This is a genomic window from Aerococcus sp. Group 2 (assembly GCF_905125285.1).
GTDB lineage: Bacteria > Bacillota > Bacilli > Lactobacillales > Aerococcaceae > Aerococcus > Aerococcus urinae_E.
In genome coordinates this window covers 57,672-115,342 of sequence record NZ_CAJHPA010000004.1, presented here as the reverse complement: position 1 = coordinate 115,342, position 57,671 = coordinate 57,672, and the positions used below count along the sequence as shown (strand labels likewise).

General features: G+C 43.4%; 49 protein-coding genes and 2 riboswitches (2 of these 51 cut by a window edge). Of the genes, 9 read left to right on the top strand and 40 right to left on the bottom strand.

Translation table 11 applies throughout. The annotated features are described in order from the left end of the window. Positions 1-511 carry the beginning of a CAP domain-containing protein gene (locus JFU01_RS06665; RefSeq protein WP_195856335.1) on the bottom strand. It extends 803 nt beyond the left edge of the window, so 511 of the gene's 1,314 nt are visible here — the first part of the coding sequence; its start codon is at positions 509-511; the stop codon falls past the left edge of the window. A 357-nt stretch (positions 512-868) separates the two neighbouring features. Here JFU01_RS06665 and JFU01_RS06660 point away from each other — a divergent pair, with 357 nt between their 5' ends. After that, positions 869-1,498 (top strand): sigma factor, encoded by a 630-nt coding sequence (locus JFU01_RS06660; RefSeq protein WP_195856334.1) that lies wholly within the window; start codon positions 869-871, stop codon positions 1,496-1,498. Between the two features lie 4 nt (positions 1,499-1,502). Beyond that, complete coding sequence (locus JFU01_RS06655; protein WP_195856333.1) at positions 1,503-2,624, top strand: anti-sigma factor domain-containing protein; 1,122 nt, start codon at positions 1,503-1,505, stop codon at positions 2,622-2,624. A 90-nt stretch (positions 2,625-2,714) separates the two neighbouring features. On the opposite strand, the gene deoC is transcribed toward JFU01_RS06655, so the two are convergent. The 6 genes from deoC to JFU01_RS06625 all read right to left on the bottom strand — a co-directional run bounded on the left by deoC (position 2,715) and on the right by JFU01_RS06625 (position 9,785). Next, the gene (deoC, locus tag JFU01_RS06650; RefSeq protein WP_195856332.1) at positions 2,715-3,392 is read right to left on the bottom strand and encodes a deoxyribose-phosphate aldolase; all 678 of its coding nucleotides are present in this window, start codon (positions 3,390-3,392) and stop codon (positions 2,715-2,717) included. A gap of 34 nt (positions 3,393-3,426) precedes the next feature. Beyond that, the gene (locus tag JFU01_RS06645; RefSeq protein ID WP_195856331.1) at positions 3,427-4,125 is read right to left on the bottom strand and encodes a DUF3800 domain-containing protein; all 699 of its coding nucleotides are present in this window, start codon (positions 4,123-4,125) and stop codon (positions 3,427-3,429) included. Between the two features lie 81 nt (positions 4,126-4,206). Beyond that, positions 4,207-5,943, bottom strand: coding sequence for an ABC transporter ATP-binding protein (locus JFU01_RS06640; protein ID WP_195856330.1), 1,737 nt, complete (start codon positions 5,941-5,943; stop codon positions 4,207-4,209). Beyond that, the gene (locus tag JFU01_RS06635) at positions 5,944-7,683 is read right to left on the bottom strand and encodes an ABC transporter ATP-binding protein (protein ID WP_195856329.1); all 1,740 of its coding nucleotides are present in this window, start codon (positions 7,681-7,683) and stop codon (positions 5,944-5,946) included. 121 nt (positions 7,684-7,804) lie between these two features. Further along, a complete protein-coding gene (locus tag JFU01_RS06630; RefSeq protein ID WP_070560512.1) occupies positions 7,805-8,347 on the bottom strand; it encodes a folate family ECF transporter S component in 543 nt (180 codons plus the stop codon). Between the two features lie 64 nt (positions 8,348-8,411). After that, positions 8,412-8,503: riboswitch (THF riboswitch) on the bottom strand. Positions 8,504-8,600: 97 nt separating this feature from the next. After that, positions 8,601-9,785, bottom strand: coding sequence for a cation:proton antiporter (locus JFU01_RS06625; RefSeq protein WP_195856328.1), 1,185 nt, complete (start codon positions 9,783-9,785; stop codon positions 8,601-8,603). A gap of 49 nt (positions 9,786-9,834) precedes the next feature. Then, positions 9,835-9,920: riboswitch (Fluoride riboswitch) on the bottom strand. Positions 9,921-10,184: 264 nt separating this feature from the next. Between JFU01_RS06625 and JFU01_RS06620 the strand changes: the two genes are divergently transcribed. Further along, on the top strand, positions 10,185-11,285 hold the full coding sequence (locus JFU01_RS06620) for a YkvI family membrane protein (protein ID WP_013668847.1): 1,101 nt from the start codon (positions 10,185-10,187) through the stop codon (positions 11,283-11,285). Positions 11,286-11,335: 50 nt separating this feature from the next. Here JFU01_RS06620 and JFU01_RS06615 read toward each other — a convergent pair whose 3' ends face one another. The 4 genes from JFU01_RS06615 to JFU01_RS06600 all read right to left on the bottom strand — a co-directional run bounded on the left by JFU01_RS06615 (position 11,336) and on the right by JFU01_RS06600 (position 15,746). Further along, the gene (locus JFU01_RS06615; protein WP_195856327.1) at positions 11,336-12,004 is read right to left on the bottom strand and encodes an ABC transporter ATP-binding protein; all 669 of its coding nucleotides are present in this window, start codon (positions 12,002-12,004) and stop codon (positions 11,336-11,338) included. 28 nt (positions 12,005-12,032) lie between these two features. Beyond that, the gene (locus tag JFU01_RS06610; protein ID WP_195856326.1) at positions 12,033-13,100 is read right to left on the bottom strand and encodes an ABC transporter permease; all 1,068 of its coding nucleotides are present in this window, start codon (positions 13,098-13,100) and stop codon (positions 12,033-12,035) included. A gap of 266 nt (positions 13,101-13,366) precedes the next feature. Next, positions 13,367-14,701, bottom strand: a complete 1,335-nt coding sequence (locus JFU01_RS06605) for an aminopeptidase C (RefSeq protein ID WP_195856325.1) — start codon at positions 14,699-14,701, stop codon at positions 13,367-13,369. Positions 14,702-15,014: 313 nt separating this feature from the next. After that, a complete protein-coding gene (locus tag JFU01_RS06600) occupies positions 15,015-15,746 on the bottom strand; it encodes a YebC/PmpR family DNA-binding transcriptional regulator (protein WP_060778542.1) in 732 nt (243 codons plus the stop codon). Between the two features lie 265 nt (positions 15,747-16,011). Between JFU01_RS06600 and JFU01_RS06595 the strand changes: the two genes are divergently transcribed. Further along, positions 16,012-18,420 carry a transglycosylase domain-containing protein gene (locus tag JFU01_RS06595; protein WP_198434212.1) on the top strand — a complete coding sequence of 803 codons (2,409 nt, stop codon included), beginning with the start codon at positions 16,012-16,014 and terminating at the stop codon, positions 18,418-18,420. 218 nt (positions 18,421-18,638) lie between these two features. Here JFU01_RS06595 and JFU01_RS06590 read toward each other — a convergent pair whose 3' ends face one another. The 4 genes from JFU01_RS06590 to JFU01_RS06575 form a co-directional block, all read right to left on the bottom strand. After that, positions 18,639-19,406 carry an ABC transporter ATP-binding protein gene (locus JFU01_RS06590; protein WP_195856323.1) on the bottom strand — a complete coding sequence of 256 codons (768 nt, stop codon included), beginning with the start codon at positions 19,404-19,406 and terminating at the stop codon, positions 18,639-18,641. Positions 19,407-19,408: 2 nt separating this feature from the next. After that, positions 19,409-20,305: an ABC transporter permease gene (locus JFU01_RS06585; RefSeq protein ID WP_181566133.1), complete on the bottom strand. Its 897-nt coding sequence runs from the start codon at positions 20,303-20,305 to the stop codon at positions 19,409-19,411. Between the two features lie 5 nt (positions 20,306-20,310). Continuing rightward, positions 20,311-21,363 (bottom strand): tryptophan ABC transporter substrate-binding protein, encoded by a 1,053-nt coding sequence (gene trpX, locus JFU01_RS06580; protein ID WP_070560497.1) that lies wholly within the window; start codon positions 21,361-21,363, stop codon positions 20,311-20,313. 320 nt (positions 21,364-21,683) lie between these two features. Beyond that, positions 21,684-22,700: an alpha/beta hydrolase gene (locus tag JFU01_RS06575; RefSeq protein ID WP_195856322.1), complete on the bottom strand. Its 1,017-nt coding sequence runs from the start codon at positions 22,698-22,700 to the stop codon at positions 21,684-21,686. 472 nt (positions 22,701-23,172) lie between these two features. On the opposite strand from JFU01_RS06575, the gene JFU01_RS06570 reads away from it, so the two are divergent. Beyond that, the gene (locus JFU01_RS06570) at positions 23,173-23,754 is read left to right on the top strand and encodes a histidine phosphatase family protein (protein WP_195856321.1); all 582 of its coding nucleotides are present in this window, start codon (positions 23,173-23,175) and stop codon (positions 23,752-23,754) included. Between the two features lie 95 nt (positions 23,755-23,849). On the opposite strand, the gene JFU01_RS06565 is transcribed toward JFU01_RS06570, so the two are convergent. Together JFU01_RS06565 and murB are read right to left on the bottom strand one after the other, a co-directional pair. Next, positions 23,850-25,520, bottom strand: a complete 1,671-nt coding sequence (locus JFU01_RS06565; RefSeq protein WP_195856320.1) for a DUF3744 domain-containing protein — start codon at positions 25,518-25,520, stop codon at positions 23,850-23,852. A 271-nt stretch (positions 25,521-25,791) separates the two neighbouring features. Further along, positions 25,792-26,697, bottom strand: coding sequence for a UDP-N-acetylmuramate dehydrogenase (gene murB, locus JFU01_RS06560; protein ID WP_195856319.1), 906 nt, complete (start codon positions 26,695-26,697; stop codon positions 25,792-25,794). Between the two features lie 171 nt (positions 26,698-26,868). Here murB and JFU01_RS06555 point away from each other — a divergent pair, with 171 nt between their 5' ends. Continuing rightward, complete coding sequence (locus tag JFU01_RS06555) at positions 26,869-27,108, top strand: TraX protein (protein ID WP_195856318.1); 240 nt, start codon at positions 26,869-26,871, stop codon at positions 27,106-27,108. Between the two features lie 248 nt (positions 27,109-27,356). Here the strand turns inward: JFU01_RS06555 and JFU01_RS06550 are convergent, their stop codons facing one another. Together JFU01_RS06550 and tsaE are read right to left on the bottom strand one after the other, a co-directional pair. Continuing rightward, complete coding sequence (locus JFU01_RS06550) at positions 27,357-27,929, bottom strand: GNAT family N-acetyltransferase (protein ID WP_195856317.1); 573 nt, start codon at positions 27,927-27,929, stop codon at positions 27,357-27,359. Positions 27,930-27,931: 2 nt separating this feature from the next. Beyond that, positions 27,932-28,399, bottom strand: coding sequence for a tRNA (adenosine(37)-N6)-threonylcarbamoyltransferase complex ATPase subunit type 1 TsaE (gene tsaE / locus JFU01_RS06545; protein WP_195856316.1), 468 nt, complete (start codon positions 28,397-28,399; stop codon positions 27,932-27,934). 196 nt (positions 28,400-28,595) lie between these two features. Between tsaE and JFU01_RS06540 the strand changes: the two genes are divergently transcribed. Beyond that, on the top strand, positions 28,596-29,141 hold the full coding sequence (locus tag JFU01_RS06540; protein WP_195856315.1) for a TIGR01440 family protein: 546 nt from the start codon (positions 28,596-28,598) through the stop codon (positions 29,139-29,141). A 97-nt stretch (positions 29,142-29,238) separates the two neighbouring features. Here JFU01_RS06540 and JFU01_RS06535 read toward each other — a convergent pair whose 3' ends face one another. The 12 genes from JFU01_RS06535 to pepV form a co-directional block, all read right to left on the bottom strand. Then, complete coding sequence (locus JFU01_RS06535) at positions 29,239-31,434, bottom strand: RNA degradosome polyphosphate kinase (RefSeq protein WP_195856314.1); 2,196 nt, start codon at positions 31,432-31,434, stop codon at positions 29,239-29,241. Between the two features lie 148 nt (positions 31,435-31,582). Continuing rightward, complete coding sequence (locus JFU01_RS06530; protein WP_195856313.1) at positions 31,583-33,145, bottom strand: Ppx/GppA family phosphatase; 1,563 nt, start codon at positions 33,143-33,145, stop codon at positions 31,583-31,585. 126 nt (positions 33,146-33,271) lie between these two features. Next, positions 33,272-33,844 (bottom strand): GNAT family N-acetyltransferase, encoded by a 573-nt coding sequence (locus tag JFU01_RS06525; protein WP_111821957.1) that lies wholly within the window; start codon positions 33,842-33,844, stop codon positions 33,272-33,274. Positions 33,845-34,011: 167 nt separating this feature from the next. Beyond that, positions 34,012-34,605: a DUF4230 domain-containing protein gene (locus JFU01_RS06520; protein ID WP_195856312.1), complete on the bottom strand. Its 594-nt coding sequence runs from the start codon at positions 34,603-34,605 to the stop codon at positions 34,012-34,014. A 136-nt stretch (positions 34,606-34,741) separates the two neighbouring features. Continuing rightward, positions 34,742-35,740: a phosphate acetyltransferase gene (pta, locus tag JFU01_RS06515; RefSeq protein WP_060778559.1), complete on the bottom strand. Its 999-nt coding sequence runs from the start codon at positions 35,738-35,740 to the stop codon at positions 34,742-34,744. Positions 35,741-35,919: 179 nt separating this feature from the next. Further along, positions 35,920-37,335, bottom strand: a complete 1,416-nt coding sequence (locus JFU01_RS06510) for an alanine/glycine:cation symporter family protein (RefSeq protein ID WP_195856311.1) — start codon at positions 37,333-37,335, stop codon at positions 35,920-35,922. A 230-nt stretch (positions 37,336-37,565) separates the two neighbouring features. Further along, positions 37,566-40,007 (bottom strand): phenylalanine--tRNA ligase subunit beta, encoded by a 2,442-nt coding sequence (gene pheT / locus JFU01_RS06505; RefSeq protein WP_195856310.1) that lies wholly within the window; start codon positions 40,005-40,007, stop codon positions 37,566-37,568. 8 nt (positions 40,008-40,015) lie between these two features. After that, the gene (pheS, locus tag JFU01_RS06500; protein WP_111846169.1) at positions 40,016-41,065 is read right to left on the bottom strand and encodes a phenylalanine--tRNA ligase subunit alpha; all 1,050 of its coding nucleotides are present in this window, start codon (positions 41,063-41,065) and stop codon (positions 40,016-40,018) included. Positions 41,066-41,507: 442 nt separating this feature from the next. Next, positions 41,508-41,840: a winged helix-turn-helix transcriptional regulator gene (locus JFU01_RS06495; protein WP_101560384.1), complete on the bottom strand. Its 333-nt coding sequence runs from the start codon at positions 41,838-41,840 to the stop codon at positions 41,508-41,510. Positions 41,841-41,866: 26 nt separating this feature from the next. Beyond that, the gene (locus tag JFU01_RS06490) at positions 41,867-42,484 is read right to left on the bottom strand and encodes an HD domain-containing protein (RefSeq protein WP_111821960.1); all 618 of its coding nucleotides are present in this window, start codon (positions 42,482-42,484) and stop codon (positions 41,867-41,869) included. Positions 42,485-42,510: 26 nt separating this feature from the next. Beyond that, entirely contained in the window at positions 42,511-43,260 is a 750-nt protein-coding gene (locus tag JFU01_RS06485; protein WP_195856309.1) for a TrmH family RNA methyltransferase, read from the bottom strand. A 1-nt stretch (position 43,261) separates the two neighbouring features. Continuing rightward, a complete protein-coding gene (gene pepV / locus JFU01_RS06480; protein WP_195856308.1) occupies positions 43,262-44,653 on the bottom strand; it encodes a dipeptidase PepV in 1,392 nt (463 codons plus the stop codon). A gap of 240 nt (positions 44,654-44,893) precedes the next feature. Here pepV and malQ point away from each other — a divergent pair, with 240 nt between their 5' ends. Continuing rightward, positions 44,894-46,396, top strand: coding sequence for a 4-alpha-glucanotransferase (malQ, locus tag JFU01_RS06475; protein ID WP_198434211.1), 1,503 nt, complete (start codon positions 44,894-44,896; stop codon positions 46,394-46,396). 45 nt (positions 46,397-46,441) lie between these two features. On the opposite strand, the gene JFU01_RS06470 is transcribed toward malQ, so the two are convergent. The 8 genes from JFU01_RS06470 to leuS form a co-directional block, all read right to left on the bottom strand. Further along, positions 46,442-48,154 (bottom strand): putative polysaccharide biosynthesis protein, encoded by a 1,713-nt coding sequence (locus JFU01_RS06470; RefSeq protein ID WP_195856306.1) that lies wholly within the window; start codon positions 48,152-48,154, stop codon positions 46,442-46,444. Between the two features lie 135 nt (positions 48,155-48,289). Continuing rightward, positions 48,290-49,276, bottom strand: a complete 987-nt coding sequence (locus JFU01_RS06465) for a uroporphyrinogen decarboxylase family protein (RefSeq protein ID WP_195856305.1) — start codon at positions 49,274-49,276, stop codon at positions 48,290-48,292. Between the two features lies 1 nt (position 49,277). Then, positions 49,278-49,979 carry an amino acid ABC transporter permease gene (locus tag JFU01_RS06460; RefSeq protein WP_195856304.1) on the bottom strand — a complete coding sequence of 234 codons (702 nt, stop codon included), beginning with the start codon at positions 49,977-49,979 and terminating at the stop codon, positions 49,278-49,280. A gap of 3 nt (positions 49,980-49,982) precedes the next feature. Continuing rightward, on the bottom strand, positions 49,983-50,672 hold the full coding sequence (locus tag JFU01_RS06455; RefSeq protein WP_195856303.1) for an amino acid ABC transporter permease: 690 nt from the start codon (positions 50,670-50,672) through the stop codon (positions 49,983-49,985). Positions 50,673-50,739: 67 nt separating this feature from the next. Beyond that, complete coding sequence (locus tag JFU01_RS06450) at positions 50,740-51,561, bottom strand: transporter substrate-binding domain-containing protein (protein WP_195856302.1); 822 nt, start codon at positions 51,559-51,561, stop codon at positions 50,740-50,742. After that, positions 51,561-52,325: an amino acid ABC transporter ATP-binding protein gene (locus JFU01_RS06445; protein WP_198434210.1), complete on the bottom strand. Its 765-nt coding sequence runs from the start codon at positions 52,323-52,325 to the stop codon at positions 51,561-51,563. The genes JFU01_RS06450 and JFU01_RS06445 overlap by 1 nt, the downstream gene beginning before the upstream one ends. Positions 52,326-52,749: 424 nt before the next feature. Next, positions 52,750-53,616, bottom strand: a complete 867-nt coding sequence (locus JFU01_RS06440) for a bifunctional hydroxymethylpyrimidine kinase/phosphomethylpyrimidine kinase (protein ID WP_195856300.1) — start codon at positions 53,614-53,616, stop codon at positions 52,750-52,752. 12 nt (positions 53,617-53,628) lie between these two features. After that, the gene (gene leuS, locus JFU01_RS06435) at positions 53,629-56,043 is read right to left on the bottom strand and encodes a leucine--tRNA ligase (RefSeq protein ID WP_195856299.1); all 2,415 of its coding nucleotides are present in this window, start codon (positions 56,041-56,043) and stop codon (positions 53,629-53,631) included. A 392-nt stretch (positions 56,044-56,435) separates the two neighbouring features. Here leuS and JFU01_RS06430 point away from each other — a divergent pair, with 392 nt between their 5' ends. Further along, positions 56,436-57,122 carry a histidine phosphatase family protein gene (locus tag JFU01_RS06430; protein ID WP_111821972.1) on the top strand — a complete coding sequence of 229 codons (687 nt, stop codon included), beginning with the start codon at positions 56,436-56,438 and terminating at the stop codon, positions 57,120-57,122. A 333-nt stretch (positions 57,123-57,455) separates the two neighbouring features. Here JFU01_RS06430 and JFU01_RS06425 read toward each other — a convergent pair whose 3' ends face one another. After that, positions 57,456-57,671, bottom strand: the final stretch of a protein-coding gene (locus tag JFU01_RS06425) for a bifunctional folylpolyglutamate synthase/dihydrofolate synthase (RefSeq protein ID WP_195856298.1). 1,086 nt of this gene lie beyond the right edge of the window; only the last 216 of its 1,302 coding nucleotides appear in the window; its start codon lies off the right edge, out of view; its stop codon occupies positions 57,456-57,458.

Genomic DNA, 57,671 nt, shown 5'->3' with positions numbered 1-57,671 from the left:
CATGTTCAAATTCAACTTCATAGACTAAGCGACCATCTTCTTCATCCGCTTCAATTTCTACGTCCTGAATTTGCCCTTGCGCTAAACCGCTATGGGCTAAGGAAGCTTGCAGAGCTGCAGAGCCATCAATTGCCTGAACCTGGAAATCTTGATGGTTAACTTCTTCATAGTCATCATAGTCGTCGGCATCGTCATCATCAATTTCTACTTGGTATTGGGTATTTACCACATTACTCTCTTGATAGGCAGCGGGAGCTGGGGCAGTGTTCTGACTTGGTGAAAGATAGTAAATATCATCATCATCGTCCCAGTCATCATCATAATCATCATAGTCGAAGTCGTCATCGTCATAGTCGCCATAATCATCGTAATCGTCATAATCGTCGTAATCATAGTCTTCATAAATATCATCGTAGTCATCATATTCATCGGCCTGAACTTGGTCACTTAGGCCAAAAATCCCAAGACCTACCGCACTCAATCCTAAAAATAATTTCTTATTAAATTCCATTCTAATACTTCCTTTCTCACTTCCGTATTTTTGAAATAGTGATTAGCTGATTTTCATTCCTTGGCAGCTATCACTACTTAATACAAGGTTGGAGAAATCTTTAGGGCCCTTTTTTGATTTATTTTTTAAAAAAGAGCTTTTATTCTAGAATTCAGGGCTAAATCTGCTCCCTTAGAGCTTAAAACATACTTTTTCACGCATTTTTGCTATAGTTAAAATGAATTTATTTTTTTCATAAAGGAATTTTTAGGTTAAATAGTCAATTTTTAATAAAATAGGCCCTAAAATCCATAATCGCTTTGTATTATCTAGTAGAGCAGCCCTCCTTAGATGAGTGGCTAATAAGGAGAGAAAATTATGGTAGATAAAGACCAGCGGGATGCCCTGATCAAGGAACATTTCGGTTTTATTATTAACACTGTTTCGGAAGTGACCGGGCGCTATGTGGAAGTGGGGAATGACGATGCCTTCTCCGTAGCCCTCTTAGCCTTTGATGAGGCCATTGACCGCTATGATGAAGACCGGGGACACTTCCTCGCCTTTTGTAAATTAGTGATAAAAAGTCGGGTGTTAACTCATTTGAAGCAAGAAAACCTGCAAGAAGCGGATGAGTCACTGAATGACCTTCATGAACAAGGCTTTGATCCTAAAGATGATCGAGCGCAAAGTAATTTTGATATGAAGGCAGAGATCGAATCTTGGAAGGAAGACTTGGCGGACTTTTCCATCACTCTGGAGAAATTAGCCGATGAAGCCCCTAAACACCAGGATACCAGAGAACGGGCCATTGATATTTCTGAGGCTTCCAGTAAGAAAAGGTCCATCACCGACCACCTCTTTACTAAAAAGCGACTCCCCATTCGCAAAATGAGCCGGATGTTCTCGGTCACTGAAAAAATAATTAAAGGAAGTAAAACCTTTATTATTTCAGTCATTATTATTTTCTTTAAAGAATACCAACACTTAATTGCTTGGATTAGGGGGTGAGGACATGTACCAAGAAGTCGTTATTATTGAAGTGAAGGATGATTATAGTCTAGCTATGACCCGGACTGGTCAGGTCATCCGGATCAAAAACAAAGCTAGCATACATGTTGGTGCAAGAATTTATGTTACCGAAGAAGATCTCTTCCAGTCAGCAGCTACAGATAAGGTCGTCCCCATGCGGTCAAAAAGGAAACGATCTGCTAAGCCCTGGTGGAAGGCGCTCGCCCTAGCGGCAATGGCCCTTCTCCTCATTGGAACAGGAACTTGGGCTAGCCAATGGCTGCAACGGGAAAACGCCCTAGCTGTTGGACAAAATCCAAGTGTCCAAGTCACTACTAATCGCGACCAGCAAGTCACCGGGGTCTATGACGCCAATGCCCAGCCTCGTTCAGATAGTGAGCTCAAGGGTAAAGGGCTAAATGAAGTCCTCGATGACCTATTAGGAAGTATCAAGTATCCTGAAAATGAAAATATCCTAATCGCCATGACTAAAACGGACGAAGAAAGTATGCGCAAGATTGAAGCAGCCATCAGCAAATACTTCCAAGATAGTGGCTATTCCGGCGACCTGATTTTCCTAAGAGGGGAAACCAGTGAATTCCGCGCTGCTAAGGAAGCAGGAACTTCCTATACCTCCTACTTGGTTGACCAATACCAGCTTGACATTTGGGATAAAGACCAAAACGATGACTTATCTGACCAGGAAAAAGCCAGCCGCCTAAGTGGCCACGGCAGTTTCCGTTCGATAAATAATCAAGAGCAGAAAGATGAGAAGGACAAAGAGAAAGAGGATAAGGAAGACGATAAAAAAGAAGAAAAAGAAGAGGAAAACGAAAGTCAGCAATCTTCCAATGACTCAAAAGCACAAAATCAGCAAAACAACCAGCAAGATCAAGGTGCGCCAGCCGAAAACCAACCGCAAACCGCACCAGAAAATGCCACACCTCGTCAAGCGCCAAGTCGCCCTGCACCCCAGCCAAACCAGCCTGCGCCCGCTCCGCAGCCAAGTCAACCTCAAGGTCCGCCCCTTTATTATCCAAGTGGTGATGACGATGATTGGGACGATGACGACTGGGATGACGATTGGGATGATGACTGGGACGACGATGATTGGGATGATGATTAGTCTCTAATCCGACTGATATCATCCTATAAATAAAAACAAAGCCCTTACCGTTAGGAAGATTTTCCTAATAGTAAGGGCTTTATTAGTTTGCTAATTCATCTTTGCTTTTAAGGCTTGAATAATTTCGACTCCAGCACTAGTTCCAATGCGCTCAGCTCCTGCATCAACCATGTCTAAGAAGTCTTCAGCCGTGCGGATCCCACCGGCTGCTTTGACCTTGACTTGGTCACCAACAACTTTTTTCATCAGGCGGACGTCAGCCAGCTCGGCTCCTGAGGGGCCAAAGCCAGTTGAAGTCTTAATAAAATCAATCTTTACTTCTCTAGCGATTTGAGCCAGATGCCTAATCTCGTCATCACTTAAATAACAATTTTCAAAAATGACCTTGGAAATCACTTCATGGTCACGGCAGAGCTTTGCCATGGTCTGCATTTCTGACTTAACCAGTTCCCAATCTTGGTCCTTGACTGCCGTCAAATTCACCACATAGTCAATCTCATCAGCCCCGGCTTCAATGGCTATTTGAGCTTCCAAGCGCTTAGCTTCAACCGTTAGTTGACCTAAAGGAAAAGCAATAGCTGCGCCGATATGAACGTCCCTATCTTTTAAATACTTACGGCAGGTTTCCACCTGGAGGGGGTTAATAGCTACCATACGAAAGTGATAGTCGATCGCCTCCTGGCAGAGTTCCTGGATTGCCTGACTACTGGCGTCAGCATGCAAATTGGTGTGGTCAATCATTTGTGCATAATCATCTAAAATCTTCATACTTTCCTTCCTTTCGCATTCAATCCTTGACAGCTTAATCTTCACTCATAAATTCGAGATTATTTTTACCCAGGGGAAAGAAGCGCTGTCCCCCAATTCGACAATGGTCCAAGAGTTCTAAACTCACTTGGTCAACTTCTCCATTGGCTTCATTACGGGCAATCCGAAAAACCGTGTTGGCAAAAATATCCGCCACTTGGATCATATCCCGCTCCTTGGAATCCTGATATTCCACCTGGACATCCGCTAGCCGTCTCTTTTCGATAGTGAATTTAATCTGCAGGTATTCTTCTAAGGAATTCAAGGATTGGATGGCTTGGTTGCGGTTATCAATCATCAAGTAAAGCTTTTCTTGGCGGTCTTGGTGGGAATGAACTATGGCCCCTACCGCTAAACCAATAAAATAGTTAAAAGTTAAAGCTGGGATCCGCAGCAAATTATCATAGAGTTGAAAATTATCAATGACTAAATAATGGAAGGTCAGATCAGTTTCTTTAGTCAAGGCATCAAATACCGCCGCCTTCATGGCATTAGGCATCATCGAGCCCTTAATTTCCTGATGGATATCTAAATTACTGTCTGGGTGCTGGTCTAAGTATTCCTTCTTAGCCTGGCGAAAAACGCTCCGGACCTGTTTCTGATCTGCAGTTTCCGCAAAGGCCATGACAAAGTAACGCGAATTTTTCTTATGGTCGGTAGTAATCATCCCGGATTCGTCCACAAAAAGTTGCACAGTCTCTCCTCCTCGTTCACTAAAGCCCTATGGTTAAGTCCAGTGTAACACGGCGAGTAAAGAAGCCAAAGTCAGACCAGCTTAAGCCTGACGGTCAAATTGACTATTGTATAAGTTGTAATAAAAGCCGTGTTTTGCCAGTAATTCTTGATGGCGACCTTGTTCCACCACCTGGCCTTGGTCAAGGACTAAGATGGTATCGGCTTCTTGAATGGTCGACAGTCGGTGGGCCACCACAAAGCTGGTCCGCCCTTGCATCAGTTTATCGAAGGCCGCTTGGACAGCTTGTTCCGTTACGGTATCGATCGAACTGGTCGCTTCATCGAGAATTAACATTTCAGGATCAGTCAGGAGGATGCGGGCAATACAAATCAGCTGCTTTTGCCCCGTGGAAATATTGGCGCCGCCTTCTTCTAGCATGGTGTCATAACCCTCAGGCATCTGTTCAATTAAGCGGTGTAAACTCGCCGCCTGGGCTGCTTGGATGATCTCTTCTTGGCTGGCCTCTGCCTTGCCATAAGCAATATTTTCAGCTACCGTTCCTTGGAATATCCAGGCATCTTGGAGAACCATACCAAACAATTGGCGAACCTGGTCCCTAGACATGTCCTGGGTATCAACACCATCAATTAGAATCTGGCCAGCATCGGGTTCATAGAAGCGCATCAACAAGTTGATTAAGGTGGTTTTCCCGGCTCCGGTTGGTCCCACAATGGCTACGGTATCCCCCGCTTTGACATGACAAGTAAAGTCTTCAATCAAAGGTCGCTTAGGATCATAGGAAAAGTAAAGGTCTTGAATAGTCACTTGACCCTGGCAATGGTCGAGAGCCACTTGGTTCCCTTCAGCTTCAGCATCAGCTTGGTTTAGGAAATCAAAAATTCGTTGCGCCGCCGCCAGAGCCGTTTGCATTTCGTTAATGACGGCTGAAATTTCATTAAAGGGTTGGGTATATTGGTTGGCATAGGTGAGAAATGAGGAATAAAGCCCCACAGTCAGCTGACCATTAACCACCGCAAAGGCCCCATAAAGCCCCACTGCCGCATAAACCATGGCATTTAACAGCCGAGCGGTAGGATTAATCAAGGCCCCGTAAAATTGAGAAATTACCCCACTCTTATGCAAACGCAGGTTGATGGCATCAAAACGCTCCTGGCTCCGCTCTTCATAGGTGAAACTCTTTACCAAGTATTGATTATTGGCCATTTCATCCATGTAGGCCCCTAGCTCACCGCGCAAGGCCACTTGCTCTTGAAAATAACGGTAGGTCCGGTTGGCAATCAAGGATGAAACTAGCACAGAAATTGGCGTCAAAACGATCACAATCAGGCCAATCTTGGCATTAAGCGACAGCATCATAATGATAATCCCTACAATCGTCGCCAGGCCGGAAAACAGGGAAGTGAAGCTTTGTAAGAGACCATTACTAAGGTAATCAACATCGTTAATAGCCCGGCTAACAATATCCCCATAGGCATGCTGATCCAAATAAGACAAGGGCAGTGATTGAATTTTAAAGAAGACCTCTTGCCGTAATTGGTGAGAGATTCGATAGGATAGGCGGCTGGCTAGGTCATTTTGTAGGTAAGAAGCCAAGGCCGCTGAAAGGGCTAAGAGAATGAGAAGTCCAATAGCTCGTCCTAAGGCGGAAAAATCAACCGCTCCGGCTGCAACTAATAAATTCACTGCCCGGCCAATTTGGATTGGAATCAGAATTTGAAAAAGTACGGCCAGGGTCGAAGCCACTAAGATCCCCACAAAATAGCCAGGGAAGGCTTTAATATATTGAACTAGGCGTTTACTGGTTTCAACTGGCATCTAGGCTTCCCCCTTTTCTTGGCTATCTGGGTATTGGCTGGCATATATTTTTTGATAAGTTGGGCAAGTCGCCAAGAGCTCTTCATGGCTAGCAAAGCCGACTAATTTCCCATGGTCTAAGACTAATATTTTATCGGCATGTAAGATCGAGGAAATCCGTTGGGAAACCATGATGAGGGTCTGTTCTTTTTCCAGAAGCACTTGCCGCAAGCGCCCTTCAGTCGCAAAGTCTAAGGCCGATACCGCATCATCTAGGATAATCGCTCGGCTGGGTTGGGCCAGAGCCCGGGCAATAGTTAGCCTTTGCCGTTGACCTCCAGAAAAATTCATTCCGCCTTGGTCAACCGCGGTATCTAGCCCCTGGGCCTGCTTGATAAAGTCAGCCGCTTGGGCCTCTTCTAAAGCCTGCCACAAGTCATTATCAGAGATATTCGGCTGGTCCATCTTCAAGTTATCTCGCAAGCTCCCCTTGAAGAGGACTGCCTTTTGAGGAACTAGGGCAATGGCCTGACGTAAGCCTTTTAAAGAGAGACTTTCAATGGCTTGCCCGTTAATCATGATGTCCCCACTTTGCTTTTGGTTGAAGGCTAAGATCAAATTAACCAAGCTAGTTTTGCCCGCTGCAGTACCTCCGATAATACCGATAAATTCGCCTGCATGAATTTGAAAGCTGAGTTCGCTTAAGAGAGGCCGGTCACTGTAAGAAAAATTCACCTGGTCAAAAGTGATTGCTAAAGGCCCTGTGGATTGTGCCAGGTCGTTTTGTCTGTTTTTCTCCAAGGCAGACTGCTCTTCGCCTGCTACCGGCAAGGCTAAAAAGTCATCAATCCGGCGGGCAGAAGCGAAGCCCCGGCTTAAGACCACTAATAAGCGCACTAAAACACTCAAGGCTAAGAAGATACTGGTCATATAGGAAGTTAAAGCAATAATCTCCCCCTGCATGAGATAGGCATTGTTCACTAAGCGCCCCCCAAAATAAAGGATCAAGCCAATAGCAATGTTAACCACTGATAAAGAAATCGGGGTTGCCAGGGCTTGGACCTGGCCCACTCGAATTTGTTGGTCAACTAAGTGGTCATTTTCTGCTTGGAAACGTTGAATCTCCTTTTTTTGGTTAACAAAGGCCCGGATGACCCGTATCCCATTAAGGTTTTCGCGAACCACCTGGCTCAAACGGTCTAAACCACGCTGGATGCCTTGATAGCGACGGTTTGAATTGAGGGTTATCCCTGTGAAGGCCAGGCCCAAAATAAGGCCAGCAATAATAAAAATAGGAGACAGTTGAGGGCTAATCAGATATGCCATAATTATGGACCCGATGACAATGACTGGTGAACGCGAGGCTAGGCGTAGGGCCCTGGCCACTGCTTCTTGAATATTATTGGTGTCATTAGTTACCCGGGTAACTAAGGAATCGGCCCCCACCTTGTTGAGCTGATTTAAGGTCAAATGGTTAACTTGGTCAAAGAGGGCCGACCTTAACCGAGTGCCTACTGTCTGCATAGTGACAGAAGCATACCACTGACAAACTAAGGCAAAACAATAACCTAAGAATGGCAAAAGCACTAAAAGCAAGCCTCGCTGCCAAATATAGGTCGTATTGCCAGGATTAATCCCCTTATTGATCAAATCAGCCATAACATAGGGAACCATTAATTCCAGAACCGCTTCAATCAGCTTGGCTGAAAAAGCCAGTATCTCTTTTCCCTTATTTTCTAATATCACATCTTTAACTCGCATAAATAGACTCCTGTTTTCTTTTTCTTCTCACTATGGTACTCCAATGCAAGAAGCTGGGCAAATTTTTGTCAATAAAAAACGAGTCCGAAGACCCGTCTCTTAAATCATTTAAATCAAATTATTAATGAGCACTTTGGCTGCGCATGTTCTTGACGGCCCGACTTCTTTCGATCATCTTGAAAATAATAATCAGAAGAAATAGGTCTACTGGAAATAGTACCGCTGTACGAATGATTCTAGCCCAGGCAAATAAACCGGACTGGTACATCATATTGAGCCATAAAGGCGTTAAGAATAATGAAATCAACACCGTAGTTAATACTTTAGCGATGAGAATTCGTTTCAAGTTATAGCCTTGACGGAAAAGAACAAAGCCATAAATCAAACCGGCTAAGACCGCATTGAAGGTAAAGCCAGGAAAGAAGAAGCCACTTGGACTCAGAACAAAACCAATCACATCACATAAACCAGCGCCAATTCCTGCATAGATAGGTCCGTAAAAAGCACCCATAATAGCTAATGGTATAAAGGCAAAACTGATTTCTAGAGTTGGTCCTAGAACTAAACGGAATTGGTTGAGTAAGAGGTTTAAAGCCATCAATAAACCCATACCCGTAATCACCCGTGATGAGGCGACATCTAAAGGTAACCATTTTCTAAACATAATAAAAAAACCCTCCTAATATACATTAGAGAGGCCCAAAAAGGGACATTACACTCGATGGCATTTGAGCGAATGCGGATTAACATCGCGAGTAATCTCTTCGTTCAGCAGCAACATTCCGTCCACTGACACTTAACGCATTAATCCTACTCTCAGTGAATATTATAGACTTCTTCACTTGAAAGTAAAGCCCTTTCTTTACAATTTGAAAAAACAAGGTTCAGGCTATAGTAGCGCTGAACCTTATTTTTACTTATTTAACTTCTTTTTGCAAAATTTTTTGGTGAGTGAGGTCAATTCCAAAGGCCCCTAAGGGTGCAGTAATTAGGATAGCCAGTACCGAAACCGTTAAAATAATTTCACCGGATCCTAGTCCCATCGCCAAAGGAACTCCTCCAATGGCTGCCTGAACCGTTGCTTTAGGCAGGTAGGCGATCACTGAAAATAAGCGTTCTTTAAGACTTAGGTGGGTCTTGGCTAGGGATAGTAAGACACCCAATGACCGGAATATTAATACCATACCAATTAAAAGAACCGGTTGCCAGCCTGCTTGAAAGGCATAGGTAATATTGACAGAGGCGCCCACTAAGACAAAGAGCAGAATTTCACCAGGGATCCATAATTTATTATAGTATTGGCCGAGATCGACCGCCTTTTCTGAGTCCAGGCGATTGATCACAAGCCCCATAGCCATCACTGCTAATATTCCCGAGAATGGGAGTGCTGGCAATATTCTCTCCACCGACACCAAGACAAAGGATAGGGATAAGAGTAAAATCAACTGCTTGGCAGTGCTAAAGGCAAAACGATCAAAGAGGCTATTTAAGCCAGCACCCAAGAGGCCCCCGACTAAGAGCCCTAAAAAAATGGAAATCGGGATAGTCAGGAGTTGAGTCACTTGGAAACTTCCTCCTTGAGCAACAGCTAGGAAGGAAGAAAAAAGAACCAAGACATAAATATCATCAGCTGACGACCCGGCTAAAATAATTTGTGGGATTTGCTTTTCGGTCCCATAGCCTTCATCAATCAGTTTTAACATTTTGGGAACCACAACCGCCGGGGAAACCGCACCGAGAACCGCCCCCAGGACTAGGGCGTCAGCCTGGCTGATCCCTAAAATTTTCGGCGCCAAGAGACTGGTAGCAATCATTTCAAAAGTTGCCGGTAAAAAACACATCAAGAGTGCTGGCCTGCCCACCTTAATCAGGCCACGGATATCTAAGGACAAGCCTGCCCGAGTCAGGATAATAATCAAAGCCACTTGCCTTAAATCCGCAGACAAGTCTAAGATAGTGGGATCCAATAAATTTAAGGCATAGGGCCCTAGTAAAATCCCTAAAAAGAGATAACCCACTAGGCTAGGAATACGTAAAGACTGACACAGTCGTTCGACTAACAAACCTAAAATAAAAATATAGGCAAAACTTAACAATAACATCTTTCTACTCCTTTTCTTTTCAAGCAAAAAAGCTGATGCCCTTCTGCTTTTATTTGCAGAAGTCATCAGCTCATAAGCATTCTTATGCGCGGTTTAGGAGTAAATCCTGGGAAGACATTCATTTCCTTGGTCTAAGCATAAATAATTATCATTTTTCTGTCAAGGAACTTTTCACTTTCCACTTTAATCCAAGCAAAAAACAAAAATGTATTAGGCCCTCTAGTGAAATATTTAACTTAAGCTTAAACTTTACCTCTTTCTGATGATAATTTACAAAGAAGTAAAGAATATAGGTAAGAAAAATTTATTTTCCATTAATGAAAGCGCTTTATTTTAAAATAAAAACCACTCTGCTATACTGGCCATAGGATACTAATTTATTTGTAAGGAGGATTTTATATGAAGTCAGGACGTTTCATGCGTTTAATTACCATTGCCTTGGCTTATGTCGGGGTGATTGTCGGAGCCGGATTTGCTAGTGGTCAAGAAGCTTTTCAATATTATGTCGCCTTTGGTCGTGAAGGTATTTTTGCTTTAATCTTATCTTGCTTTTTCTTTGCCATGGGCGGCTATTTACTTTTAGTCTATGGTTTTCGTTATTCCGCTGAGGACCACCGCATTGTTTTTGACAAAATTTCTAGTCCTATCATCGCTAAATTGATTGACCTTGCTATCAATTTATCCTTATTTTTAATTGGTTTTGTGATGATTGCTGGAGCGGGGACTAACTTAAAGCTGATTTTCTCCTTGCCCACCTGGGTAGGTAGTATCTTATTGACGGTATTACTGATTCTAACCGCCTTTTTAGATACCACCAAGGTCACCCAATTAATTGGTGCCATTACGCCCTTTGTTTTAATCTTAATTATAGGGGCATCAATCTATACCCTGATGGCCTCCCCTATCCCCTTCTCTGAAGCCTTAGACCTGGCCCAAAAAGCAGAAACCTCTCTCCCCAATTGGTGGGTATCTGCCATTAATTATACTTCCCTAGGAATCATGACCTGCGTTTCCATGGCCATTGTGATTGGGGGCAACCAAGAATCTTCCTTTGAAGCGGGACTTGGTGGCATACTCGGCGGACTCGTAACGACAGTCTTACAGGCAGCCGCTTATATTACTATTGTGGGTAATATTCAACGCCTGGATACTAATGAGATGCCTATGCTTATGGTCCTCGATGATATCCATCCCCTGCTGGGCGCTGTTATGGGTGTGGTGGTCTTTGGAATGATCTTCAACACCGCTATCGGCATGTTTTATCCTTTAGCCAAACGTTTCTCCTATAACCAACCTCAGCGGGTTCCTAAGCTAATGATTCCGATGGTTCTAGTGGGACTAGGACTTTCTGCTTTCGGATTTACCCGCTTAGTCTCCTATGTTTATCCTTTTATTGGTTATTTGGGTGTCTTCGTTTTCTTGCTCCTCCTAGTTCAATTCATCCGTCACCGGGACGATATTCTCCACGGAAAGGTTGATTTAGATCAATCTAAAAACTAAAGCCTAAACGAAAAACAGTTGGCTAATTTAAAGCAGCCAACTGTTTTTTATTAATGACTTTCCTCCAGGACACCATCACGCATTTCAAAAACTCGGTCACACTGATTGATTAAGCGGGTATCATGGGTAACCATAATGATGGCCTTATTCTTCTCCTTACTCTCTCTAGCCAATATATTAACCACTTCAAAAGCCCTTTGACTATCTAAAGAAGCAGTCGGTTCATCAGCCAGGATGATAGTAGGGTCAGGATAGAGAGCCCGGGCAATAGCTACCCTTTGTCGCTCCCCGCCTGACAAGTCAGCTGGATACTTATTTAATAAGTGGTCCACTCCCAATTCCTGGAATAGATCTTGGGCATAGGCTGCTTGACAATGGCCTTGGATTTTATCAACTAAACGTAATTGATCTTTAACCGTTAAATAGGGAATTAAGTTAGAAGCTTGTAAGATAAAGCCAATTTCTTGGAAACGGCGCTTCGCCCTGTCTTTTTCCTTTAAACTGGAAAAGGCTTGGCCCTTGACCCTAATCTCACCCTGACTTGGACTTTGTAAACCGCCGCTCAGGGTTAGGAAGGTAGATTTTCCTGAACCTGAGGGCCCTACAATGGCGACAAATTCTCCGTCACTTACGGAAAAATTAGTCGGCTTTAAGGCCTCTATCATTTGATCGCCGTCTTGAAAGGATTTAGAGACATTTATTAATTCGATTGCTTTCATATGAACACTCCTTTACTCAATTTCTCTTCTAGGCCATGGCTTCGAGAGGATCAACCTTGGCAATAGCTCTGACCGAGAATAAAGCCGCCATAACCGCTGCAATGATGATTAAAATGCCCACTAGGAGGAAATACTCCCAAGTTAAAGCAAATGGCACCGCTGCTGGTAATAAATAAGCAGAAGCCAAAGTTGCCAGCAAGGCGAAAGCCACCCCAAGACTGGCTAAGAGGAAACTTTGGCCAAGAACCGACTTAGCAATATAGCTGGTGGCAATGCCTTGAGCCTTCATAACGCCAAAGATTGGCGCCTTTTGCATGGTTAGGACATAGATAAATATGCCAACCACCACAGCTGCAATCACAATCAGAAAACCAATCATAAAGTTAAAGGTCACTACCTGAGCCCGGTAACCGGGAATATCTTGGATAAAGTCTTCAATACTTATGGCCTCCAAGTCCTCAGGAAGCTGGTTGGCTTGGCCACGAATCACGACAGCATTAATAAAATCTTTCTCCGGTATTTGTCCTAGACCACTGTAGCGAATTTCTTTAAGGTCTTCTAAGCTGGTAAAGACCACCGGAGCAACGGAAAAGCGTTGGTTTTTAGTAAAGCCGACCACTTTAATGGGGTGGTCCATATTAGCCACTTGCAGACTATCGCCAATTTCCAAACCATATTGGTCCTTCATAGTAAGATCAACAACCCCTTGTCCGGGGGCATCAAACATCTTTCCAGCAACAAGGTCCGGTTTGAGGAATTCATCCCCTTGGATCCCAAAGAAGGCAACATTGATCTTCTCACCCTCCTCATCCAATTTGACCACTCCCGGCATTTCCGAAAAGAGTGCCTTTTGGTCGGCAGTTATTTCATTGGCTAAATCGGCTTCAAAATTTGATTTTCCCAAGACATGGTTACTGTCACTGGTTAGTACAATTTGATCAGCTGACCAAGCATCCACGGCTAGACGGTTATCTTGGGCCAGTCCATATGACAAACCGGTTAAAAAGAAAACTAAATAAGCAATTAAAAACAAGAGTCCCATAATTAATAAGTAGCGGGCCTTGCTATGCATAATTTCTTTATAAGCTAAAAACATTTTTTCTTCCTCCTTCATTGAACAGGGACGATTATACGCCCCTCATTTTTCAAGAGCAAGAAAAATGAACTTCGTTCACTTTATTTTTTATAAAAGCTAAAAATTAATGTCTAGCAGGCAGACACGCTATCTTGATTTCTTAGATAAGCAAAAAAACCGCTATACAGTTAACTACTTGCTGGGACTAGAAGTCTGTCCCAGCACAAGCAGTAATACCGCATGCGGTTGTTAGTTATTATATGAAGTTTTTATTTACGATTTTAACATTAATGAACTTTAGCCAAAGAGCCCATTGGATCCCAAGGTTTTAGGTGAACTGGTTCTTGTTGATATTCTTCTAATAATTTTTCATCAACATAGCGGCTAGGTACGGTGATTTGGAAAGTGTATTCATCGAACCATTCATCGGACATGGAGAAAATTCCTTCATCTCCGACCTTTTTACCCCAGGAGTTTTCAACTTTCCAATGGGTAGGTTTGCCTTCCTTGTCCAAGTTAACCCCTACTAAAACCATGGCATGGGTTAAAAGACTGACGCTATAGTCAAGGCGTTCGGCCTTGTTTAAGGTATAGTTTTCACCCAAGGTATCTTGGTAGCGGTACATCTTGGTATCCATTAACCCAAGTTCACGTTCACTCATCTTACCCACATCTGAACCAAACCAAACTGGATAGCCGTCTTTAATGGCTTTGATGGCTGCGTCTTTAAGGGCTTCAATAGGCACGTTGAGATACTTAATAGGTTCACCTTCAACGATTGATCCTAAATAATCCACTGTATAAGTCTTGTGGTAAGGTTTATCAGCAGTTGGTGCATTTAAGAGGCTGACCATATCGTTCACTTCGAGATTGGTATACTTTTGGAAGAATTCTTGTGGAGTAATGTCTTCAATCCGGTGGAATTGGTCATCCTTGTCACGGTATTGGTAGGTAAATTGACTTGGCACTTCCCCTAAGGCCTTTACTAAAACATTATAAATAAAGTAAAGTTGTTCATCACGTTTTTCTTCTAAGTCTGCCTTTGATTTGCCAGCTTCATGCATTTGACGTAAACGAGCCGCAAATTCACGGAGCTTGGTTTCTAAGACTTCATCCAAGAGATGGGTGTTAGAGGAATGGAAGGTTTCAGGCATAACTTCTTTTGGCACAGAACCATATTTCTTCAAGATATCCGCAAACATTTCCCATTGGCCCCCATCTTCACATGGCGTTTGGAGTAAATGCCAAACTAGACGAGAGTCTTGGGCTTCATCAACCGTATCAATAATGCTGGTTAAGAAGAAATTAGCCTTTTCTAACTTATCCCAGAACAGAGTATAAGATTGGGAGAATTCAAAAGTTTCTAGGTTTAATTTTTCCATGGTAGAAACCCGGGCAGTATTTAGGGCTGCGAACATCCAGCAACGACCACTTTGTTTTTGGTTAGTGATCTTGCCACGTTTGGTTTCTTCGGAAAATTTAAAGTCATGTTCTTGGCGAACTTGATAATTGACACTGGCCTTGTTAATACCGACTTCACGGATGGCGTGTTCGCTGGCAGAATTTTTAGGGTCAGAATGATATTTTTCATGGAATTGTTGAATTAATTCTTGATTAATCATGCAATCATCGCTTCTTTCTATATAAGTTAGATTGAAAAATTTACCCCTACACTATAACATAATTTACTGTTTCTGCTTAGTCCCTTTTTTGGGATAAATATCTGTATAAAATAAAGAGGCTGTGACAATAGTCTCAGCCTATTTTTTTAGTACGTACACTCTTATCAAAATGTATTCCAGTCGCACTCTCTCAAACGTGCTCCGGATGCAGATCGACCTCCACTTCACTAAAGTGCAAGAAATTCTTTTCAAGAATTTTTGCTCTTTAGCTCCAGTGTTATCGATCTTTGGTGCATCCGTCGCACTCTATTATTTACGCGTCTAGTTCGGTGTTGTAATAGACGTTTTGGACGTCATCGTCGTCTTCTAATTTTTCAATGAGGGTTTCAAAGGTGGCTTTCTTGTCTTCTGGGAGGTCAATCATGGTTTTTGGTACCATGGTTAATTCAGAAGTGGCGAGTTTATAGCCTTTTTCTTCTAAGGCGTCACGAACGGCTCCAAAGTCATTGGCTTCGGTATAAATTTCAAAGACTTCGTCGGAAGTTTGTAAGTCTTCGGCACCTGCGTCAATAGCATCCATGAACATGGTTTCTTCATCAACGTCTAAGTCTTCACGTTCAATAGCGAGATAGCCTTTGCGGTCAAACATATAAGCCACTGAGCCACTTTCACCTAGGCTACCGCCGTTACGGTTAAAGATGGTCCGCACGTTGGTTAAGGTACGGTTGGTATTGTCGGTTAGGGTTTCCACAAAAACAGCAATCCCATTAGGGCCGTAGCCTTCATAGGTGACTTCATCGTAGTCTTCGCCACCAGCGGTATTGCTCCCTTTATCAATGGCCCGTTCTATGTTGGTCTTAGGCATGTTTGCTGCTTTGGCTTTGTCCATAACCATACGAAGTGATGGGTTAGCATCCGCATCTGGTCCCCCTTGTTTTACCGCCATATAAATTTCACGCGATAATTTTTGGAAGATCTTAGCGCGTTTTGCGTCTTCAGCGCCCTTAGTATTTTTAATTTTGCTCCACTTATTATGTCCCGACACGAAACATACCTTCTTTCGTTTTTAGTCTATAATCTACAATTCTTAATTCTACCAAAAACAGCTAAATGGCGCAAGTTCAAGCTTCCGCTTTTACGGACTGGTCCAGTCATCCACATAGTCAGTCCCCCAGACTTTTGCTATAATAATTAGGAGTTCATAAGGAGGGATTATTATTAATCAACATTCACCTATCCACAATAATAATCAAGAGGAAAAACCTGCTTGGAAAGATAAATTTTTCTTTTCCAGCAATGTTTTCTTTTCAGTGATCAAACGCCTACTTGGCTATGTCCTGGTTCTGGGCCTACTCAGTTTAGCCTTAGCTATGGGGGTAGCTAGCGGATTTTTCTTAGGATTAACCGAAGACCTTCCCAACCCCTCCCCCGAGGAAATGGCTAGCCAAATTCAAAACTTGGAAGAAATCTCGACCCTTACCTACAATGACGGTTCCCTAATCGATGAAGTCCGCAGTGACCTGGTGAGAAAGAATGTCCAATTAGAAGAGATTTCGCCACAGATCGTTCACGGCCTGGTGGCTACTGAAGATGAACACTTTTTTAAACACCATGGTGTAGTCCCCAGTGCTATCCTGCGTGCAATCGTCTCCCAAGTCCTAGGCGGTTCCTCCTCGGGGGGGTCAACCATTACCCAGCAATTGGTCAAGCAACGCTTCTTATCTAATGAAGTTTCTTTTGAACGGAAGGCTAAAGAAATGCTCTTGGCTAACCGTTTAGAAAATTATTTTTCTAAGGAACAAATCCTGGAATCCTATCTTAATACCTCTCCTTTTGGTCGTAACAATAAAGGCGAAAATATTGCTGGTATTGAGGCAGCTGCTGAAGGTATTTTTGGTAAAAGCGCCGACCAAGTCAATTTACCCCAGGCCGCCTTTTTAGTAGGGATGCCCCAAAACCCTTATACTTATACTCCTTATGATAGCGAGGGTCAATTAAAATCCCCAGAGGACCTTAGCTACGGGGTGGAGCGCATGCAGGAAGTTCTAGACCGGATGCGCTTAGAAAATTATATTAGCCAGGAAGACTACGAAAAAGCTAAAAACTACGATATAAAAAGTGACTTTATCCAGACCGACAGCCAAGTTGATGAGCTAGATTCCAGCACTAATCAGAAGAATACTTATCTCTACCAACAAGTGGAAAAGCAAAGCCTTAAGCTCCTCATGCAGCGTTTTATGGCCATGGATGGAGTCAGTGAAGAAGATATTCAAGCCGATGACAACCTCCGTAGCGAATACCAACAACGGGCCGATTCTTATTACCGTAATGGTGGACTAACCGTTAAGACCACAGTTGATCCTAATATCTATCAGCTTCTTAACCAAACGGTCGCCAACCAAGCCGGTTCCCTGGGACAAACTTATATGACCTATCAAAATAATCCAGAAACCGGTGAAAGCGAAGCCATCCCCCTCCCTGTCCAAACGGGCAACGTCCTTATCGAAAATGCCAGCGGACGAATTTTAGGCTTTGTTGGAGGGATTGACTTCGACCAAAACCAAGTGGACCATGCCTTTGACATGCGACGGTCACCAGGTTCCATGTTTAAACCCCTACTGACTTATGGACCAGCTATCCAAGAGGGCTTAGCCTTTCCAAGTACCCTAATCGCTGATACCCCTATTCGTATCCAGCAAGCCGATGGATCCTACTATGAACCGTCCAACTATGGAAATAATATTTCCAATCAGTTGGTGACCTTCCGCCATGCCCTGGCCAATTCCTTGAATAACCCGACCATTTATCTCTACCAACACCTTTTAAAACATGGTGTCGATATCCAAGCTTATGTGGATCGTTTAGGCCTAGACCAAGCCGTTACGGAAAATGAAGTCAAGGATAATGTCGCCCTATCCATTGGAGGAACCCAAACAGGCCCGACTGTCGTTGAATTAGCAGCGGCTTTTGCGACTTTTGCTAACGGCGGCCAAAGCGTCAGCCCTTACCTGATTGAAAGCATTTCTGATAGTAATGGGAACTTTATTTATCAACATCAAAACCACCAAGAACCTGTCTTTGATAAAGAAAGCAGTGATATCATGATTGATGTCTTGAAAGATACCCATCGGACCGGGACTTTCCAACCATATAGTGGCGGTTTGAATGCTTTTTCGGATATTTATATGAAAACAGGGACCTCAGAGGATTTCAATGACCATTGGATTGGAGGCTCAAGCCCAAGGATTACGCTCATGTCATGGATTGGTTACGATAATACTTACCAGCGTCATACCTTAAATGATGACGGCAATGCCAGTTTCGGTAATCCGGTAGAACGTCACGCCAAACACTGGTTGAGCCTGCTCAATCAGTTGAATAACTATGATCCACAAATGATGGGTTCCAGCGAAACTTTCTCCCCTTCCCAGCACCTGGTCCGCCAAAAAGTAGTCAAAGAAACCGGAACACTCCCCGGCAGCTTTACAGGACCTTACAATACCCAATACCGGATTCCAATCAGTCAAGCTAGTGAAGAGGGGCTCTTTCCTAATCAAGCTGCTATCCCCAAGGCTCAATTTGACTTTGCCATTGGTGCCAGCTTAGAAGAACAAGTCCATGCCCTAGAACCCTACCGAATCAAAAACAACAGTCAAGTTAACCAAAAAGTCAATGAAATCTTAGACCTCTATGAACAAACTCACCAAAAAGAGGACTAATTATTAAAAAAGCAGTTATGCTCACAATACGCATAACTGCTTTTTCTTTAGCTTAATTATCTGACTTTAAACGTGCGCTTGTCGCACTCTATCCAAACCTGCTCCAAGCGCAGAGCAAGCGTCCTCTTCAGAAAATGGCGACAAATTCTCTGTGAGAATTTTTACGCCCTTTTCTTCCAGAGGTCTTGCTCTCTGACGCGCTTGTCACACTCTCTTCCTTACACCAGGTCTTCCATGATTGAATAGAGATCTTGGCTGGATAAGTTTTCTTTTTCTTCTTGGGTGAAGTCGCGGATTATTTCTCCGTGATGGAGTAAAATCATCCGATTGCCATAGGTTAAGGCATCTTGTAAGTTGTGGGTGATCATTAGGGCGGTGAGTTTTTCTTCTTGCACTTGTTGGTTGGTGAGCTCTAAAATCCTACGTGAGGTCTTAGGGTCCAAAGCTGCCGTATGTTCATCCAGTAATAAGAGTTTGGGCTTAACGATGGTAGCCATTAATAAGGCAATGGATTGACGTTGTCCTCCGGATAATTTCCCCATTTCAGCATTCAAGCGGTTTTCAAGGCCCAGACCAATTTGCGATAAAGTTTGGCTGAAATAGGCCTCTTTGTCATTGGTAATAGCCATACTTAAGCCCCGCTTTTGCCCTCGTTTAGCAGCCAGGGCCAAGTTTTCAGCGACGGTCATCCGCGGAGCAGTTCCCATTTTAGGATCTTGGAAGACACGAGAAATCGATCCTGCCCGTTCTTCTTCACTCTTAGTGGTAATATCCTTCTCCTCCAAGAAGATTTCGCCATTATCTAAGGCAAAGGTTCCCGCAATGGCATTGAGTAAGGTGGATTTCCCCGCACCATTCCCCCCGACAATGGTAATGAAGTCTCCCTGATTCACTGAAAGGTCAATGCCTTTCAAAGCATGAAAGGCATCCAGGGTTCCGGGATTAAAGGTTTTATTGATGTTATTAAGCTTTAATACTTGACTCATGATTAAGCCTCCTTACTGCGAATATTCTTGGTCCGGCCGCTTCCCATTTTGCTTCTAATCGTTGGAATAGCCAAGCAAAGACCCACGATGATGGCTGAGAAGAGCTTAAAGTCATTGGCTTCAAACTTCAGCATGAGAACAAGACCAAGGAGTAAACGGTAGACAATAGAACCAGCTACGATGGTAGCTAAACGCATGGACAGGCTAACATTAGGGAAGAGAACTTCACCAATAATGATGGCGGCTAAGCCAATCACCACAGTCCCAATCCCCATGGAGATATCTGCATACCCATTGCTGTTGGCTACTAAGACACCGGCAACGGCAATCAATCCATTAGCTAACATATAACCTAGCATGGTCATTTCGTGGGTATCAATCCCTAAGGACTTGGCCATCACTAGGTTATCCCCAGTAGCAATCAGAGCTTGACCCATTTCTGTTTTAAAGAAGAGACTCATCAAACAAATCACAATAGCAGACACCACCAGACCAATGACGATAGTATCGATATTTCTACCTAGGTTAAGAGGTTCTAGTAAGGTTTTTAAGGTTTTTTGACCCGTTAGAGAAATATTGGCCGATCCCATAATCTTCAGATTGACAGAGTAAAGTCCGGTCATGGTAATAATCCCAGCGAGTAAGGGATTAATACTTAACTTGGTGGTTAATAAACCGGTAATGGCACCTCCGGCCATCCCCCCTAAAAAGGAGATCAGGATAGCGATGAGGGGATGGATACCAAAATGAATGGCTTGGACCCCTAAAGCCGCCCCTAGGGTAAAGGAACCTTCAGTCGTCATATCAGGAGCATTTAAAATCCGAAAAGAAATATAAATCCCCAGTCCCATGACAGCCCAGATACTGCCCTCGGATAGGGCACTAGTAATTAAATCAATCATTTTTATTTACCCTCCTTTGCCACGTCAGTAGCTTCATTGACAACATCACTTGGAATTTCGATGCCTAATTCATTAGCCTTCTTAGAATTAATGGTTAAGGCCTTCTTCTCTGGAATAACAACGGAATAATTTCTTGGGTCAGCACCCTCAATCAAGTCAGCAAGGACATTGGCTGAATCAACCCCTAATTGGTATTGGTTGAGTCCAACTGTGGCCATCCCACCGTCAACAACCATGGTGTCAACCACTGGGAAGACTGGAATTTTATAATGGTCAGTAACCGAAATTAAGGTGTTCATTGAAGAAGCAATCGAGTTGTCATTAGGTACCCAGATAGCTTCCACTTCTTGGGCCAATTGTTCAGCCACTTGGGCCAGGTCGTTGGTCGAAGTGATGGTTTTTTCAACCACATTCAAGCCTAATTCTTTGGCATGTTCTTTGGCCATGCGGACATTATTTTGGGCATTAGTTTCAGAAGAATTGTAAATAATTCCCACCGTTTTAATATCTGGCATCACTCGTTTAATCAGGTCAAATTGTTCCTTGACCGGTGGGACGTCACGGACCCCAGTCACTTGGAAGCCTGGTTGGTCTAAATCTTTAACCAAGCCAGCCCCAACTGGGTCGGAAACAGCTGCCATTACTACAGGAACCTGGTCATTGGCCACATTCTTTAGGGCTTGGGCCGCTGGTGTGGCAATACCGACTAAGTATTCAGCCCCATCAGAAACCATTTTATCGGATAACATTTTCAGATTATTTTGGTCACCCTGCCCATTGGCAAAGTCAATTTCAACGTTTTCACCATTAACATAACCCCGTTCAGCCAGTTGGTCATAGACCCCTTGACGAATATCATCTAAGGCTGGGTGTTCTGTTAGTTGTAAAAGTCCGATGCGAATCTTATGGTCAGTGTCTTTGATATCTTCTTGACTGACATTGGTTTTTGCCTGGTTTTCACTGGCGGTCCGATGTTGAATTAAAGTTGGCATGGCCAAGAACAAAACGGCTAAAGCGGTAATTAATATAACTCCAAAACTTGTAATCTTTTTCATAAGGCACTCCTTTACAATAAAAAAATCCTCCAACTCAAGAAGCTGCAGGATAAAAAAATCCCGCACAGACTATTCATGTGGTCCATGCGGGAATTCTTATTAAGTCGAGCTACCGCACAGATACAGCTTCAAAAAAACGCTGAAGTTGTATCTATGCTGATCACAGTATAAACACAACTACACCATGCGGATTTGCCATGAAAATGTAGTAATTTGTTTAAGTGACATTGTAGCGACTCCTCTCTGATATGTTATATGTAATATAACAGATATTTGAGCTAAGGACAAGCCCTATTTTCATTTTCCTTAAAAATCTCTTTTTATTCTTTATTTACATCCCCATAGTCTTGAATAAATTGGAAGATCTTCTGGTAATAAGTGGTAGGCTCTTTGTATTTGGCTTCGGCATGGCCAGCTTCTGGCACAATGTAGAGTTCCTTGGGACCCTTGGCTTTAGCATCATAGAGTTCTCGGGCCATGGATACCGGAACAAAGTCATCCGCTGCGCCGTGGATAAATAAAATCGGTAGGGAGGACTGGGCCACGTATTCCACGGTGTTTCCCTCGCGTAAATCATAGCCCGCCCGCAGTCTTGCCATGGTATTAGCCATATAGAGGACTGGAAATGTGGGGAGATTAAAACGTTTATCTAACTCAGATGCAAAAATATCCCAGATACTTGAATAACCACAGTCAGCAACGACCGCTTTGACGGCTGCAGGCAGCTTGTCTGAGGCCATTAGAACGGTAGCACTCCCCATCGATGTGCCATGAAGAACAATTTGGGCCTGACTATCGCGGTCAATCAGCCACTGAACCCATTCTAGTAAGTCCTGACTGTCTAGATAGCCCATACCAATATATTGTCCCTGACTAGGCGCATGAGCTCTTAAGGAAATGGTTAGGACCTGGTAACCTTTTTGATAAAAAGCGGGCGCAATATCATAAGAATCCGCCTCTTGGCCTTGGTAACCATGGACAATCAAGGCATATTTATGTTGATCAGAGTCATTATGAAACAAATTTCCGCTCAAAGTAAGCCCGTCCTGAGAGCGAATGCTTACCGCTTCCTTTTTATCCCCTACCTGGTCTAACCAAGCCCTAGCATCCGCTTTGGCCTTGGCCTTATTGGCTTTGATTTCTTGAACAGCTGACTTAGTCTGACCCGGCTTTGTCTCCTGATCAACTTGGCGGTCTTGCCCACCCTGATTAGGCACCAAGGCATAATCAACAAAATAATTCCCTACAAAATAAGTGGCAGCCAGGGAAATCACTGTCAGCAAGGCTAATGAGATGCCCAACTTTTTTAACCAAGTGAGTCCTTTTTTATTCTTCATCCGGTCTAACACCTCCCACAGATTAGTAATCATTTTAGCAGATGGCACAAGAATTGACTATCTTTATCAAAATGTTGATAGGAAATAAGGAGAGTGAGACAAAAGTTAAAAGAACCCTGAATGGGTCATTTATAGTTTCTCTAATCTTATATATAATGGAGAAGAGAGTGTGACAAGCGCAAAAAGAGGGGAGAACATTGGAAGAAGTTCGCAGTAAATCCTCAAAGAGGATTTACTGCGAACTTCTGAAATGGAGCGCACCTCGCGCTTGGAACACGTTTAGAGAGAGTGTGACGAGTGCGTCAGAGAGCAAGACCTCTGGAAGAAAAGGGCGTAAAAATTCTCACAGAGAATTTGTCGCCATTTTCTGAAGAGGACGCTTGCTCTGCACTTGAAGCAGGTTTGGATAGGGTGCGACAAGTGCATCAAAGATCAATACCCTTAGAAGAAAAATATAAACAAAGGAGTCAAGATGGTAAGAGAAATTTTTATTATTCGGCATGGCCAGTCTCTTTATAACTTAGAGGGGAAAATCCAAGGTCAAATCGATAGTCCCCTTAGTCCTAGAGGCATCCAAGAAGCTGAGCAAGCGAAAAACTTTTTTGATCAAACAGGCATCACTATTGACCTGATCCTCTCCTCCCCTTTGAAGCGGGCCTACGCCACAGCAAAAATTATCCAAGGAGATAAATCTTGCCCGCTAGAGGCTGATCAGCGGCTAGCGGAGTGGCGCTATGGTAGTCTTGAAGGCAAGGCGCTCAGCGTCCTTGAGGAAATCAAGCTCAATGACCCGCCTAGTGATCACTATTTTTGCCAATTTTGGGGCGAGTCAGTTACTGCAGTTAAAGACCGTTTTCAAGCAGCCCTTGATGACGCTCTTAAAGCCTATCCTCAAAAAAATATCCTCTTAGTTAGCCATGGGTCAATTATGTACCGCTTCATGTTGGATTATCTCAGCCAACCCCTCCCTGCCTTTTCGAATTGCCAAATTTTTCATTTTGAAGAGCTAGAAAAAAGCCTGGTCTTAAAAAATAGTATCAATCCACTCAACTAAAAAAGGACTGTACATCGTTTTCACAGTCCTTTTAGTATTTGATAAAAAATTTCGTACCCTTATTTAGAAGCTAATCGATTGATAAATAATTGCTTTTAATCTAAATTTTGCTGCATTTCACGGTCGTAATCGACAAATTTACGGATAAAGGTATAGGGATCGACCAAGTCCAATTGCCTTGCGAAGGTGGTTAAACTGGTTTCCCGTAAGCCGGCCTTATTGAGATAGGCTGGCATAGTCGCCACATCCACCGGTAAAGCATCAATAATCAAATGCCCCTCTGACATAATTAAGGTCCGGCGACTATACTCTAGCATGACTTCAATGTCATGGGTGGTCATCATAATGGCAATCTGGTATTGACTATTTAAGTTTTGCAAGGTATTCATAATGGCGCGGAAATGCACAAAATCGCGACCTTCAGTGATCTCTTCAACCACCAGTAATTTAGGCTCTTTTAATAGTGACCGAGCCATGGCCAGTCGGAGTTTGGAAATCTCCGAAAGATGGTCTAATGGAAAGTCTAAGAGATTATCCAAGTTAACCATGGCTATAACCTGATTAAACTTGTCTTTAAGCTCGTCATCCTGGTAATCGCCTTCCGCTAAAACGGGGCTTTGGGCCAGGTAGTCTGCAACGGTTTCTGCTCGCGATTGACTAATATTGGTCACATCATCATTAGTAATCAAGCCGACATTGCGGCGGAGATGGTCAAATTGGTCCAGGGGAAGTTCTCGCCCCAGCCACTTAATCGTTCCCGTCTGAGGCCTTAAAGAACCACTACACAATTGAGCTAGGAGGGTCTTGCCGCTGCCATTAGGGCCGACGACACTCAGCATTTCTTCTTGGTTAATTTTAAGGTTAATATTGTGGAGCCCCCGCTGATTGCTCTCATTGACAAGGGCTGATACATTATCGAGTTCGAGGAGAACTTCTTTGTTTTCTTGGTAACGAAAACGTGGCAGGGTCATAATCCAATTTTCAATCTTTTGTCGTAGCTGAGGCCCAAAAATATGGTGGACATCTTGGATATTATAAACGTCTTTTAGAGGATAAGCCGCGTAGCGCATGGCGGTAATATAGAAGGGTTCACGAATGCCCAAGGGATTTAAAATACCACTTTCCAAGAGGACTTTAAGCTGGCCATCAAACACAATCCGCCCTTCTGAAAAGACTAAGACGCGGTCAATGGGACGAGACATCATTGCTTCCAATTGGTGTTCAGAAATAATAATAGTGGCGTCAGTATGGACATGGTAGTCGTCAATAATATCGATAAAGACCTTTTGTTGTTTAGGAGCCAGGGTCTTTAAGGGTTCGTCAAAAATATAGATCTCATTATCTTCTTTTAAGATGTGGGACATGCGGTGGATTTCTTTTTCCCCACGAGAAAGTGCCTGGTATTCTTCCGGTTGTAATTCGCAATCAACCAGTTCATACCAACGCTTTTCAATAGCTTTTTTGTGGTGGTTGACCGATTCATTAGGGTTGTCATCGATCTTCTCATCAATCACATCGCGAATTGCCGTTCCGTCAACTGGCTTGGCAGACTCACCACTGTGAATAATTTCACCAGAGAACTCGCCATCCTCCGGTAGCTCACCCTTCAAGGCTTTAAGAAAAGTTGACTTACCTGATTCATTGGCTCCTAAGATTAAAATTTTCTCACCATGGTTTAAGGTTATGTTGATATCTCTTAATGCCATCCGATATTGACGAGGATATCGGTAGCTAAAGTGACGCATCTGAATCCACGGGCTAGACACGCTGACTCCTCCTCTTATAAACTAGTATCATTCTAATAAATATAGCACAAAAGCTGGACTTAGCCTAATATTTTATGAAAAATCCCTAAAATTTATTTTGTATAATATTATTTTAACTATGCCAAGCAAAAAGCACCAATAAAAGGATTTCAAGCGCTTACAAATATCTCCTTGATTTTCACGATTATATGAAAAAGCCCTAGGGCATATCCACTAGAGCTTATCCTTAATATATTATTCCTTTTATCCCATCTCTGGTCGCCAGATAGGCTTACTTGGGATCGCGACCAATAATCCGAACTTCGGTTTCCAAGCTCACGTCAAATTCTTTTTTGATCACTTCTTGGACGTGGTGGATGACGGCCAGATAATCAGCGGCGGTGGCATGATCAATATTTACAATAAAACCAGCATGTTTTTTTGATACTTGAGCCCCACCAACCGTATAACCTTGGAGGTCAGCGGCTTGAACGAGTTGGCCGGTAAAGTGCCCCTTGGGCCGCTTAAAGACGCTACCACAAGAAGGCAAGTCGAGGGGTTGCTTGGATTCCCGAAGTTGGGTTAAGTGGTCCATTCTCCCCTTAATTTGGTCATAGTCACCCGGTTTGAGGTCAAAGACCACACTGACGACGCAGTCGCCATTATCTTGGATAATACTGTGGCGGTAGGAAAATTGTAATTCTTCGTTGGTATAAGTCTTTAAGTCACCAAACTTATCGACCACTTGGACACTTAGGGGCAGATCCTTAATCTCGCCATCATAGGCCCCAGCATTCATATAGATCGCTCCCCCAACACTACCAGGGATCCCGCAAGCAAATTCCAGTCCCGTTAAAGCCGCATCACGAGCAGCCCGGGTCACGTCAATAATGCGCGCCCCCGCCTCAGCGAAGACCTGGTGATCTTTCACTTCAATGGCTGCCATTTGGGTCAGCATAAAGACGATCCCTTCAATACCACCATCACGGACAATGACATTACTAGAATTTCCCATCACCATAAAGGGCAGCTGGAGTTCATTGGCCTTTTTGATCATGGCTTGAAGTTCCTGGCTACTTTGGGGAAAGACCAAGAGATCAGCCGGGCCGCCGGTTTTCGTATAAGCATAGTGCTTCAGCGGCTCATTGATTTTAATATGTTCTGGGCTAAAAGCATCGATAAAGGCTTGAAAATCCATCTGTATTCCTCGCTTCTTCTTAATCAGAGTAAGTCATTATTTAGGTTAAATCCTTACTCTTATCACAAATGTTATGATAGCATAAAATAGTCTTTTAATTTAGCCCCAAAAGGACTTTTAAGCTTTTCTTATCCTAGCCATCATTAACGATTTACCAGAAAGGAAATTTCCATGAACAAATCACGTCGTCAAGCCCTACTCATGACTGCCCTGAGTTTAATCTACGCCACCTACCAACTGCAAAAACCTGCTGACCAACTGGCTGGCTACCACCTGTTCTTGGGCCACTTGCTCCCCATTGTCGCCACTGTCTTTGCCCTTAACGAGAAGAAGAACGGCCTCAAGTGGACCCTGGTTGCTATTAACCTCATCCTGCTAGCCATTATGGTCTATGTCTTTTGGAAGTCGTAAAAATTGAGAGTGCGACAAGCGCACCAAAGAGCAAGACCGCTGGAAGAAAAAGGCGTAAAAATTCTCAAAGAGAATTTGTCGCCATTTTCTGAAGCGGACGCTTGCTCTGCGCTTGGAGCACGTTTTTGATTAGATAGTTTGTATTTAAAAAGAGCTGCCCATTATATGCCCCCCAAAAAGTTGGACTATAAATTCAACTTTTGGGAGTCACCATATTACCTGCAACTCTTTTTCGTTATTTTATATAGTTATTCTTCTTCATCTGCTGTCGACTTATCGTCTGCTTCTTGTTGGTCATTTAGGACACTTAGCCCCATGATCAGGGTATCTTGGAACTCTCCTTGGGCATATTGCCCTCCAGGAATACGTCCCAGCTCTTCAAAATGAAATTTCTCATACAGCTTAATGGCCCGAACGTTATTGACATTCACTTCCAGGCGGATATAGCGCAAAATCGGACTTTCCTTGGCCCAGCCCAGCATATCTTCCATCAAGACATGGCTCAAACCTAGACTCCAAAAGCGTCTGAGAATAGAAATACCTAATTCTCCCACATGCTCTTCTTTGGAACCTTCTGGGGCCCCGATTGAAGCGACTCCGATAATTTCATCATCTAATAAGGCAATCAGGACCCGGTTATTCAGGCTTTCTTGTATACTTTTCAAATATCTTTGTTCTTGTTCCTGGTTGATTCCGAGGCCTTGGGAAGTAAAACTGAGAAAATCAGACTCGCCACCCACTTTTTTGTAAAAGTCTAATAGGGCCTTGGCGTGTTTTTGTTCTGCGTCTACTAAGGTAATTTGTATTTCTTCACGTTTCATGCTTATTCTGCCAAACTTTCTAATAATTCTGCTGCTAATTCCTTACCGCGCTCACCATTATATGCTAAGCTAATCCGACGCTCGGTAGCCGATTCTTTATGAATAGTTAGCCACAGGTAAGGCGTTTCTAAGTCTTCCTTAATAAACTGAGGCCATTCAATCACAGTGACCCCATCACCCTCTAGGTATTCTTCAATCCCCAAACCTTCAGCTCCCGTTTCCTCTAAACGGTAGGCATCCATGTGGTAGAGGGGTAAACGGCCCATTTGGTATTCCCGCATAATGGTAAAAGTCGGACTCTTAATCGCCTTATTAATCCCTAAAGCATGGGCAAAGTAGCCCGTAAAGGTAGTCTTGCCCGCTCCTAGGTCTCCTTCTAGGCAGATAACGTCCCCTGCTTGAACCAAGCCGGCTAATTTTTGGGCAGTTTTTTCGGTATCCTTTTCGTTATGCCATTTGATCTCTGACATGCTTTCACCTCAATACTCTCTTGTCTTTTTTTCATAGACTCCCTTCCATTTTAGCATGGTAAACAAAAGCTGCCTAGTTTTTCATCGCTTATGGGCCAATCTTATTCACGGCAGTAAGCTACCTAGCATATTCTAAGCTTAATTCTTCTTGTTTTTGCTATAATAGGCGTAAACTAAGTACAAAGAAGGGATTAACATGAAAGAAGAAGTGCAAGCACAAGCACGAAAGCTGATCGAAGAACTAATCGACAAGGCTCATTTAAAGTCCGGAATGACCGTAGTGGTTGGTTGCTCCACCAGTGAAATTATGGGAGAGAAAATTGGGACGGACTCCCAACCCGAGATTGGAAAAGCGGTCTTTGACGCCATCCACCAAAGCTTGGACCAAGCCGGAATATACTTAGCCACCCAATGCTGTGAGCACCTTAACCGGGCCATTGTCACTGAACGCGAAGCCCGTCCTTTTGCTTCCACAGTAAATGTGGTACCCCAACCAAAGGCGGGCGGGTCATTTTCCACCGCTGCCTACCAAGCCTTCCAAGATCCCATCGTTATTGAAGAGATTCAAGCCGATGCAGGGATTGATATTGGAAACACCTTAATTGGTATGCACCTCAAACCAGTGGCTGTTCCCCTGCGCTTAGAAAACCACCGGATTGGTTCCGCCTGGGTCAACGCTGCCCGCACCCGTCCGAAATTCATTGGCGGCGAACGCGCCCACTACAATGACCAATTAAAATAATTATTTCCATAATAAAAACACTTGCCCGATTTCCACATCTAGTCACAGCCTGGCTAGACCATCCTGTGGTATTGGCAAGTGTTTTTAATTATCTCTGTTAATCGTCTTTATGCCGGTTAGTTAAAAAGCGAGTCATCCGCTTAAAAAAATTTGGTGAAGACGGGGTAATGCGCATGACACTCTCATTGCGGCGACTTTCGGCTTCTTGCATCATTTGTTCTTGGGAATTAATGGCCTTGTCGCCGGATTTGACATGACGATAAACGCCATCACTGCCTAATTCTCTGGCTTTTTGATTATCGGCTAGTTCCACTTCTAGGAAATGGATAATTTGAGCTTCAATGTCTTGGTCAATAATTGGAAACTCAATTTCCACCCGGCGAATCATATTTCTAGTCATCATATCCGCGGAAGAAAGGAAAACATGTTTTTGACCGTTACGGTAGAAATAGTAGATCCGACTGTGTTCCAAGAAGCGGCCTACGATCGAGCGCACCCGAATATTTTCTGATAGGCCTTCAACTTGGGGACGCAAACAACAAATTCCCCGGATAATCAGATCAATTTGTACCCCGGCTTGACTCGCCTCATAGAGCTTTTTGATGAGGGGTTTATCGGTCAAGGAGTTCATCTTAGCAATAATGCGCCCATTGCCGTATTTTTTCTGATTTTCAATTTCTTCATCAATGTAATCCGTCAGGGAGTCACGAATGGCAAAAGGTGAAACATGGAGAGCCTCATAATCCGGCACTTCACTATAACCACTCAGGAAGTTAAAAAATTTTGACCCATCACTAGTCAGAGCTTCATTAGTCGACAAGATCCCCATATCCGTGTATTGTTTAGCGGTTTTGTCGTTGTAGTTCCCGGTTCCTAGGTGGATGTAACGTTGGATTTTTCCGGCTTCCCGTCTCACCACCAGGGTAATTTTACTGTGGGTTTTGAGTTCACTTAAACCATAAAGGACATGACAGCCAGCTTCTTCGAGTTCTCTAGCCCAGTGGACATTATTCTCTTCGTCAAAGCGGGCCTTTAGTTCCACTAAGACGGTGACTTCCTTACCGTTTTCCGCTGCCTTCTTCAAGGACTTAACGATCGGCGAATGCTTGGATACCCGGTAGAGGGTCATTTTGATGGCCACTGTTTTTGGGTCCGAAGCCGCATGGTCGACAAAGGACAAGATCGGTTTAAAGGAGTCGTAAGGATGGTGGAAGAATAAGTCTCCCTTTTTAATGAGTTGGTAGAGGTTTTCGCCGTGGTAGTTGGGGTATTCTACCGGTTCAAAATCGGGATACTTCCATTCAGGGTGGTCTTCACTGATATCGTCAACCAGGTCAAATAAGAAGGTCAGATCAAGGGGGCCGTTAATAGGATAAAGGCCTTCTTCTGGCACCTTCAAATAGGGTTGGACGGTTGCTAAGAAATCTTCATTATTGTGGTCATTAGGGCTCTCCCAGCGGGTATCCCATTCAATCCGAACGGTTTTCCCGTGTAGGCGGTTTTTAACATGGTCTTCCATCACATCCAAGAGGTCCATGACATCATCTTCATTTAATTCAAAGTCCGCGTTCCGGGCAATCCGAAATGGAATCCGACGTTTAATGGTGTAACCCTTGAAGAGTGCATTTAGTCCATGGATGACGACATCTTCTACTAAAACATAGGCCTTCCCCTCACCATCATCTAAAGTGAGATAACGTTTGAGTAGGGTTGGAATAGGAACAACAGCAATATAGGAATTCTGATCCTTCTCTAATTCCACTAAAATATTCAAGGCATGATTTTTTAAATGTGGGAAAGGTCGGTAGGCATCAATACCAATAGCCGTTAAGGTGGGCAAAATCAGTTCTTCAAACTGCTCTTTTACTTGTGCTTTTTGAGCTTCATTGAGATCAGCTACTGATTTAAGGTGGTAACCCTTTTCATCCAACAATTTGACCATGTCGTGGTAGCGGGCATATTGGGCTTCCACATTTCGCGTATTACGCTCATGAATCCCTTGCATTAACTGCTTAGGTGACATTTGAGTTTTGTTTTCAGCCACTTGAACGCCATCAAGGAATTGATTATAAACCCCTGCAAAGCGAACCATAATAAACTCATCTAAGTTAGAGCTGACAATCCCTAAAAAATTTAATTGTTCTAACAAGGGATTGTTGGGATCACTGGCTTCTTCAACGCAACGATAGTTAAAATCTAACCAACTCAGCTCCCGATTATAATAATAATGAGCAGCTGAGTTTTCAGCCTGCAAGGATTGGGTATTTTTTTGATTATTGCTAGTGGTTAACATACTGCACTCTCCTCCATTTTAATGCACAAGTAATACGACAATGTCGATAAAAACAGATAGAAATTATGTGTCAAATCGATGATTAGACGCCAGTAAGAAAGTTAACCAGCCAGGATTAGTCTATTCAATTAAAATTAACTTTTAACACTTACTCATCTAGACTATCCAGGGGGATAAACTCTAAACTTAAGCTTCCATCCAAGGCACGGCTGAGATGTTTCTTATGGCGGTTGGCCCGGTATTTTTCGGTAATTATAGGCTCTGTGTGGTAGATTTTCAACAAGTAATTGTCATCTTCATCACGTTCTAAGCGTAATTTTTTGACTGGATCAGTTTTAGAGTAATTTAAGGCTTGGGCAAAGCGAATCATTCCGCCCACTTTCATTAAGTGGTCTTCTTCTTCCTCACTAAACCAATCCTTAAAATTAGTCATATAAAGTTGGAAGAGCGACCGGTTCTTATAGGAACTCAAGAGCGCTAAACGCACCCGGTCCAAATGAGAAAAGCCTAGGAGATTAGTGTTAGAGAGCAGGTAGAAGGTGTGTTGGGAATCGGCCTCCCGACTGACAAAACTAGCAAAGCGATAGAGGTAGGCCGCAAATTCGATCATTTCTCTTTCTTCATCGTCAAAAGTAAATTGATCCAAATCACACATTTGTTGGTAGAGACTCAAACAAAGATTAACGTGTTGCTGGGTCCCCGCTGAGTTAAAGGGCAGGTCATGGGCAATTTTTCTGGTGGAACGCAGGCGGATAAGCTGGGTATCAATCGGGGTATTATAATTCTTATTAATATCCTCTAAGATAATCCCTTCCCGCAGACCTTGGGTAGAAACTGTGAAATTTTTCGCCTTGGACAATTTGAAGAGTTCAATAAAGGCAATCAAAGCTGGTACGATCAAATCCGTCCGCTCAGTACTCAAGCCTTCAATATCATCCAAATCCTTAGGCTTGGTATCTAAAACCATATCCAAAGTTTCTTCTAAATCATCTAAAGTCATTTGATAACCGTGGAGCCCCGCAATTGGGTAATTATGCATGCGCTGATGCATTTCGGCCACATTACGGACTGAGCCCCCAATCCCAATTAAAGGCAACTTAGCCTTCTTGAGCCAGGATTCTTGCTTAAATTGACTGCGGATATAATCCCTAGCCGCTTCAATAGCATCTTCATCATTATGGTCCTTATTCTTAAAAAAGCGTTCACGAATATAGACCACACCGAATGGAAAGCTATGAAAGGTATCCATGGCCTTGTCTTGGTACTTGGTGACTTCACAAGACCCCCCACCGATATCAATAGTGAGCGCATCTGGAATAGTAATGGCATGCATAACGGCATACTGGCCAAAGTGAGCTTCTTCTTCCTCAGAAATAATTCCAATAGTGATGCCGGTTTTTTCTTTGACACGGTTGATAATTTCTTCTTGGTTAGCCGATTGCCGGACGGCTGCCGTAGCCAGGGCTTTTACTTCATCCACTTTAAAGTTCTTGATAATGGTCGCAAAGTCATCTAAGGCAGTGATTAAGCGCTGGATACCCGTATCGCTCATGTATTTTTTATCATCTTTTTCAATGAGGTATTGGCTCAATTGTGACGGCACTTTGACGTTTTGAAGTTCTTCAAAATTATACCAGTCATCAATCCCATAGATAACCAGACGGATGGTGTTTGACCCAATATCAATAATCGCTTTTCGCTCTTGAAACATGACATAGTCCTTCCTATTATAAAAATGCCAAGGACTCTCCTTGAAATTCAATTTTATTATAACGAATCATAGCCCCCGGCTCAATTATTTACCTTCTTAAAGTACAATTTGAGTTACTTAGAAAACTTAAATGGCCTTAATCATATGATAATGCGGATGTCCCCCAATAATCAATTCCGAAATGGTTTCAAAGCCTAGGCGTTGGTAAAGCGTCAGGGCGCGTTGGTTATGGAAGTCCACATTTAAGGAAAGCTTGTGGTAATTTTTTTCACGGCCGACTTGACCGAGATGGGCGATTAGTTGACGGGCATAGCCCTTGCCTTCCTCTCCCTGCTTGGTTGCTAAGGAATCCAGGTAAAATTCATCCACTAAGGCTTCTGTTTCGGCAAAGCTTCTCGGAATTTGGTCAAGGGAATAACCCATTTCCAGCATGGTAGTCTCCAAAGGGCTCTCAATAATAGGATCCAAGACACCTGGATAAGCATAGGCCACAGCGACTAATTGGTCGGCTTCAAAGACCCCATAGCCGTGAGCGTATCCGTAACGGTAATAGGGTTTCTTCATAGCCTGAGCGATTATTTTGCCACTAGTCTCCCAACCATATTCATTAATTAAAGGCTCATCTAAGTGTTCTAAGATGACCTTAATCACCTGGTAACTCGCCTGGGTATCCGATATTTTTAACTGTCTAATTTCCATAAATTATTTTTCACCTTTTCTAAATTTGTGTCCTCTTGCTTTAGTATAGACAAGCCTGACCGAGTCTGCAAATCTCCTTATCTGAATTGAATAATCTAAATAAAGATCCCCCGATAAAGTAAAAATCCAAGGCTGGTAAAAGCAGCGCTTGGATTTTTCATCAATCTTTAATGGACATTGATCGTATAGTTTTCCTTAATGGTGGGGTCCATATTTAATATTTCTTTGATGGTCCTTTCAGTATTTTGCTTGGCAGCTTCCAATAAGCCCTTGTCTTTGGCTTCTTCTTCTGAGGCTTTCTTTTGTTCATTGGTGAAATTAGCATAGTCATCCACCGTCATCTTGTTGAAAATCGATGCCTCCTCATCAAAGACCTTGACCGAATCGCTATCGATATCATGGGAGAGAATCTTCACCTCTGGCAATGTGACATCAATAGTTTGGTCTTGAACCTTAACATCAATAGCGCTGAGATCGATTCCGACATGGATCACCCCGTCATAGGAAACAATAAATTTCTTTGTGGTGAAGGGCAAATTCCAGTTATAGAATTTTCTTTGGTTTTCAAAGGAAGCCGTATTGGTGTAGAAGTATTTGGTTGTGGTTAACTCCTTGGCTTGTTCTAGACGGTTACCCACTAATTCCGAAGTAATTTCTGTTTGGCTATCCTGCTTACCGAGATAATGACCGCCAATAAAGGCAACCGCTAGTAATCCTAAGATGATCACTAGGACCCCTAAAAATTTCTTAAATCGTCGCATAGTTTCCCTCTTTTCTGATAATCATTATAGCAAAAAGTCTGTCAATAGCACTTTTTAAAGCTTGCTTAAACCTATAGCGATAAAAAGCCCTTACCTTGGGGCAAGGGCTCATATTTATCGTGATCTCTTCTCAGTCTTAGTTTTCGTTTAAGCCTGCTTGTAGGGCAGTAACGATAGCTAATTTGTAGGCATCTTCTTCGTTACAGCCACGTGATAGGTCATTTACTGGCTTAGCCATTCCTTGTAGGATAGGCCCAATAGCTTCAAAGCCACCGAGACGTTGAGCAATCTTGTAACCGATATTTCCTGATTGAATTTCTGGGAAAATAAGCACTTTGGCATGGCCAGCTACTTTTGAGCCAGGGGCTTTCTTTTCCCCAACAGCTGGAACAAGAGCCGCGTCAAATTGTAATTCACCATCAACGTTGAAGTCTTCAGGCGCATTTTCTTGAGCGATCTTAGTTGCTTGGGCAGCTTTTTCTTGTTCTGGAGATGAAGCTGATCCCTTGGTTGAGAATGACAAGAAGGCAATATCCGGTTCTACGTCAAATAATTTAGCGGTTTCCCCTGTCACTAAACCAATTTCCGCTAAGGTTTCAGCGTCTGGACTAATGGTGATCGCGCAGTCCCCCATCATGTATTTTTCTTCACTGCCGTCTTCTTTAGGACGGGTCAATAAGAAAGCGCCAGAAACGTTTTTTACCCCGGCCTTAGTCTTGATGATTTGTAAAGCAGGACGTACGGTATCACCAGTCGCATGGGCAGCTCCTGAAACTAAACCGTCACTTTTACCCATGTAGACGAGCATGGTACCAAAGTAATTAACGTCTTTAAGCATTTCACGGGCTTGTTCTTCAGTAGCCTTGCCTTTACGACGTTCAACAAAGGCTTGGACCATTTCTTCATAAGCATCATAGTTATCAGGGTCTACGATTTCAATCCCAGATAGGTCAATGCCACGGTCTTTAGCTTGAGAATGAATTTCATCAGGGTTACCCACTAAAATAGGAACTAATAGGTCGTCAGCTTTTAAGCGAGCTGCAGCCCCTTGAATCCGTTCATCAGTAGCTTCTGGAAAAACAATACGCGTTTGCTTTCCTTTAATTTTTGCTTTTAATTCATCAAATAAAGCCATTTCTCTACCTCCATAAATTATTTAGATTCTAATTTTAGTTTACCATAAAATGAGCGTTTCTAATAATCATATGCAAAAAGTACAAAGAAAAAGAGCGCCCCTCCAGCTTGCCTATCACCAATAGAATCGGCAGCTGGAGAAGCGCTCACAATTTCATCAATAGAATGATTTATCCTAGATTATTGCCAGAAATCCAATTTTTGTGGATCTAGGCCAATATCCCTGGCTCTAAAGACAGGATTTTTACCCGCTTTTCTTTGCTTATGGTAATCATTTAAAGCAGCAATGGCCTGCTTACTTAACAGTAAAATGGCCGGTAAGTTAATTAAAGCCATCAAGGCCATTAGAATATCTGCAGTCATCCACGCCAAACTCGATTCTTGTAAGGCTCCTAAGAAGACCACCAAGATGAAAAAGATTCTAAAGAGACGCATAATCCCAGGTCTTGGCGTGCCTTTAAAAATATAGGCAATATTATTATCGACATAATATAAGTTCCCAATTAAAGTCGTAAAACCGAAGAGCATGAGTGATACCGTAATAAAGATATTCCCAAAGTTTCCAAAGACGGTTGCAAGGGAAGCTTGGACGTAGGCCGCTCCAGATAATTCTTCTGCAGGGGTTATTCCTGAACTTAAACACATGAAGGCGGTTGCTGAACAAATTAACAAGGTATCGATAAATACCGAAATCATTTGTACCAGCCCTTGCTTAACCGGATGGGACACATGGGCTGATGCTGCTGCATTAGGAGCTGAACCGATCCCTGCCTCATTGGAAAAGAGACCACGCTTTATTCCATACATCATACTAGACCCAGCAATCCCTGAAAAGATGGCCTTGAAGTTAAAGGCATCCTTAAAAATTAAAGTAAAGATGGTGGGCAGGTAATTCAAGTTAAAGAGGATCATAATCAAAGCGACCCCAACATAAATGGTCCCCATAAAGGGAACTAAGAAGCTAGTGAAGGAAATAATCCGTTTGCCTCCACCCAAGATACAATAGCCGGTCACCAAAGCCAAGACCCCACCAACAATTAAAGGCGTCCATTGAGCATGATAGAAGTCATAGACTTGAAAGGAGTCTTGTAAATTATAGGCAGCCAGCATATTGAAACCAACTGCGTAAGTCAAAATTAAAAACACGGAAAAGATAATGCCTAATCCCCGATTATGGAGGGCCGTTTCAATGTAATGGGAGGGGCCCCCATAAGAATCCCCAGTTGGCGTTTTCTTCTTGTAAATTTGAGCTAGGGTAGATTCAATAAAGGCCGAAGAACCGCCAATAATAGCCACTAGCCACATCCAAAAGACCGCCCCATAGCCACCTAAACAAATGGCTGTTGAGACACCGACAATATTCCCGGTTCCTACCCGTGAAGCCGTTGAAACCATTAAGGCCTGGAATGAAGATACCGAATCTTCTTTTTCGGGTTTTTCCATAATTACCCCAATTGCTTCCTTAAAATCTCTAATTTGGACCCCCTTAGTGCGGAAGGTAAAATAAAGACCAATTCCCAAAAGCAAGACAATTAAAATCGGGTAATAAAGGACATTGCTGATTGGTGTCAGAAAATTAATCAGTTGTTCAGTCACTGAAGTCAGCTCCTTTTTATCAATTAAAAGTTTTTACCTTACTAGATTAGCGAAAAGGCCGATAAATAGCAATGGTTTTTTGTAATGATTTTTGACATCGTTTTAAATTTAAATCTCCCGTCAAAAAAAGAACCTTGACTTATCAAGGTTCTTTAAAGATAGTCTTTATTAGCAATGTTAGCTTTACTGCCACAAACTTGGCACTTGCTTAGCAGCTAGATAATTGAATCTTAATCGCGAATTTTTGCTTGTAAGTCATTAGCAAGGGCTGCTTTGACCTTAGCAAAATCTTCATTGACTTCTTCATCCACCAAAGTCGCTTCTGGGTTCAGATAAGTGAGTTGGTAAGCTACCGATTTTTGCCCGTCTTGGATATGTTCACCACGGTAAATATCAAAGAGTTTAACATTAACCAGGTAACTATTGGCTGCTTTTTGAATGGTTGCTACAATTTCAGCATGGCTCACTTCTTCAGCCACAACCATGGCGATATCGCGGCTAATGCTTGGATATTTTGCCAGGGGTTCTTGGATGACTTGGTGTTCTGGTAAGTCATAGATGGCTTGTAAGTTAAACTCAGCCACGAAACTTTGGTTATTGAGGTCATAGTCCTTAGTAATTTGAGGGTGGAGTTGGGCTAAGTAACCAATGGTTAGCCATTCTCCTTGGTCCTCCACTTGTACAAGGGCTGTCCGACCCGGATGGGTATCCGGTAAGTCGGTACTTTGTAGGTAACGGATTTGCCCAGCTAAATTGTAAGAAGCCAGTAGCGATTCCACTGCCCCCTTCATATCATAAAAGTCGACCGCTTGGGCCTTGCCTTGCCAGCTATCGCCTTCGACATCACCCGTCCACAGGGCTGCTAGATGGCTTTCTTCACGAGGCAGGCCATCTTCTAACTCGTCATCATAGAAGACCCGGCCAATTTCATAAATTTGGACGTCCTTCACCTTACGAGCTAGGTTGTATTGGGCAATATCTAATAGACTGGTCAGCAAGTTAGTCCGCATATAACGGCGTTCGTCACTCATTGGAAAATCCAAGGCTACGGCTTCATGGGCTTGGGCTTGTAAGACATCAAGTTTCTTCTCACTGGTTAAACTGTAAGAAATCACTTGGTCAAAGCCTAGTGCTTCCATGGTCCGATGGCTTTGACGTTCAAATTTTTGCCAGTCGTTTAGGCCAATTTTCACCGGTTGGACGGGTGAAATTCGGGAAGGAATCTTATCGTAACCATAGATACGAGCGACTTCTTCCACTAAGTCAGCTGGAATGGAAATATCCCAACGTCTAGTAGGAACGGACACTGTAAATTCATCAGCGGCACCTTCAACCGGGAAACCCAACCGTCTAAAGGATTCTTTGACCTCTTCAAAACTAATTTCCATACCTAGGAGACTGGTAATATAAGCTAAATTGGTCGTCACTTCTTTATCTTTAACATCAAGGTCAGATACCCGGGCGCGTCCCTTAACCGCTTGTCCACCAGCCCAATCTTCCATCAATTGGGCTGCATAGGCGCCGGCTTCATCGATAGTGGCGATATTTAAGCCACGTTCATTTCTTAAACTTGACTCACTTCTAAGGGCTAAGCGTCTGGCTGTGCGGCGAATATGGGAAGAGTTAAACATGGCTGATTCAATCAAAACATTGGTGGTATTGTCATCAATCTCAGTAGACAAGCCCCCCATCACTCCAGCTAGGGCAATGGGCTCTTGGCCGTCAGTAATGACTAAGTCGTCATCAGTTAAGTCTCTTTCCACACCGTCTAAGGTCACTAATTTTTCCCCGGTTTTAGCTAGTCGAGGAGCAATGGTTTTAGATTGCAACTTATCATAGTCAAAGGCATGAAGGGGTTGGCCGTATTCCAATAAGACATAGTTGGTCGCGTCAACCACATTATTAATCGGACGGATACCTTCTTTCATGAGGCGGATTTGTACCTCAATCGGGCTGGCTTGAATTTTAACATCCTTAACCAAATGAGCAGTGTAGTGAGGGAAGAGCTCACTATCAGAAATTTCAACAGTGACCTCGTCACTTAAATCGCTTCCCGCTTCAAAGGCATGGTCATCATAAGTGTTGACGTCAATAGGACGGTTATAGATGGCACTTAATTCATAAGCAACGCCCCGCATGGATAGGGCATCAGCCCGGTTAGGGGTGATATCGAGGTCTAAGACCGTATCTTCTAAGTGTAAATATTCTTTAATGTCTTGGCCTAAGGGAGCATCTTCCGGTAAGATCATAATCCCATTAGCAAACTCTTTGGGAATCACATTTTCGCTGAAACCGAGTTCCTGTAAAGAACAGAGCATCCCATTGGACTCTTGACCGCGCAATTTTCCCTTCTTAATCTTTTGATTACCAGCGACGCGTGCCCCATGTAAAGCAACGATAACCTTCTGACCAGCTGCCACATTAGGCGCGCCACACACAATTTGTAAGGGGTCTTCTTGGCCGACATCCACTTGGCAAACGTGCAAGCTATCGGCATTGGGATGTTTTTCCACCGTCAAAGTCTTCCCAACGACAATTTTTTTCAAGCCGGAAAAATCTTGGTTCAAGCCATCGACTTCCAGTCCGGTCGTCGATAAGTCTTCTGCTAAAGCTTCATCTTGAATATCTTTAATATCTACAAATTCATTTAACCAATTACGTGATGCTAACATGTCAGTCATTACCCTCTTTCTTGAAATTGATGAATAAAGCGAAGATCGTTTTGGTAGAAATGACGGATATCTTCAATCCCGTATTTCAACATGGCTACCCGGTCTGGTCCCAGTCCAAAGGCAAAGCCACTATACTCTTCGCTATCAATCCCTGACATTTCTAGGACATTAGGATGGACCATGCCCCCACCGAGAATTTCAATCCAACCGGTTTTCTTACAGATATTGCAGCCTTGACCACCACATTTAAAGCAAGAGATGTCTATTTCAACAGAAGGTTCGGTAAATGGGAAGTAAGAGGGACGTAGACGCACTTGACGATCCGCCCCAAAGAGATGGCGGGCAAATAATTCCAAGGTTCCCTTTAAGTCTGAGAGGCCGATATTTTTATCAACCACTAGTCCCTCAATTTGGTGGAATTGGTGGGAGTGAGTGGCGTCGTCAGAGTCCCGGCGATAAACCTTACCTGGACTAATCATTTGCAAGGGGCCCTTAGAGAAATCATGTTGGTCCATAGCATGGGCTTGGACTGGTGAAGTATGGGTCCGTAAGAGTACCTGATTCTTTTCAATATAGAAGGTATCTTGCATATCACGGGCCGGGTGATCTTCTGGTAAGTTCATCCGCTTGAAGTTGTAATAATCAGATTCGATTTCAGGCCCTTCGACAATGATATAACCAAGGTCTAAGAAGAGGTCTTCAATTTCTTCCATGACTTGGCTAATCACATGTTGACTGCCTAATTTTTGTTGCTTACCAGGCAGGGTCACATCAATGGTTTCCGCCATTAATTTTTGGTTAAGGGCTTCTTCTTCTAAAACAGCTTGTTTTTGGTCGAGTTCTTTAGCCACTTTATTTTTTAATTCATTGGCATAGGCCCCTACTTTAGGGCGTTCACTAGGGTCAATGTCCTTCATATGGCGCAAAGCTTCGGTGATCGGTCCCTTTTTCCCTAGGTACTTCACGCGAATGGCTTGCACATCATCAAGGCTAGAAATGCTTTGAATTTCTTCAGCGATTTGCCCTTCAATTGCTTGTAAATTGCTAATTATATCCATGCTTAAACTCCTTTTTATAACGATTATGTGAGAATTTTTCCACAAAAAAAGTCTCTCATTCCCAATAGGGACGAGAGACCGCGGTACCACCCTAGTTTTTACTCAGTTTGCTTAACAAAACCGAATAAACCCTTCATTTCAGGCGATAACGAGCCCAGTCGTGGTACCTTTTGACTGCTGTCGCCCGGTACCTACTCCAGAAGTGAAAAATTCCCCGCTTACCTGTAAGAAACTCTCAATCGGTGATTTCTCTTCCTGTTACAGGCTATGATAAGGAACCGTCTTCTATCAACGTATTCATTAAGGATAATTGTAGCCGTTAAAGCGGCTTTCGTCAACAAATAATCTTGGCAAGGCTCAAAAAAGACTGGACTTGATGTCCAGTCTCCTTATTAAAAAGTGCGCTTGTCGCACTCTTCTTAAATGTGTTCCAGTCACACTCTTACTTATCTAACTCAATCCATTGGTCAGACCAGGAATGCAGTGAGGTTAAGACGGTTTCAAGGTCTTGGCCTTTTTGAGTTAGGGCATAGTAAGTATATTTGTGGCAATCACTACATTGAGTCACCCGTTCAAGGATTCCTAAGCAGGTCAGTTCTCTTAACCGTTCGGTCAGTACCCGGTCGGAAATCCCATCAATATGGTCACGTAATTCAGAAAAACGAAGTGGGCCTTTGAGTAAGCTTTGAATGATTAAACCATTCCATTTCTTTCCTAGTAATTGGAAACCTTGCTCAAACTTGCGACACAGAGAAGGAATGTGCTGTTCACTCAAGCGGTCACTTCCTTTCTTATATAAAGTTAATTTTTCTTATTATTTTCTGCTAATTTCGGAAAATATTTTCTTCTCAAGCGATTAAATGGCGTTAGCAAGCGCTCATTAATGGCTTGATTTAGAGGATTAAGAATGCGTTGGCTACAGAAAGTATGGCAATTGTCCCGCCAAATCTTAGAGGCAGGTTTCAAATATTCTGTCGATGCTAAGTATTTATCCACAAAAGTCACCACAAATGACTCTGGATAAGCAGGAAGTTGCCAAGTAGCTAACCACATGTGCTTAATGATAATATCATGTTCAACTTCGTTTAAATCGGTTAAGACTTCTGCATTTTTTAGTGCAATATAAGGGTGATTGGTGAAATGATTGCCTTTTGAGAATGTCATTTCTTTCGTATCATAGTAGAAAAGGTCATGCATTAAACCCGCACGAGCGACTGAACGGTAGTCTAAGTTTAAACGCTTAGCAATTTTATAACTATAATAACTGACAGAATAAGAATGAACTAAACGATTCCCATAAATATGTTGGCGAAACAGACCTAAATCGGTAATAAATTCATGGTCTTTAATATCATCGATTAAGGCCAAATAGTCACGGTCATTTTCCCAAGGGTAATTAGTTTCTGTCAATAAGTTCATGTCCTTTCTTTTGTTGACCCTACTGATCAATTGGGAAGGAAGTGGTGCATAGCGATCGAGCCAGCAATGGCAACATTTAATGATTCCGCCTGACCCAGCATAGTAATATAGAGACTAATATCACTCGCTGCAATGATTTCTGGTCGGACACCATTTCCTTCGTTACCTAAAATAATGCCCCATTTTTGGTGTTTTTTCAAGTTATAAGTTTCTAAAGCTTGCGCCTGATCATTTAATTCGGTTGCCGCCAAACAATAGCCCGCTGCTCTCAAACTGGCCATGGCCTCCTCTAAAACCACTTGGTGGAGGCGGACATGGAATTGGCTGCCCTGCATGGAACGGACCACCTTGGGACTGTAGGGGTCAACAGTGCCCTTACCTAGGTAGATATCTTGGTAATTAAAGGCATCTGCCGACCGGATCAAGGTGCCCAGGTTTCCCGGATCTTGGATCCCATCCAATAGCAAGACTGCAGGAGAAACCGGTTGGAAGGAAGCTTTTTGGTCTTGGTTAACCACTGCAAAGACCCCCTGATCCCTTTGGGTGTCAGATAATTCTGCGGCTATTTCAGGACTAATCAGGGTTTGATTAGCCAGCTTAAAGTCGGCTTCATGTTCAAGGGTAAGAAAAACTTCCGCTAGGTCAGCCCCTGCCTCTAAGGCAGCCTCTAAAAGATGAGGGCCTTCAATAAGATACTGGCCAGCCTTTTCCCGTCCCCGCCGGCTTAATAATTTTTTAGCGGACTTAATTTTGGGATTATTTTTAGAAGTCAGCATATTACTTGATCAAGCGGTAAATCGCATCCGCATAAATGGCCATGGTTAAGAGGAGGCGATCAACACGTTGGACTTCATTAGGCTCATGCATGGTAGACACTTCATCTGGGAATTCAGCCCCAAAGGCAACGCCCCGTTCCATCAGACGGCCGTAGGTTCCACCGCCAATAACAACTTCGTGGCCTTCCATACCAGTATGTTCTTCATAAACTTCTAAGAGGGTCTGCACCAGCGGGTCATCCCCAGGAACATAGTGAGGCACTTTGTTAGAAGTCCCGGTTTCTTGGGCAAAGCCAAATTGGTCACCTAATTGACTAAAGGATTTATCCAATTGTTCAAAACTTTGCCCTTGAGGGAAGCGAATATTCAAGGTCACAAATTGTTGGCCATCCTTGGCACCAAAGACACCTGGATTTAAGGATAAGTCTCCCATCACTTCATCATGGTGGTCAATCCCGGTCTTTTGCCCCTTGAAGTCTTGGTGCAAGAGGTTAGCAATGAAGCTAATATAGGAATTACCTTCTAAATCACTAGATAGGTTCTTTAAGAATAAAGCCAGGTAAGTCGCAGCATTCTCTCCGGCTTCAGGGAAGGCCCCATGTGATACCCGACCATGTAGGTGGAGGTGGATCTTATTGTCTGCACTAGCCTCAACCGTCAAGCTAACGGGTTGTTTAGCTTGGAATTCTTCAGCAGCGGCTTGGACTTCTTCAAGGTCAAAGCCCTTGATAACCGCATCAGCATCCCCTGGTACCATATTTTCCCGAATACCAGATTCAAAGGACTCAATCGCCCCTTCTAAGGCAGGGAATTTCAAGGTGGTGGAATACATCCCCTTTTCCCCGTTAATAATTGGAAACTCAGCATCTGGTGAGAAACCAAAGTCAGGTAGGGGTTCGGTTTCAAGGTAACGGGTCAAGCCCTTCCATTCACTTTCTTCATCCGTTCCGACAATAAAGTGAACTTTCTTCGATACAGGTAAATCTAAGTCACGGATAATTTTTAAGGCGTAGTAGGCTGCTAGCATTGGGCCCTTGTCATCACTGACTCCGCGGGCATAGAGTTTGCCATCAATGAGGGTTGGTTCAAAGGGATCGGTCTCCCAGGAATCGTCGACAGGAACCACATCTAAGTGGCCAATAATCCCCAAAATTTCATCGCCTTGACCAAATTCAAAGCGCCCCGCCATGTTGGCAACATTCTTACTGGTAAAACCGTCACGGTCCACCATGGCTAAGAAAGCGTCTAGGGCTGCTTTAGGACCAGGGCCTAGCGGTGCTTCTTCCGTAGCCTTATCGTCTTCACGGTAGCTAGGAATTCTCAGTAAAGTGTATAAATCATTAAGATAGTCGTCTTTTACTTTTGCAACTTCTTCTTGCCAATTAATCGTCATCTTCTTCATCCCTCCAATTGGCTACATTATAGCACAAGAGCCTTTGTCTTGGCTAAGGGAGTAAATATTTCTTTCTCTTTAACTAAATTATATTCAAGAACAAGCTTGATCACCATTTCTTAATCTAGCGTTTTCTGGTTACCTCAAGACGACAATCATCCCTTAAAGAAAAGGAAAAAGTCATTCTTTTCCACCTTTTTGCTATAATAAGTTTAATCTTAATTAAAGGAGAAAAAGCCTATGACACGCGCAAGTGGTGTGCTCTTACCTATATCGTCCTTGGCTAATGCGGAAGGCATTGGCAGCTTAGGGAAGTCCGCCTATCAATTTGTGGATTTCTTATCAGCAGCTGGGCAAAGCTATTGGCAAATCCTGCCGCTAGGGCCAACCAGCTATGGGGATTCCCCTTACCAATCCTTTTCTGCCTTTGCTGGTAACACCAATTTCATTGACTTAAAAACCCTAGTCGATTGGGGCTTAATTGAAGCCTACGACTATCAAGGCGTCGACTGGGGCAATAATCCCGAACAGATTGACTATGCCAAAATCTTTTATCATAAACGCCCCATCCTAGAAAAGGCCGTCGCTAACTTTCTTGAGCAAGCCAACAGCGATCCTGATTATCAGACCTTTATCCAGGATAATCAGGACTGGCTGCAGCCTTTTGCGGAATTTATGGCGGTAAAAGAATATTATGACCTAAGCCCGATTAGCGACTGGCCCGAAGCTATCCGTTTAAGGGATGGCGAGGCCTTGCAAGCAATACTAGCCCAAGAAAAAAACAGCCTCAATTATCACTATGTCAGTCAATATTTCTTCTTTAAGCAATGGTTTGCCCTGAAGGACTATGCCAATCAAAAAGGCATTTACCTAATTGGGGATATTCCCATTTATGTGGCTAGTGATAGTGTCGAAGTCTGGCAAACGCCCCATTATTTCAAACTTAACCAAAGCGGGCAGCCCCAAGTGGTCGCGGGTTGTCCTCCAGACGCCTTCTCTTCTGATGGGCAATTATGGGGAAATCCGATCTATGATTGGGAGACCATGGCTAAGGATAATTATCGATGGTGGATCAAACGGATCCAAGCCAGCCTCAACCTTTATGACATGGTAAGAATTGACCATTTTCGGGGCTTTGAAGCCTATTGGGAGATACCAGCTAGCGCCCCGACAGCAGCCAGTGGCAAATGGGTCAAGGGGCCAGGCCTTGACTTGTTCCAAGCCATCAAAGAAGCCCTTGGACCTGTCAACATTATCGCAGAAAACTTGGGCTTTCTAACCCAAGACGTTGCTGACTTACTAGCAGTCACCGGTTTTCCCGGCATGCATGTCATGCAATTTGGCTTTTCTGGTGAAGATTCTACTGACCTCCCCCACAATTTCAATAAAAATTCCGTTGCTTATGTAGGAACCCATGACAACCAAACGGCCCTAGGCTGGTATCTAGGCCAAGACGCTGTCAGCCGATACTATATTGATGCCTATTGTGGGCGGCAGAAAGCGGAGAGTGTCGCGAAAATGTTAAACCGAACCCTAGCCGCCTCTTGCAGTCAAACAGTCATCTATACCATGCAAGACCTCTTAAATCTTGATGACCAGGCCCGGATAAATACCCCCTCCACCTTAGGAGGCAACTGGCAATGGCGGATGTCAGCTACCGCCTTAACCTATAGCTTGGTCAAGGACCTCTATAGCCTGACCAGACTCTACCACCGCTTACCAGCAAGTAAAAGTTTCATATAATTCTAAAAGGCCCTGATTAGTATCAGAGCCTTTTTGCTGTCTATTTTATAAATGTAAAAACTGACGTAATTTTTGTGCTTTATCTTGACCTAGGATAATTTCTAGTTGTTGAGATTTGATGAGACCAATTAAATAGACCCAAATTCCGACTAAAGCGACAAGGATAACCATCACAAAAGCGCCTAACTTATTGGGTTCTGGAATGATCCAGTGGAGAATTTGATAAGTTATTTCACTGATTAGTCCCATAATCAGGACTAGCTTGAGGGCTGGCCAGATCCGTCCAGCTAAGTCAGAAAAGCTAAACTGGATCCGTTTATAAATACATGCCAGGTAGAAGGCGCACATAAAGACAAAGGCCAGTATTGAGGCATACATGGCTCCTTCGCTGCCACAAACAGCCAGGAGCGGAAACTGAACCAATAATTTAATCCCTAGGCCTAAAACAATCCCAAAGATGGCTTTTTTCTGTTGGTCCATGGACTGTAAGGTCATGACTAAAACATAGAAGAGTCCCATAGGAATAGCCATCAAACAAGAAATTTGTAAGTAAAATTCACCTAGGGGATCATTTATCCCGTAAAGCAACTGGTAGACTGGGGCAGCTAGTACGGCTAAACCAATCGCAGCTGGCACCATCACTAAAGTGAAGAGATGGAGACTATGTAGGACGACGTCACAGGTATGATCAAAAACCGGTTTTAAGTGGCCATCGTAAACCGAGCGAGCCTGGAACTTGGCCAGTTCGCGGGTATAGGCATCAGTCACCACGGGTACGGTAGTTGAGGAAATCGCCGTAGCAAAAGAAATAATAATTTGAATCACCCGGCGGGCATTGGCGTTAAATACCCCATATTCATAAATTAACTGCCCTTCTCCTAGGTCACTCACCCTTTGCATGATCGGCATGAAGGTATTCATATCGATGAGGTTGACCATTTCGATGATCGAGCCCGTAATCACAAAGGGAATCGCTATGCGGACAATCTCAAATAAGAGCGTCCGAGTGGATACATAGTCACTATACACATGACCTGCGGGAACAGCGTATTTGTCGCGGTTTTTGAAGTAATAGAAGGCTAAGGTCACAATCGCAATGACTGCCCCAATAAAGGCAGCAAAGGTGGAGTGACTTACCGCTTTAGCGACACTGCCATCCATAACCACACGAATAAGATAAACCGTCACCAACATATAAATGACGCGGGCAAACTGCTCGGTGACCTGAGAAATCGCACTGGGCTTCATTTCTAAATAGGCCTGAAAATAACCCCGCAAAATCGATAGCAAGGGAATCAAGGCCAAGGCAGGCACTAAGGAGCGGATGACTAAGATAACATCTTCTACGTTTCGCGCCGGCTTTCCCTGGGCTAGAAAGGGAGCCAGGAAATAAAGCGCCAGGGCACTTACAATTCCTGTCGCTAACATCATGACGGTGCCGCTTTTAAAGAGTCGTTGGCTAGTTTGGTACTGTCCCCTAGCCATGTAATTGGTCATTTGCTTAGAGATCGCGGCTGGCACCCCAGCGATGGCTATGGCTAAGAATATCGAGTAATAATTATAGCCAATCCCATAGAGGGCATTGGCTTCGGTACCGACTTGTGGGTCTCCAATCCAATGCATCCAGGGAATAATATATAAGACACCAAGAATTCTAGAAACCACACTAGCAATGGACATCCAAGCCGACCCTTCATTGAGCTTCTCCTTGGATTGCTGGTCCTGGAGGATAGACTGGCTCCTCTCAATATCATTCATAGTTTTACCCCAAATCTAACGTAAAATTTTTGTTCATATTAATCCATTCTAATCAATAATTTTACCCAATTCAATTGAGGCCTGGATTCATTAAGTAAACTTAAGGACTTTAAGGAGTTAAGAAATCCTCATCTCCTAGCTTCTGATTAAATCTCTAAGCCGCGCTAAAGTCTCTTCGGAAAAGGGCTGTCTGATCACACAGCCTGGCGTTAAGAGGATACGATTGTCTGTTTGATTAATAGCCTTGGCTTGAGCAAGCTGGTCTTTAAGTGTTGGCCAATCCGCTTGGGTAATAGCCTCCCGACGTAAGCCACCCATAATGAATTTATCGGTTTCCTGAATGCCTTCTGCTAATTCGGGTTTAGACTCACCAATATGCCAATTAATTATCGGAAGCGGGTAGTCCTTAAGAAGGTCAAACATAATATTCGCTCCGTGAATATGAAGGGTATTTAACCAACCCGAGTCCGCTGCTTCAATAATTTTCAAATCAAAGGGGATCCCATATTTTTGATAGTCCTGAGGTCTCGACTTATCATGGGAAGCCATTTGACTGGCAAGATAGATCCCGTCTGCCCCCTTAGAGAGTGCTAATTGAACAAATTCAATAGTCGTCCGCGTCAAGCGTTCTAGGGCTTGTAAGAGATAGCCTTCCCCATCCGCTTCAATGTATTGGTCAATCTGACCCTGGCATAGCTTATTAGCCGTAGTTAAGGGGCTATGGACAGTGACCACAAGAGGAATCTCTCCCTTGGTCAATTCCACTAAGCGCTCCAAATGTTCTAACTCTCTTTGAAAGGCCGGGGCCTGGTCAACGGTTAAGTCAGGAACCTCTCGCCAATCCTGGTAGGAATGGATAGGAGTCGCTTTAACCTGGGCCACCCCACCCTTGGCTATGGCCGAAAAATCGAGGTCGACGCCATAGTCTTCCACCGTATACATGCCATTACTCATGGTTTTGATAAAATCTAAGTCAAACTGGCGGGCAAAATCATAAGTGGCTTGGCTGATGGTCTGGGGCTCTCGGTCAATTTCAGGGTAATGGGTCCAAGCAGAGAATGGTGTGTAGTCCGTTACTTGCTTAGCCATGAAGGCTTTTAAAAGTTTTTTCTTGTCTGTCATGCTAGACTCCTTTCTCAAATGAAATCTTCTGACTCAAGTGGTCAAAGACAACCTGCAAGAGGCCACAAATTAACCAATAAACGAGAGCCGCTGCCAGGTAAGATTCTAGATAATGGTAGGACAAGGCGGCGGCAAAGCGGGCTTGAGTAAGAATGTCAACCACACCCACAGTGAAGGCTAGGGACTGGATCTTAATGGCCTTCAGATAAGCGTTTAAGAAGAGTGGAATGGCAACTGTTAAGGCTTGAGGAAAGATGATTCGTTGTAAGCTTTGCTTTTTAGTCATTCCGATAGATAAAGCAGCCTCCACTTGGTCCTTACTGACCGCATTGAGGGCCCCACGGATATTCTCCGACTCAATGGCTGCTTCTAATAAGGTAAAGGCAACAATAATGAGCAAGATATTGGGAAACTCACTAGGTTCCATACCAAAACCAAGCAGGTTCATAAAACTAGCCGCTACATTTGGTAAACTATAGCGGATAATGAACAAATGAACAATAAGCGGAACGCCCCGCATATAGGAAATAAAAATTTCTAACAATTGGTTAACAATCGGAATTCGCCGACGTCTAACTAAGGCAATTAAAGACCCTAAGCCGATCCCCAAGATTAAGACAACCAGGGCTAATAAGAGGACCCGGGGGACCGCCTGTAAGACCACTAAAATGGTGTCCCATAAAATATTAAGATCAAAGCGCATGGCCTAGTCCTCCCTTCTCCAAATCATAGCGTAACGATTTTCCAGCAACTTACTGATTAAGATCAATAATGATGACATGGCCCAATAAATGAGGGCAATAGCAAAGTAGACTTCCACCTGGTAAAGCCCATAGTTATTGGCAATAATAATTTCTGCCTGCCCCATCAAATCGACTAAACCAATAAGGAAAAGTAGGGAAGTATCTTTTAATAAGTCGATGACAGCTGTCGTTAACGATGGTAAGGCAATAGGTATAATTTGTGGGAAAATAATCCGCCAATTTCTTTGCCAGGCAGTCATCCCCAAACTCAGGGCCGCTTCTTTTTGGTCTTGGCCGACAGCCAGATAAGCGGGACGAATAATTTCAGCCATAAAGGCCCCGTTATAAGCCACCAAGGCTATAATCGCTGCCGTCACCTGGCTATTGGTCCCCAGTGAAATATGTAAGGGACGTAAAACAAAAGGAATCCCATAATAAGCCACAAAAAGGTGGATAATCCCTGGGGTCGACCGCATAAAAGAGGAGTATATCCTTAAAAGCGGGTCGACTATTGGAATCTTTTTCACCTGTAAACTGGCCACAATAACAGCCAGCAATAAGGACCCAACTAAGGCAACTACAAAAACAAACAAAGTTAGCGGCAAGGTCTTTAGGAGGGTGGGGAGTATATTAATAATAAATCCAAAATCCATAAAGCAACTCCTTTATTACAAAGAAAAGCGACTAATGGTTATTAACTGATTAGTCGCCTGACAACTATTAATTTTCTTCACTGATTTCATAGTCGAAAATGTTCTTTCCATACCATTTTTCTGAAAGTTCTTGTAATTTGCCTTCATCCGCTAGTTGTTGGATTGCCTTATCCAGAGCTTCTTTTAAGTCTTCCCGGTCAGGGGCAATCATAAAGTAAGTCGCTTTAACTTGAACAGGTTGGTCAGCTGTATTCACATTTAAGCCTAATTCTTCAATAATTTGATCGGCACCTAGATTGGATGGCATTACAACAGCATCCGATTCCCCCTTGTCAACCGCTTGGAAACGTTCCGCAAAAGAGCCAGATTCACCCAATTGAATATCAATTTGATTGTCAGGGTGGGCTTCATTATAAGCGGTTAATAAGTTAAAGATTCCCCCATTCGGAGTAACCGGGTGGACTTTCTTATCGGTTAGATCATCTAAACTTTGAATGGAATCATCATCAGCGCGTTTGTAAATTTCAATAACGCTGGCTCCGGTATGTCTTTCTGGGAAGAGGTACATGGCTTCACGTTCAGGGTTCTTATAGAGTCCCCCACCGATAAAATCATATTGTCCCGTTTCCAAACCTACCTGAGCAGCTTCAGAATCAACACTTTCAATATTAATATTATATTCCGGCATCGCTTCATCTAAGGCTTGGATCAGCTCAACTTCATAGCCGGTTAAATTCCCCTTTTCATCGGTAAAAGATAAGGGTTTTGACGCATTTTCAACCGCAACAGTCACGGTTTTGGCTCCAGATTCGGATCCGCCTTGGTTATTCCCGCAGGCTGCTAAAAAGAGTCCTGCTAGTACAATGATAAAAGTCTTTAATGTTTTCATTAATTATTCTCCTCACTTTCTGCTAAAAAGGGATGCTGGATTTTATTGACAAAGTCTCGCGTCCGGGCTTCCTTAGCTGCTGAAAAAATCTGTTGGGGACTTCCTGATTCAACGATTTCCCCATTTTCCATAAAAACGACCTGGGAAGAAACGTATTTAGCAAAATCCATTTCATGGGTAGTAATCAACATAGTAACCCCGGTTCGGGCAATCTCTTGTAGAATCTTTAGCAATTCTGCTGACCGTTCCGGGTCCAATGACGAGGTTGGTTCATCTAAAAGTAAAATTTCTGGTTTTAAAGCCACTGCCCGGGCAATCCCTACCCGTTGGGCCTGACCTCCAGATAACTGGCTGGGATACTTGTCTAAATGGTCCAACATGCCCACCTGGTCTAATTCCGCTTTGGCAATTTTTTCAGCCGCTTCAGCATTCTTGCCTTGTACGGTCATTAAACCTTCTGTCACGTTCTCTAAAACGGTTTTATTTTTAAAGAGACTATAATTTTGAAAAACCATAGCCGTTCGCCGGCGGATTTCAGTAATTTCTTGCTTGGTCGCTTGGTCAGCTGCCACTGTCAAGTCATTGAGCTGGATATTTCCATAGTCAGCGGGATCGAGGAAATTAATGGTTCTTAATAAGGTAGTTTTCCCGGTACCACTGGGACCAATGATAGCAACCACTTCCCCGTCATTGACGGTTAGGTCGATCCCCTTTAAAACTTCCTTATTAGCGAAAGTTTTGTGAATGTTCTCTAGGCGCAGCAAAGTCTTCCCTCCGTTTACTTATTTTTTGTTAGTAATAATTTTAACATATTTTTCTCTCATAAAAAGCATATTGCTCAGTGAGCTGAAAGTTTTTTTATACGCATTAAAAAAAAGCGATTAATTCCTGCCTTTAATGGCTAGAAATTAATCGCTTAAATGTTTTTTATTTATTTTGCTTTCTTAGTAAATAAATATAATGAGCATTCGTTCTGCTTTTGAAATTTTGTCGTTAAAGAGCCATGGCATCGGTTCGGGCCAAGGTCCCTCACCTAGCGAGCTTCAAACGGCTAGTACGGCTAATGCCTACTAGCCGTAATTCACATCGCTTGCTTATTCATGGCTAACGACCAATTTCAAAGCGTCACTACTGCTCAAATATATTAACCGAATAAACAAATTTATTTAATAATTAGTTACCAACAATTTAAAATTTATTTTTTAGTTCATGGACAAAGCGGTTAAGGTCGGGGCAGGCTTTTTCAAAGTTCAGGCCATCTTGGTGGATATTGGGATTATCGATAGAGGCTTGGAGAATTTTGGGCAGAGTTTCCACAGCTAAGGCGGTACTTGCTTTTAGCGAGGCCCCATTTTCACGGGCGCCAACGAATATAGAAGCAAAAATATCACCTGTTCCATGGAAAAGTCCGCCGACAAAATCAGCCTGAACCAGACCATCAATCTTATTCTCAGCGTCATAGTAATAGGCCCCGGTCTGTTGATCACCATCATAACCTACCCCAGTCAGAACCAGTGAAGTTGGCTGGTCACTGTCCTGGTTGATTAAAGCAGCTAAGTCTTTAGCGCTTTGATAGCCGGCCAGACCTTCTTGATAGGGTAAGTCATAGATAAAGGCCGCCTCGGTTTGATTGGGCATGATCACATCAGCAATATCACACAGCTTGCGCATGGCCTTGGCATAAGCCTCTTCAAAGCCGGGATAAAACTTGCCCTGGTCAGCCATGACTGGATCCAGGTAAATTTTTCCACCGGACTTAATTAATTGAGGTAATTTCTCAATTAAGAAGTCAATTTGCTCAATACTACCTAAATAACCAACATAAACGGCGTCAAATGTTAAACCAAAAGATTGCCAGTGATCAACAATTTTAGCCATTTCATCACTGAGATCCAGATAGGTATAGCCTTCAAAGCCTGGCCCCGTGTGGGTTGACAAGAGTGAGGTGGGGAGTAAGGTCCCCGCTAATTCCATCATGGCTAAGATAGGTAAGGCTACTGTTGAAGAACACTTACCGTAGCAGGAAATATCATGGACGATTAAAATATTCTTCATGCAATTTCCTTCCTATTTGACCACAATATTAACCAATTTATCTGGAACAGCAATCACCTTCACCACGTCCTTACCAGCAATAGCTGCTTGGACCTTGTCAGAGTCTTTGGCCGCTTGACTCAATTCCTCTTGGCTAAGGCCACTAGCCACTTGGAGACGTTCCTTGATCTTACCATTCACTTGAACAACAATTTCGATACTTTCTTCGACCAATTGGCTTTCGTCGTAACTTGGCCATGGCACATATGAAATTCCAGCTTCACCAGTTAGACGTTGCCACAATTCTTCTCCCAAGTGAGGAGCAATTGGAGCCAGTAATTGGACAAAGCCCTTGGCATAATCGTAAGGAATACTTTCTGCCTTATTAGCTTCATTAACAAAGACCATCATTTGCGAAATTGCCGTATTGAAGTGTAATTTTTCCAGGTCTTCAGTGACTTTCTTGACGGTTTGATGGTAAACCTTGTCTAATTCACCCGTATCAATGGTAGTAATTCGGTCCCGTAATTGGTCGTCACTATCGATAAATAGGCGCCAGACTCTTTCCAGGAAGCGTCTAGCCCCCGCTAAGCCATCTTCGCTCCAAGCAATGGAGGCATCCAGAGGTCCCATAAACATCTCATACAAACGTAAAGTATCGGCCCCGTAGCGTTCCACAATGTCATCAGGGTTAACCACATTGCCTTTTGATTTAGACATTTTTTCATGACCTTCACCGAGGATCATCCCTTGGTTAAAGAGTTTTTGGAAGGGTTCTTCGGTAGGCACTACCCCTAAGTCATAAAGGAACATGTTCCAGAAACGCGCATAGAGAAGGTGAAGCACGGCATGTTCTGCCCCACCAATATAAAGGTCAACATTCATCCAATAGTCGGCTGCTTCTTGACTAATAAGCGCTTCCTTATTCTTAGGATCACAGAAGCGAATAAAGTACCAGCTCGATCCCGCCCATTGTGGCATGGTGTTGGTTTCACGCTTTCCGTGGAGGCCAGTTTCTTCATCATAAACGTTAAGCCAGTCTTCAAAGTTGGCGAGTGGGGATTCACCAGTACCTGATGGTTTAATATCTTTGCCTTCTGGTAACAAGACCGGTAAGTCTGCTTCAGAAACTGCTGTGGTGGTCCCATCTTCCCAATGGATAACAGGAATCGGTTCACCCCAGTAGCGTTGACGTGAGAAGACCCAGTCACGGAGGCGGTAAGAGGTCTTAGCTTGGCCAGCGCCCTTAGCTTCCAGGATTTCAATGGCTTTTTGAATGGCTTCATCCTTGCCTAAACCATCCAACTCTTCTGAATGAATGTGGACCCCATCGCCAGTATAGGCTTCTTTTTCCAGGTCGCCACCTTCAATGACGGCTTTAATTGGAAGGTCAAATTGCTGAGCAAATTCGTAGTCCCTTTGGTCATGGGCAGGAACAGCCATAACGGCACCGCTCCCATAAGAAACCAAGACATAGTCAGCCACCCAGATAGGGAGCTTGTCCCCGTTGAGTGGGTTAACCGCATAGGCCCCAGTAAATACCCCAGTCTTCTCCTTAGCGAGATCGGTACGTTCTAAGTCAGACTTATGGCTGGCTGCTTCAACATAGTCAGCCACCGCTTGCTTTTGGTCTTCACTGACAATTTGCTTGATTAATGGATGTTCTGGAGCTAAAGCACAGTAAGTTGCCCCGTAAAGGGTATCAGGACGAGTGGTAAAGACTTCAAATTCTTTGTCAGTACCGGCCACCTTAAAGGTCACATCGGCCCCTTCAGAACGACCAATCCAGTTCCGTTGCATTTCCTTAATGCTTTCTGGCCAATCCAAGTCATTTAAACCATCTAAAAGCCGATCAGCATAAGCAGTAATCTTCAATACCCATTGCTTCATCGGACGCCGAACCACAGGATGGTTGCCCCGTTCAGACAAGCCGTCAATCACTTCTTCATTAGCTAGAACCGTCCCCAAGGCTTCACACCAGTTAACCATGATTTCATCTTCATAGGCTAGACCCTTTTCAAAGAGTTTGGTGAAGATCCATTGGGTCCACTTATAATAATTAGGGTCAGTGGTGTCAATTTCACGGTCCCAGTCATAGGAAAAGCCGAGGGATTCAATTTGTTTCTTGAAGACGCCGATGTTGGCTTGGGTAAATTCGGCGGGGTCATTACCGGTATCGAGGGCATATTGTTCCGCTGGCAAACCAAAAGCGTCCCAACCCATAGGATGGAGAACATTATAACCCTGGGCCCGCTTCATTCTCGAAACAATATCGGTTGCTGTATAACCTTCTGGGTGCCCCACATGGAGCCCTTGACCAGAAGGATAAGGGAACATATCCAATGCATAAAACTTAGGCAAGGACTTGTCCTCTAAGGTTTTAAAGCTTTTATTGTCTTTCCAATATTTTTGCCATTTTTTCTCTATTGTCTTGTGGTTATAAGCCATTATGTAATCTCCTTCCATTTCAACATGAAATATTTACCTAAAAAAAAAGCCCCCTTATACAAGTTATCTTGCATAAATAGGACGAATGATCGTGGTACCACCTACGTTGGCTCTCTTCTTACCCTTAACGCAGGTGAGACGGCAAACAAGTTGCGTGTGAATCATCAGACGAGTTCACTGTTAGGAATAAGATGTTTTCACCAAGCACATCCTCGCTAAGTATTCCGCCCGAGTTACTACTTCTGAGTCGTCTTCATACTTATGCCATTGTATCACGCTTTAGGTTGATGGGCAACTTTATTTATCTTTGGGAATTTCTTTCAGGCAATGGCTCACCTTTAGTAAAAATATATGCTAAAATAAATAAAAGATAAAAAAGAGGAGGTGATCTGATGCAAGCCATACATTATTACTTTATCCGCCATGGAGAGACCGAAGCCAACCAAAACAAGCTGGCTGGTCAAGAAAAAGTACAAGGCTGGACCGATACCCCCCTAACCCGGGTAGGTCGAGCACAAATGGCCGATTTAGCTGACCACTTTAAAAACATTCCATTGGATTTAGCCTACTCCAGTGACATGCCAAGGAGTCAAACAAGTGCGCAAATCCTCTTATCAAGTCAGCCTCAAGGCCTGATAGCAACTCCCTTAAAAGAATTTCGTGAGATTTATTACGGCGGTATGGAAGGGCAGCCCATCGAAGTAGCCTGGCCCGAAAGCTTGCAGGAAATGGTCCACCACATGCGAGAAGAAGGCATCCCTCAATCACAATTTGTGCCTAATGTTATTGATGGCATTAGCCACCGTGATCCTGAAGGCTTAGCTGAAGATTTTATGACCTTTTGGAATCGCCTGGAAAGTGGGATGATGCAGGTTCATGATGAGGCTTTAGAATACCGCTTAGACCATATGAAACCCGAAATCAATGTCGCCATCATCTCCCACCATACCCCGATCTCTGCCTTTCTGCACGAGGTCTTGGCTGATTTTGACTTAGCCGATGTGCTAGACTACGGTCACTATGCCCATGTTTCCTACCATGATGGTTTCTATGAATTAATCGAGTGGAATATGAGTTAAAATTAATTTCAAATGCTTTACTCAATAAATTAATGAGCATTCGTTCTGCTTTTGAATTTTGACGTTTAAAAGCCATGGCACCGGCTCAAGCCGCGGTCTTTCCCCTAGCAAGACTCAAACGGCTCGTACGGCTGAGGCCTACGATCCATCATTCGCTTTGCTTGCTTGTTCATGGCTAACGTCCAATTCAAAGCGCCACTACTGCTCAAAGCTATTTAATAAATCTTATTTTGCTCTAAAACTTTCATCGAAAGTAACAATTATAATATCTTATATAAAAATAAAAACCAGATGAATCAGTGTAAAGGATGACTGATCCATCTGGTTTTTTTCTTATTGGTCGGCTTCAAAGGATTCAAAGACCAACTCTCTTAATTCACCGACCAGGTAGAGGCTGCCAAAGACACAGATGAGGCAGTCCCCCTCTTGCTGGTCAGCCCATCGTCTGGCATAGGCCATAGCGTCTTCATTATTCTGAGCGGTGTAAGTATTGACCTTTTGGAGGCCTGTAACCATATGGGTGGCCTTGGTGAGTTCACTGGCTGTCAT

What these genes read in the sequence shown, in the direction of transcription:
- JFU01_RS06660 (WP_195856334.1), top strand. Translation starts at nt 869, where the DNA reads ATGGTAGATAAAGACCAGCGGGATGCCCTGATCAAGGAACATTTCGGT.
- JFU01_RS06655 (WP_195856333.1), top strand. Translation starts at nt 1,503, where the DNA reads ATGTACCAAGAAGTCGTTATTATTGAAGTGAAGGATGATTATAGTCTA.
- deoC (WP_195856332.1), bottom strand. Translation starts at nt 3,392, where the DNA reads ATGAAGATTTTAGATGATTATGCACAAATGATTGACCACACCAATTTG.
- JFU01_RS06640 (WP_195856330.1), bottom strand. Translation starts at nt 5,943, where the DNA reads ATGCCAGTTGAAACCAGTAAACGCCTAGTTCAATATATTAAAGCCTTC.
- JFU01_RS06635 (WP_195856329.1), bottom strand. Translation starts at nt 7,683, where the DNA reads ATGCGAGTTAAAGATGTGATATTAGAAAATAAGGGAAAAGAGATACTG.
- JFU01_RS06630 (WP_070560512.1), bottom strand. Translation starts at nt 8,347, where the DNA reads ATGTTTAGAAAATGGTTACCTTTAGATGTCGCCTCATCACGGGTGATT.
- JFU01_RS06625 (WP_195856328.1), bottom strand. Translation starts at nt 9,785, where the DNA reads ATGTTATTGTTAAGTTTTGCCTATATTTTTATTTTAGGTTTGTTAGTC.
- JFU01_RS06620 (WP_013668847.1), top strand. Translation starts at nt 10,185, where the DNA reads ATGAAGTCAGGACGTTTCATGCGTTTAATTACCATTGCCTTGGCTTAT.
- JFU01_RS06615 (WP_195856327.1), bottom strand. Translation starts at nt 12,004, where the DNA reads ATGAAAGCAATCGAATTAATAAATGTCTCTAAATCCTTTCAAGACGGC.
- JFU01_RS06610 (WP_195856326.1), bottom strand. Translation starts at nt 13,100, where the DNA reads ATGTTTTTAGCTTATAAAGAAATTATGCATAGCAAGGCCCGCTACTTA.
- JFU01_RS06605 (WP_195856325.1), bottom strand. Translation starts at nt 14,701, where the DNA reads ATGATTAATCAAGAATTAATTCAACAATTCCATGAAAAATATCATTCT.
- JFU01_RS06590 (WP_195856323.1), bottom strand. Translation starts at nt 19,406, where the DNA reads ATGAGTCAAGTATTAAAGCTTAATAACATCAATAAAACCTTTAATCCC.
- trpX (WP_070560497.1), bottom strand. Translation starts at nt 21,363, where the DNA reads ATGAAAAAGATTACAAGTTTTGGAGTTATATTAATTACCGCTTTAGCC.
- JFU01_RS06575 (WP_195856322.1), bottom strand. Translation starts at nt 22,700, where the DNA reads ATGAAGAATAAAAAAGGACTCACTTGGTTAAAAAAGTTGGGCATCTCA.
- JFU01_RS06570 (WP_195856321.1), top strand. Translation starts at nt 23,173, where the DNA reads ATGGTAAGAGAAATTTTTATTATTCGGCATGGCCAGTCTCTTTATAAC.
- murB (WP_195856319.1), bottom strand. Translation starts at nt 26,697, where the DNA reads ATGGATTTTCAAGCCTTTATCGATGCTTTTAGCCCAGAACATATTAAA.
- JFU01_RS06555 (WP_195856318.1), top strand. Translation starts at nt 26,869, where the DNA reads ATGAACAAATCACGTCGTCAAGCCCTACTCATGACTGCCCTGAGTTTA.
- JFU01_RS06550 (WP_195856317.1), bottom strand. Translation starts at nt 27,929, where the DNA reads ATGAAACGTGAAGAAATACAAATTACCTTAGTAGACGCAGAACAAAAA.
- tsaE (WP_195856316.1), bottom strand. Translation starts at nt 28,399, where the DNA reads ATGTCAGAGATCAAATGGCATAACGAAAAGGATACCGAAAAAACTGCC.
- JFU01_RS06540 (WP_195856315.1), top strand. Translation starts at nt 28,596, where the DNA reads ATGAAAGAAGAAGTGCAAGCACAAGCACGAAAGCTGATCGAAGAACTA.
- JFU01_RS06535 (WP_195856314.1), bottom strand. Translation starts at nt 31,434, where the DNA reads ATGTTAACCACTAGCAATAATCAAAAAAATACCCAATCCTTGCAGGCT.
- JFU01_RS06530 (WP_195856313.1), bottom strand. Translation starts at nt 33,145, where the DNA reads ATGTTTCAAGAGCGAAAAGCGATTATTGATATTGGGTCAAACACCATC.
- JFU01_RS06525 (WP_111821957.1), bottom strand. Translation starts at nt 33,844, where the DNA reads ATGGAAATTAGACAGTTAAAAATATCGGATACCCAGGCGAGTTACCAG.
- JFU01_RS06520 (WP_195856312.1), bottom strand. Translation starts at nt 34,605, where the DNA reads ATGCGACGATTTAAGAAATTTTTAGGGGTCCTAGTGATCATCTTAGGA.
- pta (WP_060778559.1), bottom strand. Translation starts at nt 35,740, where the DNA reads ATGGCTTTATTTGATGAATTAAAAGCAAAAATTAAAGGAAAGCAAACG.
- pheT (WP_195856310.1), bottom strand. Translation starts at nt 40,007, where the DNA reads ATGTTAGCATCACGTAATTGGTTAAATGAATTTGTAGATATTAAAGAT.
- pheS (WP_111846169.1), bottom strand. Translation starts at nt 41,065, where the DNA reads ATGGATATAATTAGCAATTTACAAGCAATTGAAGGGCAAATCGCTGAA.
- JFU01_RS06490 (WP_111821960.1), bottom strand. Translation starts at nt 42,484, where the DNA reads ATGAACTTATTGACAGAAACTAATTACCCTTGGGAAAATGACCGTGAC.
- JFU01_RS06485 (WP_195856309.1), bottom strand. Translation starts at nt 43,260, where the DNA reads ATGCTGACTTCTAAAAATAATCCCAAAATTAAGTCCGCTAAAAAATTA.
- pepV (WP_195856308.1), bottom strand. Translation starts at nt 44,653, where the DNA reads ATGACGATTAATTGGCAAGAAGAAGTTGCAAAAGTAAAAGACGACTAT.
- malQ (WP_198434211.1), top strand. Translation starts at nt 44,894, where the DNA reads ATGACACGCGCAAGTGGTGTGCTCTTACCTATATCGTCCTTGGCTAAT.
- JFU01_RS06470 (WP_195856306.1), bottom strand. Translation starts at nt 48,154, where the DNA reads ATGAATGATATTGAGAGGAGCCAGTCTATCCTCCAGGACCAGCAATCC.
- JFU01_RS06465 (WP_195856305.1), bottom strand. Translation starts at nt 49,276, where the DNA reads ATGACAGACAAGAAAAAACTTTTAAAAGCCTTCATGGCTAAGCAAGTA.
- JFU01_RS06460 (WP_195856304.1), bottom strand. Translation starts at nt 49,979, where the DNA reads ATGCGCTTTGATCTTAATATTTTATGGGACACCATTTTAGTGGTCTTA.
- JFU01_RS06455 (WP_195856303.1), bottom strand. Translation starts at nt 50,672, where the DNA reads ATGGATTTTGGATTTATTATTAATATACTCCCCACCCTCCTAAAGACC.
- JFU01_RS06450 (WP_195856302.1), bottom strand. Translation starts at nt 51,561, where the DNA reads ATGAAAACATTAAAGACTTTTATCATTGTACTAGCAGGACTCTTTTTA.
- JFU01_RS06440 (WP_195856300.1), bottom strand. Translation starts at nt 53,616, where the DNA reads ATGAAGAATATTTTAATCGTCCATGATATTTCCTGCTACGGTAAGTGT.
- leuS (WP_195856299.1), bottom strand. Translation starts at nt 56,043, where the DNA reads ATGGCTTATAACCACAAGACAATAGAGAAAAAATGGCAAAAATATTGG.
- JFU01_RS06430 (WP_111821972.1), top strand. Translation starts at nt 56,436, where the DNA reads ATGCAAGCCATACATTATTACTTTATCCGCCATGGAGAGACCGAAGCC.